The following is a 57,241-nucleotide window of genomic DNA, read 5'->3' as shown; positions in this document are numbered from 1 at the left end:
AACCCGTCTTTCCGGATCGGATAGCGGGCACCATCGAGGGCTTGAAGCTGGTAATGGCTGATGGAACCACCCTTGAGCTTTGCCCCCTAGAAGCCAGTGCCACACTGCCGTCTAACGACAGCGAAGACTCACCAGCCCCAGCGCACTCCATGCCAATGAGCCCGACGCCGATCAAAGGCCCATTGCGCGGAAAGGTCGTGGTCATCACCGGCGCCTCCAGCGGCATAGGCCGGGCGGCTGCGCATGCGTTTGCCTGCAAAGGTGCCCGACTGGTGCTCGCGGCACGCGATGAGGAAGCGTTGTTCGACGTGCTGGATGAATGCACCGACTGCGGCACGGACGCTGTCGCCATCACCACCGACGTCACCCACAGCGATCAAGTGGCAGCCCTGGCCACCCAAGCTGCCGAGTTTGGCCATGGACGTATCGATATCTGGATCAACAACGCCAGGGTTGGCGCGTTGGGCAGCTTCGACGAAACACCGCTAGAGGCACATGAGCAGGTGATTCAAACCGACCTGGTCGGTTATCTGCGCGGCGCTTACGTGGTGCTTCCCTACTTCAAAGCACAGCGCAGCGGCATACTGATCAACACCTTGTCGCTTGGCAGCTGGATCGCCCAACCCTATGCGGCAGCCTACTCGGCGAGCAAGTTCGGCCTGCGTGGCCTGACCGAAGCGCTGCGCGGTGAGCTGACGGAGTTCCCCGGCATTCATGTGTGTGATCTTTATCCGGCCGTCATGGACACGCCAGGCTTGCGGGACGCAGGCAACTACACCGGCCACGCGCTGACACCCCCAGGGCCGATCTACGACCCGGAACGGGTGGCAAACGCCATGGTAGCCTGCGCCATTTCCCCGAGCGCGCGCACCACTGTCGGCGCTGCCGCTCGCCTCGCCCATCTGGCCAGCTACCTGGTACCGGGGCTGCCTCAGTTGTCAGGCTGGCTCACGCGCTGGGGCTTGAACCGCAGCCCTAGCGCGGCGATATCTTCCGGGAATCTGTTCGAGCCACCCGATGACCGGCGAAGTGTGGACGGTGGCTGGAGAACTCAGAAAGATAAAACGTCGTTATGGGTGGGTGCGGCGCTGCTGGGTGTCATTGCCGGGTTTGTCTTCACCCGTTCGCAACGCAGGCGCCGCTAGGGTTTGCTGGCAGTCATTTGCGCACAGCAGCGCGCCCGTCACGCGAGCTGGATATACACCGAGTAGCTGCCCAGCAAAACCCAGAACCCGAGAAAAATCCAAGGCGTGCGAAGGGAGAACAGCAAGGATTTCCGGTGCCCGGCCCGGGACGTCTCAGCCTCGCAGAACAAGGGCGATTCATCATAGGCCAGGCCCATCATCGGCTCACTGCGCAGCAAGTGGCTCTGCTTCAACTGCCAGTGCTCGATGATCCGGAACGCCGCGCGGATGCCTGGCCAGGCATTCAACGAGCTCAACACGCCGAGCAGGGCGAGAAACGCCGGCACGATCAACGTGAACATTTCCCCCCAGCTCTGGTTAAGGTTGCTCATCGAAGACACGAAGGCGATGACCAGGAACGACTGAGCGGCCAGATACGCATCGGTGCGGTTGGCCAGGATAGTGGTCTCGTACTGGATTTCGCGTCGATAGAAATCCAGGCGTTCCTTGGGCGTGCCGAACATCCGCGCATTCTGCTGATCGATCTCATGCTCAGAGGTGGTGGGCGTAATAATTCGAGGCACTCGGGCGCTCCTGAAAGGGGTGAGAGCAGCGCACTGCTGATCAGCGATAGAGCGATCCCTTCAACGAAAATTCATTGCAAGTGGGTGGCAGGCCGTCCGTCGTTCAAAACCAGCATCCACTTCAACACTGGCTTCCCGCACCGTTCGAACGGTAATGAGCGTTCTCAACTGCAGGAGCTTCGACCATGAGCGACTACCCTACTCCGCCATTCCCCTCGCAACCGCAAAGCGTCCCCGGTTCGCAGCGCAAGATGGAGCCGTACCCGGACTGCGGTGAGCAGACCTATACAGGCCACAACCGGCTCGAAGGCAAAATCGCCTTGATCACCGGCGCCGACAGCGGCATCGGTCGGGCCGTTGCGATTGCCTACGCGCGTGAAGGTGCGGACGTTGCCATCGCCTACCTGGATGAGCACGAAGATGCGCAAGAAACGGCGCGCTGGGTCGAAGCCGCGGGCCGCCAGTGCCTCCTGCTGCCCGGTGACCTGGCGCACAAACAGCACTGTTACACCATCGTCGACAAGACCGTGGAACAGTTCGGTCGCATCGACATCCTGGTCAACAACGCCGCATTCCAGATGGCCCATGAAAGCCTGGATGACATTGACGATGAGGAGTGGGTGAAGACGTTCGACACCAACATCACCGCCATCTTCCGCATCTGCCAACGGGCATTGCCGTCAATGCCGAAGGGCGGATCGATCATCAATACCAGCTCGGTCAATTCCGATGACCCGTCACCCAGCCTGTTGGCCTACGCCGCCACCAAAGGCGCCATTGCCAACTTCACTGCAGGCCTCGCCCAGTTGCTGGCGAAGCAAGGCATCCGGGTCAACAGCGTGGCGCCAGGCCCGATCTGGACGCCGTTGATCCCCGCCACCATGCCGGATGAGGCCGTCAGAAACTTTGGCTCGGGCTACCCTATGGGGCGGCCAGGGCAACCGGTCGAGGTGGCGCCGATCTACGTTTTGCTGGGCTCTGATGAAGCCAGTTATATCTCGGGTTCACGCTACGGCGTCACGGGCGGCAAACCGATCCTCTGACGACCATGACAAGGCTTGCTGTCGCAGGCCTCGACGCTTCATCTGCGCGCTGCGAGCCATGCGGTAAAGACTTGAACCATTCGCACGCCCATCACGTCCACCGCAACAGAACCGATGAGTTTGTACCCAGCAATCCGTGTTTCTCCTACCGCCATGAGGTGCCTGCATGAACGCTATCGACCTGTTGATTCAAGACCATAAATTGGTGAAGAAGCTGCTGGCTGAATTGTCTTCAACCACCGAGCGAGCCGTGAAAAAGCGCGCCGAACTGCTGCACCGGATCGAGCAGGAGCTGCAAGTCCACACTGCTCTGGAGGAGGACATCCTCTACCCGGCCATCAAGAAAGCCGGCGGCAAGGAAGAAGCGAAGATGTATTACGAAGCCAAGGAAGAACACCGTACCGTGGATTCGCTGGTGCTTCCTGATCTGCTTCATACCGAAACCGGCACCCTCGAATTTGCCGGGCGGGTGAAGGTGATGAAAGAGCTGCTTGAACATCACATCGAAGAAGAGGAAGGCGAACTGTTCCCCACTGCGAAAAAGCTGCTGGGCAAAGATCAGCTGGAAGAGATGGGCGTTGCCATGGAGGCGCACAGAAAAATGCTCAAGGGCGAACGACGGGCTGCATGAACCCAATGCGCCACAGCAAAAAAAGAAATTAAAGAAGGCCAATTTATTACCTTAAGGAATAAAAATAGCACCGAACGATATTGGTATATACCAGATGTCTACCCGTTAAATCTGCTCCCTGAGCCCTGAGGGCACCAAGGAGCACGAAAGGATGAACGCTGTACGGGTAATGCTGGAGTATTTCCACCCTTGGCCAAATTCGGCAGGGTTCTACGTCGCAAGGGAGCGCGGGTGGTATCAGGACGCCGGCTTGTCGGTGCAACTGGTAGTGCCCGACCCCTTCCATGGCGACACGTTGGAGCACCTGCTCAAAGGCGATGCGGATGTCGGCGTATTTCCCAGCAATCGCTTGCTGGTCAGGCGCAGCCTCGGCCAGCCGCTGCTGGGTGTCGCGGCCATCAACCATCGGGGCCTTGAATCGATCCAGACCCTCACCGACTTCGGCATTCGCCGCCCCAGGGACCTCGCAGGCAAACGCCTGGCGCTCAACCCCACGCCCCGTGGCCTGGCCATGGTGCGCCATCTGGTGGCCGCCGATGGCGGCGACCCGGATGCCGTGATCATCGTCGACAGCAAAGTGCGCGAACTGCGCCCGGAAGACCTGGCGGCAGGCATTGCCGACGCCAGTTTTGGCGGTTACTGGGCCTGGGAAGCCTTGATGGACAGCCCGGTTGCGGCCGAGCGACGTGTGGTCTGGCCAGTCGATGACATTGGCGCACCGCGTTATCACAGCTACCTGCTGGGCGGGCAGCAACGCTGGTTCGAGGACAACCCCGAGATCGCCCGCGCCTTTCTCGCCGCCACCGAGCGTGGCTTTCGCGCAGCGGCCGCTGACCCGCAAAGCGCGTTGGGCGCCTATGAGGCCGCCATCCCTTACTTTCCGAGGGCGCTGCTCAGCCAATCGCTACAGCACATCGCACCCACTTGGCTGCATGAGCAGCGCTGGGGCCAGCAACGCGAAGAATTGATCGCCCCCTACGCCCAGTGGCTGCACCACCACGGCGTACTGGCCGACGCCGACGCTTGGCGTGGTGCCACCAGTAACCGTTACCTGCCGGAGCCACAGGCATGAACGAGCCCTTGCGCATGGCCCATGGCATGGGCGTGCAGCCAGTAGAAGCCGACTGGCCCGCGCTGACTCAGGTGGATGTGGAAGCGGTACTGAGCCACTTCCCGCGGCTTGGCGCCGTGGGCCCGCTGCACTGGCACAGCCCCCGCCCCTTCTCGGCTGCCGCGCAGGTGCGCACGGAACAGGGCGAGTTGTTCGTCAAACGCCACCACCGCAGTGTCCGCCAGCCCGCCTGGCTGCTGGAGGAACACCGCTTCGTTCAGCACCTTGAACAGCGTGGCGCGCTCGTTGTCACCCCGTTACTCGACCGCAATGGCAACAGTGTGGTGGCCCTGGGTGAATGGACTTACGAGGTGCTGCCCTGCGCCCAGGGCCAGGACCTGTACCGTGACGCGCTGTCATGGACACCCTTTCTCAGCCTGCCGCACGCCCATGCAGCGGGCGTTGCCCTCGCTCGCCTGCACCTGGCCGCCGAAGGCTTCACTGCGGGCGCCCGACGCACGCCCGTATTGATTGCCAACCTGCGGTTCTTCAGCCACCACGCGCCGCTGTCGTCCATCGAAGCAGCCTTGACGCAGCAGCCCGCACTGGCCCACTACCTCGCAGACAAACACTGGCAGCAGGCCCTGAGCGAACTCTATCTGCCCCATCACTGCGCCCTGCTGCCCCTGCTGCAGCACCAGCCGGCGCTGTGGACCCACAACGACTGGCACGCCTCCAACCTGCTGTGGGACGAATCGGCAAACACCACGCAGGTGCTCAGCGTCCTTGATTTCGGCCTGAGTGACCGGACTTTCGCCGTGTTCGACCTGGCCACTGCGGTAGAACGCAATTGCATTCCCTGGCTTGAACTTGATGCAGGCGGGCGCGCCGCCGCCGACCTCGACGCCGTCGATGCACTGCTGGCCGGTTACCACAGCCAGCGGCCCCTGACACAGGCCGACCTGCTCACGCTCAAAGCGCTGCTGCCATTGGTCCATGTGGATTTCGCCCTCGCCGAAATCGACTACTTCCAGGGCATCGTCGGATCCCGGAGCAACGCCGACATCGCCTACCACAATTTCTTGATCGGCCATGGCCAATGGTTTGGCGACAGCGAAGGCACCCGCCTGCTCGATCATCTGCACCGCATCGCACGCGCGCGCTGACAGGAGCCCCTATGCCCGACATCCTCATTTCACCCAACGCCTTGCACCACGCCCTGCAACAGCCGGGCCTGGTGGTGCTCGACGCCAGTGTGGAACTGGCCGCCGCCCAGTTCGATGGCGACTACCGCGTCGCCAGTGGCCATGCGGCCTGGCTGGCCGCACACATCCCGACGGCGCGGCATGCCGACCTGACGCGCGAGCTGGCCGGCACCGCAGCGAGCTACAGCTTCGCCCTGCCCTCGCCAACGGAGGCAGCCGCGGCGCTGGCACGCCTGGGCATCGCCGAGGCACGGCACATCGTGGTCTACGACCGGCATGAGGGTTTTTGGGCCGCACGCCTGTGGTGGATGCTGCGTAGCCTGGGCGTGGCCGCGTCGGTGCTCGACGGCGGCCTGAAGGCCTGGCGCCAGGCCAACCTGCCCTTGGCCCGCGGTGAGCAAGCTCAGCCTGGTGTAGCGGGTTCGCCAGTGTCGCTCACCGTCCTTCCAGGGTACTGGGCAAACCGCGAAGACGTGCTGGCCGTACTCGATGGACAAGCGCCAGGCACGCTGGTGTGTGCGCTGTCCAAGGGGCTGTTCGAGGGCAGCGCGGTGACCCGCTATGCCCGACGCGGCCATATCCCCGGCAGCCTCAACCGACCGGCGCGGCAACTGTTCGACGCGCAGGGCCGCTACCTGGCGCCCGACGCATTGGCCCGCGCACTCGGCCCAGCATTGGTCGAAGGCACCCAGCCACTGGTCCTCTACTGTGGCGGCGGTATTTCCGCGGCCGCCACTGCCCTGGCCCTGACGCTCCTGGGGCGCCAGGGCGTTTCGATCTATGACGGCTCGCTGCAGGAATGGGCAGCTGACCCTGCATTACCAATGACCACCGGAGCAACGCCGGCCTGAAGTTACACCCCCTTCAAGCGCCCGCTCAACGATGCTGTCGCCGCTGCATAGGCGCGGCATCGCGAGCACAGGTTTACCCGATTTTCGGTGCCACACCGCTGGTCACCCAGGAGTTCGTTCATGGCTTCATCCTTGTCTTTTCATCACCGCCACGGCCTCGCGCTGGGGCTGCTGAGCCTGTCATTGAACCCGGCCCTGGCCTGGGCAGACAGCACCCTGCTGGAGGCCATCACCGTGACGGGCGCACAGACCAACAGCTACCAAGCCTCCTCAGCCTCGGTGGGGGGGCTGGGCGAGGCGCCACTGCTCGATACGCCGGCCTCGGTTGCGGTGTTCACCGAGCAACTGCTCAAGGACCGCCAGGCCAGGCTGCTCAGCGACGTGCTCAGCAACGACGCCTCGACCGGCGAAAGCTATGCGCCGATCGGTTACTACGAAAACTTCGTGGTTCGCGGGTTTTCCCTCAGCGCCGCCAACAGCTACAAGATCAACGGCAGCACCATCACCGGCGAGCAGAACGTCGCGCTGGAAAACAAACAGCAGGTCGAGCTGCTCAAAGGCCTTTCCGGGTTGCAACGTGGCGTTTCCGAGCCGGGCGGGCTGGTCAACTACGTCACCAAGCGCCCGCAGAACGTACGTTCAGTCACCGTCGCAAGCAACGAATCAGGCGAGCGCTATGTGGCCACCGACCTTGGCGGCTGGCTGGACAGCGAGCAGCGCCTGGGCGTGCGCGCCAACTTCGCCCACGAAGACATACGCTCCTACGTGGACAACTCGGACGGCAAACGCGATTTCGCCTCCCTGGCCGTGGACTGGAACCTCAGCGATGCCGCCCTGCTGCAGCTGGATGCCGAGTACCAGACCCGCGAACAGCGCTCGGTGCCGGGCTATCAGCTACTCGGCGGTAGCGTGGTGCCCAGCGGCATCGACCCCAAGGACCGCCTGGCCGACCAGCGCTGGTCGAAACCGGTGGGTATCGATTCGCTCAACCTTGGCAGCCGCTTCGAGTACCGCTTCGACGACAACTGGAGCGCCAACTTGAGCGCTTCGCGCAGCCGGGTGGTGATCGACGACTACAGCGCCTTCGCCTGGGGCTGCTATGGCGCTCCGAGCTGCGCCAGCTCCGCCGTGCCCAACTACTTCAGCCCCGAGGGCGACTACGATGTCTACGACTTCCGCAACCCCGACGATACCCGCCGCAACGACGAGCTTCAGGCGGCACTGAGCGGGCGCTTCGACAGCGGCCCTTGGCAGCATGAGCTGACCGTCGGCAGCAGCGCCCTGCGCCGTATCGTCGACCGCCGCGACTCGGTCAACGAATGGGTGGGCACCGCCAACATCTACCAGCCGGTACCCGACTTTGCGCCGACCAGCGAACCGCTGGGCCACACCTATCGGCGCCTGGACAGCCGCCAGTACGGGCTGTTCTTCAGCGACCGGCTGAGCTACGGCGAACACTGGCAGGCCATTCTGGGTGGCCGCCAGGTGCGCCTGGACGAAAAAACCTTCGATATCGACGGCAACACCACGCGCCATACCCAACGTTCGGAGTTCCTGCCCAACGTGGCACTGATCTACAAACCACGCCCGGACATCTCGCTGTACACCAGCTACAGCAAAGGCCTGTCACTGGGCGGCGAAGCGGCGTGGTTCACCACCAATGCCGACGAGATCCTGCCGCCCACGGTTTCACGGCAACTGGAGGTAGGTGCCAAGCGTGACTGGCAGGGCTTGAGCCTCGGCGCCGCGCTGTTTCGCATCAGCAAGGCCTACCAGTATTCACGCCCCAATGGCGACGGCAGCTTCACCTACGTGCAGCAAGGCGAGCAGGAAAACATCGGCCTCGAACTGTCCGCCAGCGGGCACCTGACCGAACAGTTGCAGGTGTCGGCCAGTGCCGCGGCCATCCGCGCCCGGGTCGAGGACAGCGGCACTGACAGCTACGAAGGGCACCAGGCGATCAACGTGCCGAACGTGCGCGCCAGCCTGCACGCCGACTACAGTGTCGCCAGCATCAAGGGCCTGGCCCTGCTCGGCGGCCTGCGCTACAGCGCCAGCAAGTATGCAAGCCAGGCCGGCAATGTGAAGGTCGACGGGTACACGGTGTTCGATGCCGGGGCGCGCTACACCCTGGACCTGGAGGGCTACGAAACCGTAGTGCGCCTGACCGTGGACAACCTCTTCGACAAACGCTACTGGCGTGATGTGGGCGAATACATGGGGGATGGCTACCTGTTCCAGGGTGCGCCGCGCACCGCTCGCCTGTCCGCCACCGTGAATTTCTGAGGAATCGCCATGACCCGGTCCGTCTCGCTGATCGCCACCCTGCTGGCAACGCTGCTCACCGGTTGCCAGCAGCACCCGCCCGCTAACGACCAGCTCGATGCAGTGCTCTGGACCCAGACGTCGGTGGAACACGACCTGCTGTTCCGCCAGGTGTATGCCAGTGCCACCCAGCACCTCGATAGGGCCTTGGCCGACCCCGCCTGGGATGCGCTGGCACACGCACCGCGCGCGCTACACGGTTTGCCACCGGCGCTGATCATCGACATCGACGAAACCCTGCTGGATAACGTCCCGCTCAACGCCCGTTCGATCATCAATGACCGCCCCTATGACTACGACGCCTGGTACCAGTGGGTCGATCGCGCCAAGGCCCCTGCCCTGCCCGGCGCGGTGGACTTTCTGCAGGCCGCCGCGCGCCGTGGTATCACGCCGTACTACCTGACCAACCGAGCGCCAGGCCAGGAGCAGGCAACCCTGGAAAACCTGCGCCGCGCCGGCTTCCCCATCGACAGCAGCGCCCAGATTCTCACCGCCGGCACCGCCATTGGCGGTTGCCAGGCCAGCGGTTCGGACAAGACCTGCCGCCGTCATTGGGTGGGGACCCAGGCGCGGGTGCTGATGCAACTGGGCGACAGTTTCGGTGATTTCATGGCCACCCGCGGCAGCCAGCAGGCCCAGCTCGACGCGGCCCGCCCCTACTTCGCCTGGCTGGGTGAACGCTGGTTCCTGCTGCCCAACCCCACCTATGGCGGCTGGTACAGCGCGCCGTACCAGGGGCGCGAAGGGTTGTCGGAACAACAGAAGCGCGCCTTCAAGCACAAGGTCTTGAAGCCCCAGTACTGACGCTGCCGAGGAGGCGCCCATGTCAACGTTAGAAATCATCGCCGTGCTGTTGAATATCCTCGGCGTGTGGCTGACCACCCAACGTATTCGCTGGTGCTGGCCGGTAAGCGTGGTCGCCGTGCTGCTCTACGCCTGGATATTCTTCGACGTGAAGCTGTATTGCGACATGCTGCTGCAACTGGTCTTCGCCGTGCTGCAAGGTTACGGCTGGTGGCGCTGGAGCCAGGGTTACAGCGTCGCCGGCAAGGTCGGCGTGCAACGCCTGCCGCGCCGCGAGGCCATCGTCAGCCTGGCGGCGGGGCTTGCTGGCGCAGTACTGCTTGGCACCGTCATGCAGCGCTACACCGATGCCTCCGCGCCGTGGATCGACGCGCTGCTGAGTTCGCTCAGCCTGGTGGCCAGCTTCTGGGCGGCACGCAAATACGTCGCCAGCTGGGGGCTGTGGATCGTGCTCGACAGCGCCTACGTCGGGCTGTTCCTGTTCAAGGACCTGCAACTCACGGCGGCCCTGTACGCCGGCTTCGTGGTACTGGCCGCCTACGGCCTGCTGGCCTGGCGCAACGAACTGCTGGCCCAGCAACAGCCCCTGCCTGCGGGCGCCGAGGTATTGCCATGAACCCGTTTCGCACCTCGTTCGTCAGCGAGTCGCAGCCACAGGCCACGTGGCGCGCCAGCCAGCCCCATTACCTGCGTATCCGCGATCAACTGGCCAGTGACCTGGCTAAAGGCTGCCTGCCCGCCGACAGCAAGCTGCCCGCAGAGCGCGACTTGGCCGAGCGTTTCGGCTGCACACGGGTGACCCTGCGCCAGGCACTGCAATTGCTGGAAACCGACGGCGTCATCTACCGCCAGGACCGCCGCGGCTGGTACGTCAGCCCCCCACGCATCCGCTACGACCCAACCGGCATCACAGGCTTCATGGAGTACGTCACCACCCAGGGCCGCACGCCACGCACCGAGTGCCTGCACGCCGAGCGCCGCCCAGCCGGGGCCTGGCTGGCCAAGCGCATGGGCCTGGAGCATGCGGAGGAGCCGGTGTTCTACCTGCAGCGCCGTCGCTACGTGGACCAACGCCCGGTGCTGCTCGAGTGCAATGTGCTGGTCGCCGACTGGTGCCCCGCGTTGCTCGACGCCGACCTTAACACCTCGCTGACCGCCCTGCTGCGCGAACGTTTCGGCCGCGTGCAGTCGCGCAGCGAGTTGTGCATGCACCCTGAGACGATGAACGACTTTCAGGCCGATCTGCTGCAAGTCTCCCCAGGCTCGAGCAGTTTCTACCTGGAACGCCTGAGCTTCGGCGAGCGCGGCCAGCCCGTGGAGTTCGACCAGGAATTCTGGCGCCCGGACGCCCTCGCCGTAGTGCTGCAAACCCGCTACCCCGGCCAGGTCGAAGCGCTATGAAACACCCACTCGACACCCCACTGGAAACACGCTTGCTGGCCGCCGAAGGCCTGATTTTCGACTGCGACGGCACCCTGATCGACAGCCTGCCCGCCTACGCCAGCGCCTGGCGCGCGGGCTTCGCTGCGTCTGGCAAGGGCATGGACAGCGCATGGCACGCCGCCCGCTGCGGGCTCTGCGAGACGCAATTGATGACGCATTTCGAACAGAGCCACCAGGTCACGCTGGATCGCCCCAGGGTGGTGGCGACGATGCGCCAGCACTACCTGGCCAACCTTTCCCGGCATGTGCGTGAGATCACCCAGGTAACTGCCATCGCCAGGCGGTTTGCCGGGGTGAAGCCCATGGCGGTGGCGTCCAGTGGATCGCGCGAGATTGTCTTGAACTCACTGGCCGCACTGGGTTTGGTCGCGCTGTTCGACGCCATTGTGACCATCGACGATGTCGGCAAGGCCAAGCCTGATCCTGCTATCCCTCTAGAGGCCGCCCGGCGACTGGGGCTGCCGCCTGCTCGCTGCCTGGTGTTCGAGGACAGCGAGCAAGGCCTGGAGGCAGCGCGGCGCGGTGGGCTGCCGGTGGTGGACATAAGGCGGCTGAGCGCGCCTTAGATGCGCCTGTCAACGCCACTCGCTGTAAGGCTCCAGCGGCGTCACCGGCAGCGCCAGATTGCCCCGCCACGGTTCGAACAGGTAGCGCAGGTAAAGCATGCCATGGCTCGGTGCATAGTCATCGCTGTGCTGCCAGTCGAACCCGCCGCCCATCACCCAGTGATCGCTCAGCCGGCGTTCGAACAGACCGCGCAGGCGGTAACCCAGTCCGCTGCTGTTACTGGCGTCGCTCATGGCGTCGAGGTTGGAGTCGACGCCATACTGCGCCAGCACCTTGTGATTGACATGTGCATCCGGGTACAGACGGCTGCTGCCGCTGTGGGCCTGGGACCAACCGACGGAGCCCTCCAGCAGCAACGACCAGTCGTAGTTGCGCCAGGCATAACTGATCGGCACGCCGACCGACGTGTAGCGCTGCGGGCTGTAATAGCCGCCCTGCCCCAGGCTGTAGCCGCCCAGGTCCTTGTCGTGGCGCCAGTGCATCAGCGTCACGCCAACGCGCACACGCTCGTCAGCTTTTTCCACCAGGCGGTGGTAGTAGCCGGCCATGGCACGGGTACGCTGGTTGTCGGCCACGTTTTCGCCATACAGCCAATGGTGCCCCAGGCTGGCCCAAACCCCGTCATCGCCGCCTTGGTCCCAGCTCAGGCCAAGCGTGGCCCCGTTGGCCGTGACCCCACCCCAGCGCACACCCGTCGCCGGGTCACGCGCGCCCGCGAACGACAGCAGCGAGTTGCTCATCGGCCGCCGCGACGCAGTCAGCGACCAGCCGACCTGGCCGACATCGCCGTTGACCGTGGCGCCACCCAGCCAGTTGTTGACCTCGTAGCCTTGGGTGGTACCCAGGTCGAAGGCCCAGCGGCTGCCCTGCCAGCCCAGCGCCAGCACGCTACCGTCTGCGGTTTGCGAGCCACCGCTGCACCCTGGGAAGGACACCCCGTCAGCGTTGCGGCCAACAAACTGGCAGGTGCCGAAATCCGTGGTATTGCGCTCCTGATCATTGAGTTCGAATGACCCCGCATCCATGCCGATGCGCTCCACGCGCGCAAAGGCGGTGCCGTCCTGCAACGGGGTATCGACATGCAACAAGGTGGACTGAGTGCTCAGTTCGGATGTGCCCGGCGTACCGTCGTCCTGGCGCCAACCGTAGTCATGCATAAGGGTCACGTGGGTATTGCGCTGTCGATACAGCGCATCGACATCGCTGCGCAGGCTGCGCGCCAACCAGTCATCGCCGTCCTGCTCTCGGCTGGCGAGCGTCATTGCGCGGTCGTCCCGTGGCGACACCGCCGCCGGGTCAAGCAACTGCGCATCGGCCATCGCTGCAGCGTAAAGGCTCAGCGCCCGCTGCGAGTCGGGCTGCGCCACCAGGCGGGCGGCGTCGCGACGCAGCAACGGATCGGGCTGCGGCTGCTGAGCAGCCATCCGCTCAAGTAGCCTGGCTGCCTGGTCGCGCTCACCCAAAGCGACCCATACCGCCGCCATGCGCTGCTGGGCGTTACTGTCATCGGCAGCCAACTGTGGCGGCTGAGCGGCCAGCAACTGCCGAGCGTGCGCGAGGTTACCTTCAGCGACCCAGCTTTCGATCACGCCCAAGCGCGCTGCGGGCTGCCCGGGCTGTAGGGCCAGCACACGCTGGTAATAGCCGCGCGCCTTGCCCGGCTCACCGCGTGCCGCTGCCCAGTCGGCCAACAGCATCAGGTCGTCCGCGCCGCCCTCGCCACGCGCCAGGTTGGCCTCAAGCAGCGCGGACGCCTGCGCGCTATGGCCTTGTGCCTGCAACTGCTGCGCCGAGGCCAGGGTCATGCGGCGCCGAATGCGCTGCTCCAGCCCCTGCATGTCAGCGTTCCAGGTGCTCTGCGGCACCGCCGCGAGGCTGTCCAAGGCCAAGGCATCTCGGTCGCTGGACTCCAGGAACAGGCCATGGGCATAGCGGGTCGCCGGGTCATTGGGCTGGCGCTGCACCAGCTTGGCGAATGCCGCGTCGGCCTCGCCGGTGCGCCCCAGGTGGCGCAGGCTGTTCGCCAGTTGATAGACCAGCCAGGGCTCATCCGGGGCCAACGCATAGGCCTGGCCCAGCGCCTGGCTGGCCGCCGACCAGTCCTCGCGCTGCAGGGCTTCATCGCCTTGCTGACGCAGACGCGCCAGTTGCAGGCTGCGGCGCAGGCTGGCGAACTGCGCTTGTTGCCGGGGTGGCAGGCTGTCGAGGTACGCCTGCGCCTTGTCGGGGGATTGCGCCTGGTACACCCGCATCAGGCCACGCACGGCACTTTCGTTATCTGGCGCCCTACGCCGCACCTGCAGGAATTGGCGCTCGGCAGCGGCTGCATCACCCTCTGCCAGGAAGACGTCCGCCAGGCCCAGCAGAGCGTATTCATCCTGCGGGCGCTGCTGACGTGCCCGCAGGTAAATGGCACGCGCACCTCGCACATCGTGTGCCTGCAAAGCCCGCTCACCTTTGTTGAGCAACGCCCAGTACTGGCTGGACGACTCCAGGTCCTTCCACTGGCTGATCCAGTAGGTGTCCTGCTCCTTGGCACTCGCGGCCCGAAACGCCGCATTGGCGTCTTCATAGCGTCCCTGACGCATCAGGGCATAGCCCAACGCACCGTGCAGGCCGGCATCGTCCGGGTACTGCCGCAGCGCCCGACGCAACTGGGCTTCGGCCTCGGCGTTACGGCCCTTGTCGAGCAACGCCTTGCCCCGTTGGCCGGCCTGCCAGGACGGGTCGGCAAGCAGTTTGCGTTGCTGTTGCAGGTTCTCACTGGCCTGGGCCAACAACGGCGAGGCCGGGTAGCGCTGCAGAAAAGCTTGCCACGCCGCCGCACTGGCGGCGCTCACCGCCTGCCCAGACAGGTAGTCGAACTCGCGCTGGGCAGCGGCATCGCGTGCGCCAGGGTCGCGCGCCAGCTGGTCGAGCAGTGCCAGCGCTTCGCGGTCGCGGTTTTCAGCGAACAGCCAACCGGCCAGGGTCTGGCGCAGTCCCGCACTGCCTGGGTACTGCTGGTCCAACTGCTGCAACTGGCGGATCGCCGCAGAACGTTGGCCTGGCAGGTTGCCGCGCACGCGCCAGTAGTCCAGTGCCAGTTCAAGGCTGGGTGGCTCACCCGCAAACAAGTGCTCATACGCCGCCAGCGCTTCTTCATTGCGCCCGGTAACGGCCAGCAGCCGCGCCTGCTGCAGGCGCCGCGCGGCCTCTGGCTGCTGCAGTTCGAGCAAGCGCAAGGCCTGGCGTGCCTGCGGGCTGTCGGGCGCCAAGGCACTGATCCGTGCCTGCAACTGCTCGGCCTCGGTGATGTTCTTGTCGCGCAACGCCAGGCTCAAGGCTGCCAGCAGCACCTGCGGGTTACGCGGTTCCAGCAATTGCAGGCGGCCCAGCGCATCGCGCACCAAGTCGTCACGGTGCAGCGCCTCGCCCCGGCGCACCTGGTCCAGCAGCCATTGGCGTTGTTCAGTTGCATCCTTGGGTTGCGCAGCGGCCTGGCACGCCACTGCCGCCAGCATCAACACACCCATCATTCGCTGCATGGCGCGCTCCAGGCTGGCAACAGGCGACCGTGCGGGTCAAAACGGTAACGGGATTCATCCCAGCCCTGGCCAAACAGCGCCAGCACCTGGCTGTAATAGGCGTTGGCTTCGACCGGCTGCTCGCGCAGACGCTGACGCTGGGCAGCCAGGCCAGCAGCGTGTTCAGGTAACGCTGCCAGCAAGGGCAACAACGCCGCAGAGAACCCCGTCGGGCCATGGCCACTGGTGCTGCCGCTGTGTGCCTCCACGCGCTCTGGCGGCAGGCCTTGGCGTGTGGTCACGGTCGCCATTGGGGCATAGTGGGCAACAAGTTCGCTACGTTGGGGCGCATCCTTGGCCAACATACCGACCCACAGGTACACCCGAATCGCGTCGTAGTCACCGGCACTGCCATGTTGCGGGTCTGCAGCCAGTTCTCCGGCCGGTGTCCACAGCAGCCAGTCCGGGGCAAACCCCTTGGGCGAGGACGCCAGCCACAAACGTCGTGTGTTGGCTGCCAGCTCACCCCACAGGGGGTCCACCAGGCTGAAGCGCTCTAACAATTGCAGCGGCAGGTAGCTGGGGTTCAAGCGAGTACCGCGGGCATCCTCGAAGCCGTAGTCACCCGGCAGCAGCATTACGCCCAGGCCCGGCAGCTTGCGCACGGTCTGGGCAGCGATGCGCCATAGCACGCGCTGGCCCAGTTGCGTGTACGCGGGCTCGTCCCACAGCCGCCCGGCCTCCAGCAGGCTGTAGGCGATCCACAGGTCGGCGTCGCTGGCGTTGTTGGCGTCCAGCACCTGCCACTGGCTCTGGCCATCACGGCCCCACAGCCAGGCTGGCAGGTGCCGGGCCAGGTCGCCCTCAGCCAGGTTATTGTGGGTCCAGCGCAGCACCTGTGCGAAGGCTGGCCGGTCATTGCCCACCAGGGCGAAGAACAGTGCATAGCTCTGCCCTTCCGAGGTGGTGATCAGGCGCTCGTCGCTCGGGTCGATGACCCGGCCATCCACGCTCACCCGCTCAGCCTTGAAGCGGTCCCAGGCTGGCCACGGGCAAGCCGGCGCGGCACTCACGAAAACGGGCACGCCCAAGGCGAACAGCCCTACCAGCCACTGACGCATCATCACCCCGCCTCACCCAGTCGACGCCGGCCAGCCCAGCGCAATGCCCGCCACAGCAAGAAGGCGAACAGCACCACGCAAACGGCCGCGATCGCCGCCAACAACACCGGGTGCTCGGACAAGTGGAACCACAGCAGCAGCCACCACGGCAACGCGCCAACAAAATAATGCTCGCCAACGAACTGGCTGGTCACACCGCTGCTGCGCACCAATGTGACCGAGCCCGCCACGGCATCGAGCTTGCCCACATCGCCGAGCACCTCGCGCAGCAACCCGTAGTCGCTGTCGCTGTTGGCCAACAGAGCTACGACGCTGCGCTGCTCATGAAACGGCGATTTCAGCCCGGTAATGGCCGCGATCGGCGCCTGCGCGCTGACCGCCACGCGGCTGCTCGCTGCCACCGGCGTGGTATCGAAACGTTGGCTGCCTGGCAGCCCCGCGCTACGGCCTTGCAGTAACCAGTCACGCTGGGCGCTGAGCAGCAGGCCTAGGTTGGGCGCATCGCTCAATGCTTCGGGCAGGCTGCCGATCAGCAGCAGGTCGGCATCTGCCGCTGCTGCCTGCTTCCAGTCGTCGACCAGGCGCAGGCCAAGCGCTGGGTAACCGATCTGCCCGGCCAGCCCTCCCACACTGTCGAGCAAGGTGCCAACCTGCATCGCCGACGGGGTTGCCGGCATGATGACCAAGGTCTCGGAAAGGTCCGCCATGCGGCTGAACGGGAAGCCACTGCGGGCGAATGCGCGCAGGTCAGGCATGGCGATGTAATGGTGGTAGCCCGACAGGTCGATGGTCGAGTTTTCGTCGATCGCCGCCCGCACATCCACCGGCAGCGAGGTTTGGCAGTGATCGCGCTGGGCACTGCCCAGGGTGCTGGCAAAGCTGAAATCGAAGCGCAGCCGGTTGCGGTCGCCGATCTTCAACGCCGGCACCAGCGATTTCTCGGTCAAGGCAGTGCTGTCACCCGACAACACCGCCAGGCGCATCTGCTCAAGCTTGCCAGCACGCCGGTCGTTGCCCACCAGCGGCATACTGGTGATGTACTGGTCATTGACGCTGATACTCAGGCGCGATTCGTCGGTGACTGCCGGTGCCGTGTAGCGGTACAGCGTTCGTAGCGGAATGCCTTGGTTGCGCCAGACAAACAGGTCTGGCGGCAGGTTCAGTTCCAACGTCACCGGCCGCGGCTGCAGGCCGCTGACTTGCAACTGCTCAGGGTAATCGAGCAGTTCGGCGAAACGCACCGGCCGATCAGTGCGCGTCCAGTTCGGCGCATCGTAGGGCAGGCGCGGTTGCAGCGCGGTCATCTGCTCGACCTTGACCCTCGCACCACGGAACAGGTTGTTGCCAACTGCCAGGGCCGAGGCTGCCTTGACCAGGTCTTCATCGTTGCGCCCCAGTACCAGCAGCATTTTGCTCCAACGGTCGCCGGGGTGATCGATCATCTGCAACACCGGGCCGTCCACCAGCGGAAACCTCTGCAGGTCACCCAGGAATGCAGGACGTCGCTCATTGCTGGCAAACACGATGCTCGGCCTGGGTTTGTCGGCAATGGCCGGCAGGCTGTTGTACAGCACCGGGAAGGACGCCTTGCGCCAGCCGGCCTGGCTGCCGAAGTAAGACGCCAGGATAGCCGCCGCGCGCTGCTCACCCAGGCTCGGCACACCACTGAACACCACCGGCAGCTCGACCTTGCCGGTGTCGCGGGCGTCGAAGAACGGCAGCGGGAAATACGCCAGGTCGTTGTCCAGCGCCAGTGCCTGCTCGTGCAACTGCACCTGGCTCTTGCGGTTCAGGTTCAGCCATAGGCCGCTGTGCGCCGGGTCTTCGCAGATGTCGGTGTAATGCCCGACGAATTCCAGGCGTACCCGGTTGAAGTCGCTGAGCAGCTTTGGGTCCAGGGGCAGTTGTCGGCGTACGCGCTGGCCCAACTGCTGCTTCTCGACCGGCACTACCCCCATCAGCTCGTCATTGAGGTACACGCGCAGGTGCGACAAGTTCGGCAACAGCGCGGGCGAAGGCGTGTAGTCCAGCTGCAAGGTGGCATCGGTAGCAAGGCGGTCGCGACGCAGGCCGAACTCGATGTGTTCGCTGTTGCGCACCCCTAACAGCAGGCTGTCGGATGCATGCCCGAGCTGCTCGAAGGTTTTCGTAACCGGCCAGTTCGGCACCGTGGGTACGGCTGGCTCGGCAAGCGGGGTTACAGCGTCGGCTGCGGCGCTCTGCGACAAGGCGGCAAACAGCGCCATCGCCAAGCCCCAGGTACGCGCGGGATAACCAGTCATCATGCGTCTCGATCAACAAGGTTCAGGGAAGGGAAAGGCCGCGGTGTGCGGGGCCTGTAGCTGGCCAGCCAGCGCGCCAGCGTACGCAGTGGGCGCAACCACGCACGCAGCCACGGCGGCAGGTGCTCGACCAGGCGCAGGTAACCAACGCCACCCAGCTTCAGCACATCGACCAGGCTGCGCAGCGGGCGATCGGCTTCATGCTGCTCGTGCCAGCCAAGCCAGGCATCGGCGCGGGCGAAGGTGCAGTGAACCAGGTCGATACGCTGTTGCTGGCTCAAGTCATGGAACACCAGGCCCACGTGGTACCCGACAGTACGGGTGACACAGGCCTGGAAGGCGAATTCGCGCTGGCCACGGTTGAGCAGCAGGCGTACCCGAGCCCCCGGCTGCAGCTCAAGGCCCGGGGGCAACTGCAAGCCAACACCGCCATCGGAGTAATCCACCAGGGTGCAGGGGTAGGCGTGGCCGCTGGCAAGCACCAGCCCCGCTGGCAAGCGCATTTGTACCCGGTGGGCGCGGCGCACCTGCCGCACTTCGGCGGCCACGGCAACGGCGGCGCCGATGATCAGCAGGTTGTAGACAACCCACAGCGAGCTGACGATCACCGTGCCAATTTCTGCTGTGGGGCCTGTAAACAGACGCCACACGGCAAAGCCCAGGCCGGCCACGTTAAAAGCCGCGAGCCACAGGTAAGGCTGGGCGATACGCCAGTCGAACTGCTCCTGCTCCATCAGGCCGCCCTTGGCGGTGACGTTGAACGTGCCCTTCTTCGGCGCAAACAGGGCGACCGTGGTGGGGCGGGCGATGTACCAGGCCAGCACGGTCTCGTAGACCTCGCCCCAGAACGTTTGCCGGTACTTGCCCTGCATGCGCGAGTTGGTCAGGCTGGCGTGGATCATGTGCGGCAGTACGTAGAGCAGGATCATCAAGGCCGGCGCATAGATGATGTAGGCATGCAGCAACAGGAACGCCAGCGGCGCGGTCAGGAATACGAGCCGCGGCAAGCCGGCCAGAAAGTGCAGCATGGCGTTGGCATAACACACCCGCTGGAACAGGCTCAGCCCGCGGCCGAACAGGGGGTTGTCAGTGCGGAAGATCTGCACCATGCCGCGCGCCCAACGAATACGCTGGCCGATGTGCGCCGACAGGCTCTCGGTAGCCAGGCCCGCTGCCTGCGGGATGCTCAGGTAGGCCGAAGACCAGCCCTGGCGGTGCATGCGCAAAGCGGTATGGGCATCCTCGGTGACGGTTTCTACGGCAAAGCCACCGATGCTTTCCAGCGCCGTACGCCGCAGCACAGCACACGAGCCGCAGAAGAATGCCGCATTCCACATATCGTTACCGTCCTGGATCAGGCCGTAGAACAGCTCCCCTTCATTGGGGCGACGACGGAACGAACCCAGGTTGCGCTCGAACGGATCAGGCGAGAAGAAATGGTGCGGCGTCTGCACCAGCGCAAGCGTTGAGTCTTTGAGGAACCAGCCCACTGTCAATTGCAGGAAAGAGCGCACCGGTACGTGATCGCAGTCGAAAATGGCGATCAGCTCGCTGTCTGTCACGCTCAACGCATGGTTGAGGTTACCGGCCTTGGCGTGCTTGTTGTCCGCGCGCACGATGTAGCCCACCCCGACTTCGTCAGCAAATGCCCGAAACGCTTCGCGCCGGCCATCATCGAGGAGGTAGATGCGCAACTTCTCTCTGGGCCAGTCCAGGCCCAGGGCTGCCAGTACCGTAGTACGTACCACTGCCAAGTCTTCGTTGTAGGTCGGGATCATCAGGTCGACCGTCGGCCAGTGCCCCGGGTTTGCCGGCAGGCTCGCCGGTTTGCGCTGCAACGGCCAGCTGGTCTGGATGTAGCCCAGGATCAGCACGAACCACGAGTAAGTCTCGGCCGCCAGCAGGATCACGCCACACACCAGGTCGGTCGTGTCGTTCCAGTTCAGGGTCGAGGTGTAGCGCCACCACAGGTAACGGCAGGAGATGATGGTCGACAGCACGATCAGCATCAGTGTCGGGAAGCGGCCCGGCATGTGCCGCACCAGCATGGCGATGCCCAAAAGCAGGCAGATGAACACCAACTGCGCCAGGTAGCCGAACGGCTCGGTCACGCACAGCAAGGCCAGGCCAATGGCGCAGAGTGTCAGCACGCTATAGAACGCCCACCGGGCGAAGTCGCTCAAACCGCGCAGGCGTGCCGAGGCTTCTCGCTTGAAGGCACTGGCCCGATAGCGCCCGGGCAATTGTTGCAACCTGTCGATCAGCAGGCCACGGCACTGGCGCACATGCTGCCCCGCGATGCGCCACTGCGCTTGTACTGTGCGCCAAGCTTGGCTGGCCAGCCCAGGTTCGCGTGGCACCGGTGGGCGTCGCAGTAACAGCCACAGGCTCTGGATCAACACACGCAAGGGGTCGCCCAGGGTCGGGCGCTTGCCCGCCAGTTGCGGATACAGGCGCTGACGCTCGGCCAGCAAGGCCTGCCAAGCGGGCGACTCCAGACGCAAGAACAGGAAGGCCAGCCAAACACCCAGGGTAAACAGCCAGGCGACTGGCCGCTGTGCGCCGCGGGCAGTGAACCAGGTGTAGGCAGACAGTGGCGTAAAGCTCACGACGGGCGTCTCGTCAGGCAACGTACCGCCAAGCTCTGCACATCCCGGCAGGCCAAGCTCTGCGGCGCGTAATGGCCAAGCGGAGCTTTGCACGCCAAGGCTTCGAGAAAGGCCTCGTCGCGGTGCACCACCTGGATGGGCAACTGTTCACGGTACAGATCCCGCCACACCATCAGAAGGTCGCTCTGCAAGCGACTTGCCGGGTCGTAGCGATTGACCAGCAGCAAATCGTAATGCTCGACCTGCCGCCGCCCCAGCAACAGATGGCTGGCCATCTCGGCCTCGGCCACCAGTACGCGCACATCGGTCTCGACACGGGCAGCGACATCAGCCGGCAACTGCGGCACGTCGAACAGCAGCCAGTCAAAGTGTTTGGCCAATTCGACCTGGCGAGCGTCCCACGCGGCAGCATCGGCCGCCCGCTGCGGCGCGTCGGCAGGTAGCGCGCCGAAAGGCATCAGCCACAGCCCATCGAGCACCTCGTATACAGCATCGGTGCACGGCCGCCCTTCCCGCTCGGCAAGCGCCCATCCCTCGCGCGTGTCGAGGGGCAGGTTGAAATGCAACCCCAGCAGGTTGTCTGGGCACAGGTCGATCAGCAGCACCCGCTCACCCACCTCCTGCAACGCATAGCCCAGCGCGGCCAGCAAGGCACTGCGCCCCAAGCCACCGCGCACCCCGTGCAACGCCAAGCTGGTCATGGTGTCACCCTCTCACGCCGCGGTGCCGTCAGGGTCAGCTCGCCCTGGGCACTGGAGCGGCAGCTTTCACCCAGCAACGGCCAGCGCTGCAAGGCCTGCTGAACACCTACCAGCATGGAGATGTCCTGGTAGTGCAGGCCCGGCATATCCAGGTGCTGGCGCAGTTGGGCAATGTCGTCGCTACGGTCAGCGGGGTCAGCGTTGCCAGGTTTCATCGGCGCTCCTCGGGAATGGGCTGCCAGTCCGGCTGGCCTTGCAGGCGCATGTAGGCGCGCCCTTGGTAGTTCAAGACCTGCGCACCGGAGGTTTCCGCGACCTGCTCGGTGGTCGGCAAGTCGGTCAGCAGGCTGGGCACATCCAGCGCCTGCTGCTGGCCCAGGCCGGCGTACACGCGCGAGATCAGCTCGGACAGCGCCAGGTAGCTGGTGGGGGCCGAGACCCGCAGCGGCTCGCTGCGTGCAGGCTGCCCCATGCCGATGAACTTGAGGCCAACCGGCACATGGGTAATCGACGGCGTGGGGATTTCGCGCATGCCCGACAATTGCATGCGGTCGCCATGCAGCGCGGCGCCATGTTCCGGGACGATAGCCACGACCACCCGGCGGCCGCTGCGCTCCAGCTCATCGAGGAAGGTGCCCAGCTCGCCGAACAGGCGGTTGGCGCGGGTGGCGTAATCGGCCACGCGGGTCCCCCCATCGGCGGTAACGATGCGGTTGCCGTCGTGCAGGCTGATGCTGTTGTAGAACAACGAAACATGATCATCCGCTGTGTCTTTGCGCTGCCCCCACCAACGCCGCAGCACCTCCAGGTCACTGGCAATCGGCGAGCCGTCGAAGCCGACCAATGCCCGCGGGAAATCGGTGTTGCGCATACCAGGTTGCGGCATGTGCTGCTGGGTGATGTCGCCGATGAAGTTGTCGAACCGCCCGCTGTGGTTGAGCAAGGTATTGCTCTGGAAGCCAAGCCTGGCCAGGTTCTGGAACAACAGGCACTGCGCCGGGGCTGGCTGGTACAGGCCCGCGTGGGACGACTGCCCACAGCTGGCACGCAACACTCGGATAGCAGCTGGCCCGCTGTAGGAGGTGGCCGAGTTGAACTGATCGAAGACCACGTCCAAGCGCGAGAACAAGGGGTTGTCACGCAGCCCCACCGCCGACAGGTCGTCCCAGGCCAGCGAACAGATGTTGATCACCAGCAGGTCGAACGGCTGCTCATCGGCGTTCATGGCAGGGAATGCCGTCACCCGTTCACGCTCATGGGTGAAAAAGCGCTCAAGCCAGCTGTCGAGTGTGGCATTGTCGGCTATCGCAGTAGCCTGCACCGGCTCAGCGGGGTGGGTAGTGGCAGTGCTGGGCACCTGGCCCGCGCTGAACCCCAGCGACGGCAGGCCACCGACTGCCAGCCACGCCAGCCCCAACAGGCTCAGGGTGCTCAGGCGCAGCCAATGGCGCAGGTACAGATAGCCCACCAGCAACAGCACCAACGCGCCCAGCAGGTTCCAGTTGATAAAGCGGCCCAGCAGTTCAAGCAGGTAATCCCACGAGAAATCGAGCACCCCTGGCTGCGCCAGCAGGCGGCTGAACGGCGGCAACCAGGTGTCCTGGTAGAACAGCGCGATGCCAATCGGCAGCGCCACCAACTGGCGCGCAACGCGCAGCCACTTACCCGGCAGCGGGATCAGCAGAAACACAGCGAACAGCAGGTTTGGCAGGGCCTGGAAATCGAGCATACCCAGGGCGACCAGCAGGAACTTGGCCAAAAAATAAAGGTTCCACCCTCCCAGTCCAGGCCATTGAGCCGGTACCGGGAGAGTGGTGCTTGCATTAGTCATTACGGGTTTCCTGGCGTACAGCGCGGCGGCGTACGCCCAGCGGTTTCAAGTAACGGGGGGAAAGGCGGCGGCGCAACCAGCCGCGCAACGCGGCGCGCAGGCGCACCACCAGCAAGGCCAGCCCTACAGTGACCAGCGCAGTGATGCCAACCACTTGCAGCAGTTGCACGAAGTTCATACAGCGCCCCACTTGGCCAGTGCGACCCGGCGCGGCGCCAGGGCCGGCCGCTCGCGTGCGGGCAGCTGCACCGCCGCGTCAATCCGTGGCGGCTGTGGCACGTTGTCATCGAGGAAGGCAGGGGCGGCCAGGCTGTCGACGCCGGCAAGCACTTCCTGGCTGATGAACAGCTCTTTCCACGACAGCTGGAAGATGTGATCAAGCGCCTGTTCGACGCCTTCGGACCGGCAGGCGAACAGAAACAGGAACAGCACATCACCTACGACACAGGCGATGTCACCGTCGCGGCGGAACACGGTGCGCGAGCATGCCTGCAGCGGGGTCAGGCCAGGGGCCGGGCGCAGCACCAGCAACTGGTGGACAATTTCGCCGTTACGCACACCGTGCCACATTGTCTGCACCGCTTCAGCAAACGCGCCAGGCGCCACCAGCCCGCAGATCGCCAGCGGCCGCAAGCGCGCAAGCAAAGCATCGAAGTCGGTTGGCAGGTGCCGGCGCCAGACGTAACCCTGGATGCTCTCCACCATGGTCAGGAAGCGCGACAGGCTCGCGCCAAAGGGCACGATCTGGGTGGCCCCGCAGGCCAGCAGCAGTTGTTCATCCTGATAGCGCAGGGTGGGCGCCATCTCGCGCACTACCAGCTTCAGGGCATTGCCGCGCAACTGGCGCAGGTGGTGCAGCTGACGCGCCAGGGTATCCAGGCGCTGCCCACCCTCCATGGCAAAAATGACCGTGGCGGATACCGCACGGCCAGCTTTGTCAGTCAGTTCGTCGAGGCTTTCGCAGACCTGCCAGTGCTCGGAGAAAGCTGGAGCGCCCTCCAGTACCGGCCGCTGGGCCAGGCACAACAGCTCATCGCCACCTGTGTCGGTTGGCGGCTGCGGCGTCGCGGCAACGGCAAAAACTGCATCAAGGCGCACCAGCTCGATGTCCCGGGTGCCAACCTTGCCCAGCGCGTTACTCCAGAAGTGCTGCAGGTAACGTACCCCGCCTTTGCCGCGATACACCTGGGCCAACCCGTCGACGCCCTGGTTGAAGGCGCGCAAGCGCTCGACCAGGCCGGCGCACTGCCCGCCGCTGATGACCAGCATCAGCGCAGCCTCCGCCATCAATACCGTGCGCAGGGCATTGCACCATCCCTCGACCTTGCCGCCATCCCACACGTCGGCAGGCGCCAGCACGATCAGCACACGCCCAGGCACATCGATACGGGGCAGGTCATCGACCAGCCGCAGCATCGCTTGCGGGTTGGCTTCATACAACGCCAACGCGTCCGGCCCCTGCACCGCATCGAGTGCGCCTAGCACGTCACCCATGGCTTGCGCATCGGCGATCAGCGCTGCCCGCGTGCGCCCGGGCAAACCCTCCACCACCTGGCGGCACAGCACGGTGGCGTCTTCTGCGGTGTCACAGGCCAACCAGTACAGTCCTTGTACATGAAGCTGGCTGCTTTCGGCCCCTAGGCCGGAAATAGCCAACAACGGCATTGCATTCGTCAAAACACTGGCTCTTCGTCAAAAATAAAATGGCTTACAGCATGAAATTTCGCACGTGCGCCGCTGACGCCTTTTGACTTACGTCAAAAAAGCGATAATTCGGCATGCGAATTCGGAGGAACGTCAACTTTACAGCACTGAGACAGGGTAGAGGCCGTTTGAAATGTAATAAATTGCAAAGGCACGCTCAGTGACGTCGCCCAAAGCGTTGACTTTGACGAAGGTATCGAGGGTGAGGTTGCGTTCTGATCGCCGCTGAAAACAGCTGGCACGCACCTTGAACAGAAAACTGTCACATTGATGTCAATGAGCCTTTTCACGTGTTGGCTGATGAAAATTGCATCCGAAAAGCCAACCGAGCAGGCTCAGTTGCATGGCCACCACCGGATCGCCATCGAGGCGCGGCAAGCGATCGGTCTTGCACAGCCCGACCACCAGCTGCAGTTCGCTCTCGCTCAGCACGCCCTTGAGCCTGGCCCAGAGGCATCAAGCAGCAGGCTGTAGCGATGCGAACCGGCCAGCAACTCGGCGACGCGATCGGTGCTGCCACTCCCGGCTTGCGGCTGTAGGACACAGTCCAAATGGCGTTGATACTGTCCGCCCACGTCGGTGTCATGGCACAGCCTGGCAAACTCAATGGCACAGGGTGGTTTGATGTTGCCTGCCCGAGCGTTGCTCAAGCGATTGCCCTTCGGCTGTCCGCCCGCCACGCTCTAATCGGCGGTGAAGCAGCTCAACACCATGCGCAGGGAAATGCGCGAAGTTGAGCTGTTCGTTTGAAGTTTCCCTAGACAGGTTTCATTGCCATGGCGCCTGTGACATTCGTATTATAAGAATTCGCAAAGTGAATTGTCTTTGTTGCCACGTGATAGAAAGGCCCGGAGCCTGGACCATCGTTGTAGCCTTCACGGCAAAGCCTATGGCCTGTCCAGGTATGACGATTTAATGGCAACTGTGCCCCGTATAATACACGCAGATCCGGGATCAAATCGTCATTCACAGGCAGGGCCGACTCCGCACTGACAAATCTCTCGGCACTGACCAAATTGTAGCTGCCTGGGCCGATCAGCACCCTGAAGCAATAACTCACCTGCACCGGATAGCTGATGGTTTTTTTCGCCACATCGGTGATCGTGATGGTTACGTCGCCATTGCGTAATGGCCAGACACGACCGTCGGCATCTACCCGAGCAATGGCTGGGGCACTTGAAGCATAGGTATACGGAGGGGTGCCGCCGGTGGGCAATCGCTGTTGGGACCTTGCGATATTGCCATTGACTTTGGGCGGGATAACGGCCCAGGCATTGGCCACCATTTGACACATCTCGATGGCCCCTCCGCGCAGCACCATCGGGGCTTGGCTGACATCCAACGGGGCAACCAGCATCGCAGGCGTTGCGATTGTAAATTCCAGGTCCGCAGACGCACGACCCGGTGTATTGGCCTGGAACACAATGTAGTAAACAACGACATCAATCGGGTTTCCACTGAGCTTCAGTTCAGCGGCAGGCACCTGGAACGAGGTCGGTGTATCGTCTGCGTCAATGTCTTGCGATTGCTCGTGGCGCCCCCCTTCCGAGGTTTTCCAGATCATTTGAAGCGTATAATCCCCCTTCACCGCGCTTAGATCCGGCAGCGCAATATAAACACCGTGTGTAAACTCCCGCCGGCCGGGGTCCAACACATTATTGGAACCGGAAAGATCGGTTTCAGTGGTGGGCGCCGGCAGCGTCTCGGCAAGATAACCGACGTAGAATCGCTGGTATAACGACTTGACCTTGTTCTTGCCCCGCTTCACGGTGTAGTAGATATCCACATAGCCCCCCTCCAAGGGCAGCAGGAACTTAGGCCCATCCAAGCGTAACCGCAATTCACTGCCGACCTGGACTTTGGTGACACGATGCTTTCTGGGTTTGAATGCCAGGCTACGACCGTCGGCAGCAACCCCGCGCATCACGACGTCAACAACATCATCCTTCACCAGATTGGCCAGTTGAGGAATGACCAGGTCTGCTACCGCCAGATCAGAGTCGGTCCACCAGCCATTATCCACACTTTCGGCGCCGTCTATCGACACTGCGGGCAATGCGTTGGATGCACGCGTGCCGATGAAATCAAGGGTGGCTGACTGTGACAACGTGACCGTATTATTGCGTTTTACTTCGTAATAAGCGCTGCCCGAACCATTGGCGAGGCCCCACAACTCCGTGTGGGACAGTGTAAAGTTAAGCACTTCGCCAGCAGCTGTTATATCCACAGTACCCAGATCGGATGCTTGAGCAAGGCCTGCTTCGGTAGTGGCTTTCCATTTGACGGTTACAGTATCGCCTGGCTGGAAATTGCCGGGGTCAGCTTTAATTTCCAGCCCCCTGCTGCCATAGATGTCCAAATCGAAAGGTTGGACAATAGTGCGTTTCAGGTCTTCCAAATCGCTGAGGGTGGGTGCAGCAAACTTAAGCTTCGATACGGCGACCTGTACACGGGTGGTTACCGACCATTCGGACTCGTTGCCAACCTCATCAACGACGTAGTAATCCACTTCAAGGTCTTTGCTGTCTCCCGCTGCCAGTACTGTAGCCTCCGGCACGGTGATGACAATCGGCTTGCCCACGTGTGCCGCTTGCACGCTATGCTCAACGGTTTCATGGCCCCAATACAGTACGAGCGTATCGAAGGCCGCCATGCCCGTGTAAGCCGCAATCGTCACTTGCACGCCGCTCTTGGCGTCGCTTTCGCCTACCGGCCCCATGGCCGGCGTTGTCAGGGTGGGCGCATTCAACGGCACAGGCGCTGCGTTACCCACATGCCCCGGTTGGCCGAATCGCACCTTTACAATCAACACCTGTGAAGTGCCCACAGTGCCATAGAGGCCAGCGCTGTCTTTGCGTGTAACGTAATACTTTACTTGCGCGTCATCTTTTTCCTTGATGAAGGCACTGGGCACGATCACTGTCAGATACTGGTTGCTCACGTCCCCCGCTACGACCTTCGCGGGTACTCTCTTGCCGCTCCAGTCTGCGATGATCCAATCATCCACGGCCATGCCCTTGAAGGCAGGGATGACGACCACCACGCCGTCGTCAGGGTCCCAGACTTCCTCGTGGTTGATACCCACATCCGCGATTGAGACAGGCCACGTGGCACCAATGACCATAGGCCTTGGATAATCTGAGATCGCCTCTTTCGGATAGCGGCTCTTCAGGTGAAGATCAAACTCGATGCGCAGATCGTCAATGCCAGCAGGACTGCCTGGCACAATGCTATTCTGATTAACGGGGGGGGCTATCATTGTTGAGCTCATTTTTTCAATCCTTCAATGCAGTTGGAGCTGCAATAAAACAAGCAACATTAGTTATGGGCGCCCCACCCAGCCCTCTTCCAGCGTAAGGGAAACAGGCGCGCAGGTGCGTTCAGCAACGTTACACACACGGGAACACTTCAACACCTGGTAAAAGTGATAGTTTTGATAGTGCCGGACACTGCATGACCACTACAGTACCAACCCCCGAGATGCATCAGGCGAAGAAAGGTAACCCATACTTCTTCGGCATGAAGGTGCATATTGGCGCCAAGGTCGAGGGCGTTCAGCTTCTCTCGTTCAAATGCCTGACCACCTGGTCTGCTACCTGCGCCAGGCAGCCTTTGAAGAAGTGATTGGCCGCGCTATAGACCACGACCGGGCGGTGCTCTGGCCGTGCCCAGTCAAGCAGGTTGGCCAGCGGCGCCATCTCGTCGTGCTCGCCATGCAGCAACAGGCAGCGGGATGGTAACGGCAGCGCTGGGTAGAACCGCCCGCCAGGCACCTCTCCCACCGGCAGCCCCAACAACGCGACAGCATGCAGCGAGCTTTCCAGCGTGATCGCGACCCGGGCAAACACGTGCGCACCAAACGAGAAGCCGACGAGTGCGATGGGCAGCTCGGGGTAACGTTCCTGCAGGTGCCTGACGACGACAATGCTGTCTTCGGCCTCACCTACTCCCTCGGCATGTGCGCCAGCGGTTTGCCCCACTCCGCGAAAGCTCGGGCGCACCACGCGCCAGCCTGCAGCGCACAGCTTGCGGGCCAAGGTCAGCGGTACCACGTGGTGCGGGCTGCCGCCCAGCAAGGGTTGCGGATGGCTGACCACCGCCACGCCCCTGACGGGCAACACCGGTTCATCGACAATCAATTCGATCAGCCCGGCCGGGCCCGTGATCAGCTGTTCGCTTCGTGCATCATCGTGCATCGCTATCTCCATCGACCGCTATCGTTTCGTCCGTTTCATTCGGTGCCGACTTGGCTGCTGGCAACGCGCGCAACACCATCACTACCAGCCCGACATTGATTGCCGCCAACCAACCCAACGCCATGAGCACCCCCATGGCACCGAAGTGCTGCAGCAGGTAGCCGCCAACTAACGGTGTCAGTGCCTGGCCGATCAGTGAAGGCCGCGACATCTTGCCCATCAGCACCACGTACTGCGACGGTGGCATCAACGCCAGCGGTAGCAGGCCGCGAACGATCGCTCGCAGTCCGTTGCCCAGGCCGTAGAGTAACAAGCCCACCGCTGTCGCGCCTGGCGCAAACGCGACTAACAATACGCCTAGCGCAACCAGCACGACTGACACCAGTGCAGTCCAAATGGGGTGGCGCTTGCCCGCTAGCATCTGCAACACCCGCGAGGCGACCTGGCTCGGCCCCAACAACGCCGAAAGCGCGATGGCAGCAGCCAGCGAATAGCCCAGCCCTTGCAGAACGGCGACCAGTTGCACCGAAATGGCGGTCATGATGACCGCACCCAGCGCGAAGATCCACGTCAGTTGCCGGTACACACGTCGGTTCACGCCCGCACTGCTCTGCTCGATGAGGCGCTTGCGCGGCGCTGACCGGACGGCGCTCGGCAGTACCTTGAGGTAAAACGGCGTTGTCACCAGAAGCACTGCGGCATAGCCGACACACGCGTAGCGCCAGCCCACATGCTCGATGGCAAATGCCACCAGCGGCCAGCACAGGGTTGTGGCAAACCCTGTAATCAGGGTGATGCCGGTAATGGCTTTACCCGCACGCTCGGCATACAGCGCACCCAATGTCGCGAACAGCGCTTCGTAGAGCCCGGCGGCCATGCCAACACCGATGATCACCCACGCGAGCAAAAACGTCGGCAACGTCTGGCTAGCCGCGATCATCAACAACCCGAGAGCAACGATCACGCCACTGCTGGCCAGTTGTGTCCGGCCACCGTAAAGGGCAACCAGGCGGCTCGACAGCGGTGCAAGCAGGGCCGAGACCATCAGGCTCAGCGACAACGCGCCGTACACCCACTGGCTGCCCCAACCGGTCTCGCGCGTTATCGGCTCGCCCATGACCGCCAGCAAAAAGAACGAGCCGCCCCAGACCAGAACCTGCAGCATGCCCAGGCAAAAAATGCCAAGGGCCCCGGGTAGACGAGCTTCGGCGTGCACGGTAAACCTTCAACAAGACGAACGAATCAGTGCGCGGGAGGCACGCGCCTAGTTTAAGGCGATGCTGCGAGCGGTGCTAAACCCTCTGGGCATAACAGCTATTGACCCCTGCACCTGCAGGGGTCAGCACAATGCCACTTAGGACTTGCGTTGCAAGGTGTGGTAATTCAGCGCTTCGCGCGCTTGCTTGAGGGTGCGCCCTTCGCTGATCAACGCACGGATATCCGCTTCGACTGCTTCGATCTGACGGGCAACCTGGGCAACTTCTTGCGCCCGCGCACGCGGCACTACAACAACGCCGTTGGCATCGGCAACGATGATGTCACGGGAGCAGACACGCGCCTGGCCGATGGAAACCGGCTGGTTGACCGATTCGACCTGGACACGGTCTTTGCCTGTGCGCATGAAGCGCCCCTGGGTAAACAGCGGATAGCCATCGCCCAAGGCCTTGTTCACATCGCGGCAGACACCGTCGATCACCGTGCCAGCAATCTTCCGGGCCCCGGCATACTGGGTCATGATATCGCCCCACACGGTGCAGTCGGTGCGGCCATCATTGTCGATCACCACGATGTCGCCCTCAGCGACCTCTTCGATGAAATCACCAACGGTGCCCGGAGGCACGCTCGCCGACACGTACTTCACCGTGAACGCCGGCCCCACGACCACCTGCTTGTAGTTGTCGAGCGGCATCACACCAAAGCAATGGCCAGGCAGGCCGAGCTTGTCCAAGGCATCCGAGACGCCGGGCGTGTCCAGCCCTTCGAACAGTGCGACCAGCGCTTTATCTTCTGCGTGCATCATTAACTCCTTTCAAACAGACGGATTGATCACAACGGGTGACACCACAGGCCGTGAGGTCACGCCTTTTGGGTCTTCGGCACCGGCTCCAGAATCGTCAGCAACAGCACAAAGCTGGCGAACGAACCAATCGCAAGGTAAGAGAACACGTAGTTCCAGCCATAACTGTCAAGCAACAAGCCGGTCAAAAACGGCGTCGCCGCAGCCCCTAGCTGCCCGACCATGTTGACGATGGCGTTGGCGACGGGGAACGTCTGCTTGGTCGCCAGTGCCATTGGGTAAACCATGTACGAAGAGAACCCGAAGCTCAGCACGATGCCGGTCGCCATCAGCAACAGGCCATACGAGAACGGGTCGGCAGGCGAATGAATCAACAGGTACATCATCACCGAGGTACCCAGCGCTGATAGCAGCATCCCAGGCTTGCGCCGCCCGCCCAACCAACGGTCCGAGCAATAGCCGCCCAACAGGTTGCCCAGCACTGCCCCTACCCAAGGCGCAGCCGAGACCAGCCCCATATTCATCAACGAGAAGCCTTTGACGGTGATCAGGTAGGTGGGGATCCAGGACAACAATACGCTGGAAACACCCAGCTGGAAGCAGTACGCCAGCGCACTCCCCCAGATCAACCACGAACCGAAGACCTGGCGCTTGGTCTCCAGCGCCGCTACCTCGCGCCGCCGAATGAAGAAGTCCAGGCGCTCGAAGCCTCGCCCTGAGGTCGTCTGCACGGTGGGTTCAGTGCTGGCGACGTTGTCGCGCGGCGTTTCGTCAGTGATGTAATCAAGCTCCGCCTGATTGACGAAGCGGCTTTTCGAAGGGTGGTCGGCAATCAGAAAGTACCAGGCGATCGACAGCAAAATGCCCGGCACGGCGAAGAAAAAGAACACCTCGCGCCAGCCCCACACCGCGATGATCACGGCACACAGCGGCGGTACGATGACCGGGCCGAACTTGACCGCAGACAGAAAAATGCCTGAAGCAATGCCCTTTTCTCTCGGCGGAAACCAGTTGTTGATGGTGGTGGTCATGCTGATCGGCAGCGGCCCTTCGGCAAGGCCCAGGCCGAACCGATAGATTTTCAACGCCAGCAGTGAGCCTGCGGTACCCACCAACCCGGTCAGCACCGACGTCATGACCATGGCGGTCGGCAAGATCCGGCTCACGCCCAGGCGGCTGAAGGCCAAGCCTGCCGGGATTTGCGCCAAGGCATAAGCCAGCAGGAACAGGCTCATCAGCCCACCCGCTTCGGCGTTGCTCATCTCGAACTCTTTGCGAATAAAAGGCAACGCCACGCCGAGATTGGCGCGGTCGGCGGCAGCGATGGTGTAGATCGAGAAGATCATGCCAGCCACGATCCACCGGTAACTGCTGCGCCCTTTGGCATAGGCAACTTCAGCGATCGACATAGGTACATACCTTTGTTTTTGTAATTCGGCGGTAATCTAGGCGCCGCAAAGGTAGAAAAAAAGCGACAAATACTCACCACTTATCATCACTTTTAGTGGACAATCGCTTTCACTCACCTGCCTTGAAATCTCTTCGGGGCCGCTCTGAAACGGGCTTTTCACACCTGGAGCACGCGATGATCACGCTGAAGCAAATCGAGGCCATCTACTGGATTGTCGAGCTGGGCAGCTTTGAAGCGGCTGCCGCCAAACTCAACATGTCTCAATCGGCGATCTCCAAACGCGTGCAAGAACTCGAGGATGCCTTTGGCGTAGCCATCTTCGACCGCTCGAAACGCAGCGCCCGGCTGACCCAAAAAGGCCTGGAGCTGCATGGCTGCGCCGTTGAAATGTTGCGCCAGCGGGATAACCTGCTGGAGCGCATCAGCTCGAAAGAAACGCTGGTCCGACGCTTCAGGCTCGGCGTAACGGAACTCACGGCGCTCACGTGGTTGCCGAACCTGGTCGATCAGATTCACCAGACCTACCCCAAGGTCGATCTGGAACCCTCGATCGAGTTGAGCACCGACCTGTTGCGCCGGCTCGAGGCTGACGAGCTTGACCTGATCATCGTGCCTGACATCTTCCGCGATGCCCGCTTCATCAGTACCCCGCTCGCCTCTGTCGAAAACGCGTGGATGTGCTCACCCTCGCTGTACCCGAGTGACGCCCCCATGGACTTGCAATCGCTGTCGTCGTTTACGGTACTCACCCAGGGAGGCAGCTCAGGCACCGGAAAAACCTACGAACGCTGGCTGGCGGAACATGACGTGCGGCTGACCAAGACGCTCACCAGCAACTACCTGGTGGCACAAGTCGGGTTGGCGATTTCGGGTGTCGGGCTCAGCTACCTGCCCAGGCAATGCATGAGCTCGATGATCGAGCAGGGCCGTTTGAAGGTCGTACAAACCGACTTGCCACTGCCGCCGATCAGCTATGTCTGCGTGCACCGGGCTGACCGCTACCAAGGGCTCAGCAATGAAGTGGCGCGGTTGGCGCAACAGGCCTGCGACTTCACCCGGCTTATCATCGCCTGAGGCGATGTTTTTTAATCAATAAATATCGCTAAAAGTAACGGCAGTTCTCTCCTACCATCGACCCATACCCCACTGGGTCAAGCCATTCAGGAGATTGTCATGCTGTTACCCGGGTCTCGTATCCTGCCGTCGCCAACACTCGCCCCTGCGCATGTGATCGAATCGTTCCGATCGGTTGTCACGCCGCACATCAGCGACAACCTGGGTCGACACATTGGCGCGCGAGGGCTTACCCGCTACAACACCTCGGGCAAGCTGGTCGGCACTGCGCTGACCGTCAAAACGCGCCCCGGCGACAACCTGTTCATCTACAAGGCACTGACGCTGCTCGAACCCGGTCACGTACTGGTCATCGATGCCCAGGGTGACACCAACAATGCGGTCATCGGCGAGTTGATCAAGCTCTACGCAGAGCAGCGTGGCTGCGTCGGTTTCATCGTCGACGGGGCGATTCGCGACGTTGAAAGCTTCAAGGCCAGCCCTTGCTATGCACGGGCTGTCGTGCACTGCGGCCCTTACAAGAGCGGGCCGGGCGAAATCAACGTGCCGGTTTCGATTGGTGGCATGCTCGTCTCACCCGGTGACATCATCGTTGCTGACGAAGACGGCATCGTCGCCTTCCCCCAGAACGTGGCTGAACTCGTGCTAGGCAAAGCGCGCGAACACGAAGCTCACGAAGAGGCCGTCAAGGCAGAGATTGCCACGGGTGCACTGGACCAGTCGTGGCTCGATAAGGTGCTGGATAAAGCAGGCTTGTCGAACTGAGGTGAACTGATCGCCAGGGGCTGCTGCGCAGCCCTTCGCAGGCAAGCCAGCTCCTACAGGGGGAGCGCATTCCTTGAAATTAGCATAATCCTGTAGGAGCTGGCTTGCCTGCGAAGGGCCGCTGCGCGGCCCCTTTGGCCCTAACAGTCCTACCCCAACAACTGGCTCAACACCGCCCGCAACTTCCCCGGTTTGACGGGTTTGTTCAGCAGCGGCGCGCCAAGCTTCTGCAAGGCGCGCCGGCACTGATCGCTGCGGTCTGCGGTAATGATCACCGCTGGAATGGCGACGGCAAAATGCTCGCGCAAGTGCCTGACCACCTCGCAACCCACAACGCCGTGGTCCAGGTGATAATCCGCCAGGATCAGCTCCGGCGCCTGCCCCCGCAAGGCCAACAGGGCACCGGCCTGGTCGGTCGCAGTCACCACCTCACAGCCCCACTGCCCAAGCAGCGCGCCCATGCTTTCGAGGATGCTCACTTCGTTGTCCAACACCAGCAGCCGGCGGCCGGGTAACGGGTTTCCGGCGCTGGCTTGCGGCATCGCCGGGTGAGCAGGCAGCGGCACTTCTGTGCCGATCGGTACCTCGATGCTGAACATCGAGCCACGCCCCGGCCACGACCGTACCTGGACGCGGTAACCGAGAATCTTGGCGATCCGCTCGACGATAGCCAACCCCAGGCCCACGCCTTTGCGATCGGCAGCACGGCCGACGTCCAGTTGGTTGAACTCAAGGAAAACAGCCTCCAACCGATCTTCGGCAATGCCCCGCCCGGTGTCCCAGACCTCCAGGCGCAAGTGGCTGCCGCGACGCCTGGCCCCGAGCAAAATCTTGCCTTCGTCGGTGTAGCGGCAGGCGTTGCTGAGAAAATTGCGCAAAATCCGTGTCATCAGCCGCAGGTCGGTGTTGATGGCATAGTCGCCAATGTGCGCCCGCAGCTTCAGCCCTTCAGCGTCCACCACCGAACTGAACTCCGAGACCAGCGGGCCAAACAGTTCGTCGAGGCGGTACAAGGCCACGTCGGGCTTGACCGCCGCCTGATCGAGCCGGGAGATGTCCAACAGGTCGGTCAGCAGGTCTTCGGCGCCTTCCAGTGCCTGGTGGGTGCGCTCCACCAGCACCTGCTCCGCCTCCGGCAACTGCCGTTCGCGCAGGGTCGAGATCAGCAGGCGGGCGGCATTGAGCGGTTGCAGCAGGTCATGGCTGGCGGCAGCCAGGTATTTGTCCTTGCTGCGGTTGGCGGTTTCGGCGGCGTCGCGGGCATCGCGCAGGGCGCGGGCAATCGCTTTACGCTCGGTGATCTGCTGCTGCAGGTTGCGGTTGGCCTCGAGCAGTTCATCGGTCCGCGCGGCCACCCGTTGTTCGAGTTCGTCGTTGAGTTGCTGCAGGTGCTGCTGGGCCTGCTTACGTTCAGTGATGTCGGCGACAAAGCCTTCGACCAGCCCTTCGTGGCCAGGCTTTAGCAGCAGGTTCATCAGCACATCGAGGTGGCTGCCGTCGCGGCGCCGCAAGCGGGTTTCGTAGCCGTGCAGGCTGTGTTCGCGGGCGAGCGTTGCAGTGATCGCATGCAGCTCTTCGGCGCCGCCAACAAACAGGTTGGCGGCCAGGTCCGTCAGGGAAAACAGCACCGCCTGCGGGCTGTCGTAGCCAAGCATGCGCGCCAGCGCGGGGTTGGCGGCACGCATGCCTTCTTGCAGGCTGGCCTGGAAAATGCCGTGGACGGCATTTTCGAACAGCCATTTATAGCGGTTGCGTTCGGCCTCCAGCTCGTCCAGGCGGGCTGCCAGCTCGGGGTAATGGCTCTTGCGTGCCGAGTGGTCGCCCAGCCCCAGCAGCCCGGCGAGCGCCCGCTGCTGCTCGTCAGAGGGCCTCGCCATAAACGACCTCGACATCACGCTGGCTCGACTCGCGGGGGTTGGTGAGGATGCACGGGTCACCCATCGCATGTTGCGACAGGAACGGGATGTCGGACGTACGCACCCCATGCAGGCCCAGGGTTTCGTGGAAGCCGATCGCGTGCTTCAGGGCAATCAGGTGCTCCACCAGGCGCCCGCAGATCTGCCGGTGGTTAAGGCCGCGGCAGTCGATGCCGAACACCTCGGCAATCACCTTGAAACGCTCGGGTGCCGAGCTGTAGTTGAACGCCACCACGTGCTCCACCAACACTGCGTTGCACAAGCCATGGGGCAAGTCGAGGAAACCGCCCAGGCTGTGGGACATGGCGTGGACCGCACCCAGAATCGCATTGGAAAACGCCAGCCCGGCCTGCATGCTGCCCAGCATGATCTTCTCGCGCAGGGCGATATCGGTCGGGTTGGCGATCATCTGCACCAAATTGCCATTGATCAAGCGCATGGCTTCCAGCGCATGCGGGTCGGTCAACGGCCCGTGGCCGGTGGACACAAACGCCTCGATGGCATGCACCAGCGCATCGATGCCGGTGCAGGCAGACAGGAACGGGTCCATGCTCAGGGTGGTTTGCGGGTCGATCAGCGAGACGTCGGGCACCACCGCCTTGCTGACGATGGAGAACTTCATGCGCTCCTGCTGGTTGGAAATGATCACGAACTGCGACACGTCGGCCGAGGTGCCGGCCGTGGTGGGGATGAGGATCAGCGGCGGGCTGGGCACGCGGATCATGTCCACCCCTTCGAACTCGAGAATACTGCGCCCGTGGGCGACCACGATGCCGATCGCCTTGCCGCAATCCATCGGGCTGCCGCCGCCGACGGCGACGATCACGTCACAGTGGTTTTCCCGGTAGATCTCAGCGCCGAGCATGACCTCTTCGACCCGCGGGTTGGGCGAAACGGCCGTGTACAGGCAGTAGTCGATGCCTTGGGCCTGCAGGCTGGCCTCGACATCCGCCACCCAACCCGCAGCAATTACGCCGGGGTCGCTGACCACCAACACCTTGCGCGCACCGAAGGTTTTGGCGTAATTGGCGACGTTGTGCCGGCAGCCGGCACCAAAGATGATTTCAGGCGAAACGAACTTGCGAAGCGGGCTGAAACTCTGGCTCATTGGAAAGCCTGTTCTTATTGTTCTGGAAGGTAATCGCCAGCGTAAAGCATCCCGCAGCGAAAGCAACCAGACCAAAGCGGGGGCCCGGCTTAGCCACGAAAAATCAGCCGCGACGCTTGCTCGTTGCGCAGGGTCAGCTGCGCCATGCCCTGCCCTGCGGTCTGCGCTTGCTCCCGGGCCTTGAGGATCACCCCATGGTGCGGCGACTTGCTGCACACCGGGTCGGCGTTGGCGGCATCGCCGGTGAGCATGTACGCCTGGCAGCGGCAGCCGCCCAAGTCCTGGTGTTTTTCATCGCACGAGCGACAGGGCTCTTTCATCCAGTCATTGCCACGGTAGCGGTTGAAGCCAAAAGAATCGTTCCAGATGTGCTCGATGCTGTGCTCGCGCACGTTGGGGAAGGCCACCGGCAACTGGCGGGCGCTGTGGCACGGCAGCGCAGTGCCGTCTGGGGTGATATCGAGAAACAGGTTGGCCCAGCCGTTCATGCAGGACTTGGGGCGTTCTTCGTAGTAGTCCGGCGTGACGAAAATCAGCTTGCACGGATGCCCCTGGGCCTCCAGCCGCTGGCGATACGCTTGGGTAATGGCTTCGGCCCGCTGCAATTGCTCGCGGGTCGGCAGCAGGCCGGCACGGTTGAGTTCGGCCCAACCGTAGAACTGGCAGGTCGCCAGTTCCACGAAGTCCGCCTGCAACGCCAGGCACAGCTCGATGATGTCGGCAATCTGGTCGATATTGTGCCGATGGGTCACGAAGTTCAGCACCATCGGGTAACCCTGGGCCTTGACTGCCTTGGCCATCGCCAGCTTCTGGGCGAACGCCTTGCGCGAGCCGGCCAGCATGTTGTTGACCGCCTCATCTGCGGCCTGGAAGCTGATCTGGATGTGGTCGAGCCCGGCGACCTTGAAGTCGCGGACTTTCTGTTCGGTCAGGCCAATACCCGAGGTAATCAGGTTGGTGTAGTAGCCCATGTCCCGCGCGGCCTTGATCAGCTGCGCGAGGTCCTGACGCACCAGCGGTTCGCCGCCGGAAAAGCCCAGCTGCGCGGCGCCCATCGCCCGCGCTTCGCGGAACACGCGGATCCACTCGTCAGTGCTCAGCTCCTGGCCATGTTGGGCAAAGTCCAACGGGTTGGAACAATACGGGCACTGCAACGGGCAGCGGTACGTCAGCTCCGCCAGCAGCCACAGCGGCGGCCCCGGGCGCATGTCATTCGATCCAGTGCTTGCCACGGGCCACCTCCAGAAACGCCAGCACATCCTCATCCAGCCCCTGTGCATCGGGGAAGCGCTGCGCCAAGCCGTCAATGATCGCCGCCACGCACCGTTGGCCGTCCAACAGCTCCAGCACCCAACCGGCGCTGGCATTGAGCTTGATCATGCCCTCGGGGTACAGCAGCACATGGCAATCCTGGCGCGGCTCCCATTGCAGGCGGTAGCCGCGGCGCAACCCCAGCACCTGTTCGCCATCGATCAGTTTCACAGGGCGATCCCCCGATGCCAGACGTTTTCCTGGGTCACGCTGTGATAAGGCGGCCGCTCCAGCTCATACGCCATGCTCATGGCATCGAGCATGCTCCAGAGCACGTCGAGCTTGAATTGCAAAATCTCCAGCATCCGCTGCTGGCCGGCACGCGTGACGTAATACGCCAAGGTGATGCGCAGGCCATGTTCGACGTCGCGCCGCGCCTGGCCCAGGCGCGTGCGGAAGTAGTCGTAGCCGGCGGCATCGATCCACGGGTAGTGCTGGGGCCAGCTGTCCAGGCGCGACTGGTGGATCTGCGGCGCGAACAGTTCGGTCAGCGAACTGCTGGCTGCCTCCTGCCAGCCTGCGCGGCGGGCGAAATTGACGTAGGCGTCCACGGCAAATCGCACCCCAGGCAGGACCATCTCCTGGGAGAGGATGCGCTCACGCGTCAGCCCGACCGCCTCCCCCAGGCGCAACCAGGCTTCGATGCCGCCTTCGCTGCCCGGCGCGCCATCGTGGTCGAGCACCCGTTGCAACCATTGCCGGCGCACTTCGCGGTCCGGGCAGTTGGCGAGGATTGCCGCGTCCTTGAGCGGGATGTTGACCTGGTAGTAGAAGCGGTTGGCAACCCAGCCCTGAATCTGCTCACGGGTCGCACGCCCGGCATACATCGCCTGATGAAAGGGGTGGTGGATATGGTAATAGGCGCCCTTGGCACGCAAGGCCGCTTCGAATTCAGGGGGTGTCATGGGGGTGTCGGTCATTGCGGTTCTCCAGGGCGCGCGGTGCCAGCCCTTACAGCGTGATAGACAAGCCGTCGTACGCCACTTCAATCCCCCGCCGATCCAGCAAGGCCCGTTCGGCCGAGTCTTCATCGAGGATCGGGTTGGTGTTGTTGATGTGGATGAGGATCTTGCGCTGGCGGCTGAAGCCCTCCAGCACGTCGAGCATGCCACCCGGGCCACTCTGCGCCAGGTGGCCCATTTCGCTGCCCAGGCTTTGGCCGACTTCGCACACCCGCATCTCGTCGTCGCGCCACAGCGTGCCGTCCAGCAGCAGGCAGTCGGCATGGCGCATCCAGCTCGCCACTTCGGCATCGACCTGCCCCAGGCCCGGCGCATAGAACACCGAGGCACCACTGCGCCGGTCCTCGATGAGCAGGCCAATGGTGTCGCCCGATTGCGGGTTGCCGCGGTTGGGCGAATACGGCGGCGCGTTGCTCAGCAACGGGACCGCGCGAAATTGCAGGTTTGGGCAGGCAGCGATGCGAAACGGTTCGCGGTCCAGGCCGATGCATTGCCACTGCAAGCCACCGTTCCAGTGCTTGAGCAGGGTAAACAGCGGGAAACCGCTACTCAGGTCTTCATGCACCCGCTCGGTGCACCACACCGTGTGCGGGCAGCCTTCGCGCAGGCTGAGCAGGCCCGTGCAATGGTCAATCTGGCTGTCCAGCAGCACCACCGCGCCAATTGCCGTGTCGCGCAGGCGGCGCGCCGGTTGCAAAGCGGGGAAGCTTTCGAGCTGGGCGCGGATGTCGGGTGAAGCGTTGCACAGGATCCACTGCTCGCCATCGTCGCTCACCGCGATCGAAGACTGCGTGCGCCGCTGCGCCCTCAGGCTGCCATTACGCACACCGGCGCATTGGCGACAGTTGCAGTTCCACTGCGGAAAACCTCCGCCAGCGGCGGAGCCGAGAACACGAATGTGCATGGACAACGATCCCCAAAGAAGGAACGGCCATCGCTACGATGGCCGCAGAGCCATCAACGATTGGCGAAATACATCGTCACTTCGAAGCCAATGCGCAGGTCGGTAAAGGCGGGTTTAGTCCACATGGGGCGGTCCTCTTCTTGTGCCGGGCAATTCCGGTAGAGGCATTAATGCACGGGGGGCGGCGGGGCCGAATGCTACTTTGGAACGAGCTTGCGGGGTGCGTTGGTAGGGGGGTGTCTAGTTCTGTACCGGCCTACTCACGGGCAAACTGCTCCCGCCTGGATCAGTGTGGATCTTGTAGGAGCTGGCTTGCCTGCGAAGGGCTGCAAAGCAGCCCCCGAGGCCATCCAAGGCTTAGAAAAAGCCCAGCGGATTGATGTCATAGCTCACCAGCAGGTTCTTGGTCTGCTGGTAGTGGTCGAGCATCATCTTGTGGGTCTCGCGGCCCACGCCGGATTTCTTGTAACCGCCAAACGCCGCATGCGCCGGGTACAGGTGGTAGCAGTTGGTCCACACGCGGCCAGCCTTGATCGCCCGACCCATGCGGTAGGCGCAGTTGATGTCACGGGTCCACAGGCCTGCGCCCAGGCCGAACTCGCTGTCGTTGGCGATGGCCAGCGCTTCGGCTTCGTCCTTGAAGGTGGTCACGCCCACCACCGGGCCGAAGATCTCTTCCTGGAACACGCGCATCTTGTTGTGGCCCTTGAGCAGGGTCGGCTGAATGTAGTACCCGGTCGACAGGTCACCGTCGAGCCGCTCGGCAGCGCCGCCGGTGAGCAACTGCGCGCCCTCCTCCTTGGCAATCTCCAGGTAGGAGAGGATTTTGTCGTATTGCTGCTCGGAGGCCTGGGCACCCACCATGGTGTCGGTGTCCAGCGGGTTGCCACGGGTGATCTTGGCGATCTTCTTCATCACCTCGGCCATGAACGGCTCGTAGATCGATTCCTGGATCAACGCCCGCGACGGGCAGGTGCACACCTCGCCCTGGTTGAAGAACGCCAGCACCAGGCCTTCGGCGGCCTTTTCGATGAACGCAGGCTCGGCCTGCATGATGTCTTCGAAGAAGATGTTCGGCGATTTGCCGCCCAGCTCGACGGTAGACGGGATGATGTTCTCGGCCGCGCATTTCATGATGTGCGAGCCCACCGGGGTGGAGCCAGTAAAGGCGATCTTGGCGATGCGCTTGCTGGTGGCCAGGGCCTCACCGGCTTCACGGCCAAAGCCCTGGACAATGTTCAACACACCTGCTGGCAGCAGGTCGGCGATCAGCTCGGCGAAAATCGTGATCGACAACGGGGTCTGTTCAGCGGGTTTGAGCACCACGCAGTTACCGGCGGCCAGGGCCGGGGCGAGCTTCCAGGCGGCCATCAGCAGCGGGAAGTTCCACGGGATGATCTGCCCGACCACACCCAGGGGTTCGTGGAAATGGTAGGCCGTGGTCAGCGCGTTGATCTCTGCCGCCCCACCTTCCTGGGCACGGATGCAGCCGGCAAAGTAACGGAAGTGGTCCGCCGCCAGCGGCACGTCGGCATTGAGGGTTTCGCGCACGGCCTTGCCGTTGTCCCAGCTTTCGCTGACGGCCAGCACTTCCAGGTTTTGCTCGATGCGGTCGGCGATCTTCAGCAGCACCAGGGCGCGGTCTTGCACCGAGGTTTTGCCCCAGGCGTCGGCAGCGGCATGCGCGGCGTCCAGGGCGTGGTCGATGTCCGCAGCGGTGGAGCGCGGGAATTCGGCAATCGGCTGGCCATTGACCGGCGAGCTGTTGGTGAAGTACTGGCCACCGGACGGCGGCACGAACTCGCCGCCGATGAAATTGCCGTAGCGGGGTTTGAACGACACGATGGCGCCTGGGGTTCCGGGTTGTGCGTAGATCATGCTGAGCCTCTGCGGGTCGATGCCTGTCCAACGACAGGCGATGGACCGATGGTAAAAAGCCCCGCGTGCCAGACGTATGCATCGTTGGCAGCGGAGCTCTCGTCATTTGGTAGTAGGGCCGCAAGCGGCCCGGTGTCAGCTTTGCGGCTTGGCGCTGGGTGTTGGCGCCTCGGCACTGGCCGCTTGCTGCAGCTGTTTAGGCAACTTGAAGGTCCAGAGCATGCCGCCCTGGTTGAAGTCCTTCACCCGCTTGGCCACTTCGCCGCCCCACAGCGGCACGGCGCCGCCCCAGCCGGACAGCACCGAGACGTACTGCTCGCCGTCCATTTCCCAGGTCACCGGCGAGCCCAGTACGCCGGAGCCCGTCTGGAACTCCCAGACTTTCTCGCCGGTCTTGGCGTTGAACGCCTGCAGGAAACCTTCCGGCGTGCCGGTGAACACCAGGTTGCCTTTGGTGGTCAGCACCCCGCCCCACAATGGCGCGAAGTTCTTGTGGCGCCACACTTCCTTGCCGCTGACGGGGTCGATGGCGCGCAGCACGCCGATGTAGTCTTCGTTGAGCGGTTTGATGGTGAAACCGGCCCCGAGGAACGCCGCGCCCTTCTTGTAGGCGATCCCTTCGTTCCAGATGTCCATGCCCCATTCGTTGGACGGCACGTAGAACAGCCCGGTGTCCCTGTTGTAGGCCATGGGCATCCAGTTCTTGGCGCCGAGGAAAGCCGGTGCGACAAACACGGAACTGCCCTTGGCCTCAGTGCCCGGTGCCCCTGGCCGGCTGGCCTCGTTGTAGATCGGGCGGCCATTCTTGTCCAGGCCGGTTGCCCAGGTGATCTTGTCGACGAAGGGGAAGCCGCGGATGAATTTGCCGTTGGTGCGGTCCAGCACGTAGAAGAAGCCGTTGCGGTCAGCGGTTGCGGCAGCCTTGACCTCCTTGCCGCCGTCCTTGTAGTTGAACGAGATCAGCTCGTTGACGCCGTCGAAATCCCAGCCGTCATGGGGCGTGCTCTGGAAGTGCCATTTGATGGTGCCGTCGTCCGGGTTCAAGGCCAGGCGCGAAGAGGAATACAGGTTGTCGCCTGGGCGCAGGTGGGAGTTCCACGGCGCCGGGTTGCCGGTGCCGAACAGCAACAGGTTGGTTTCAGGGTCGTAGTAACCGCCCAGCCACGGCGCTGCACCACCGGTCTTCCACAGGTCGCCGGGCCAGGTCTTGCCCGCCTCGCCGCCCGAGATACCGTTCTCGATGGCCTTGCCGTCTTTGTAGACGTAGCCCATGTGCCCTTCCACGGTCGGGCGCATCCACAGCAGCTCGCCGTTTTCCGGGTTGTACGCCTGGATCTTGCCCACCACGCCGAACTCGCCCCCGGCCACACCGGTGATCAGCTTGCCGTTGACGATCATCGGCGCGGCGCTGATGGAATAGCCTTCCTTGTGGTCGGCGACCTTCTTGCTCCAGACCACCTTACCGGTGTCTTTGTTCAGGGCCACCAGCTTGGCATCCAGGGTGCCGAAGAACACCAGGTCGCCGTACAGCGCCACGCCGCGGTTGATCACGTCACAGCAAGGGCGAATGTCATCTGGCAGGCGTGCATCGTATTGCCAGAGCTTTTTGCCGGTACGGGCGTCGACGGCGAACACCCGCGAGTAGGAGCCGGTCATGTACATCACGCCGTCCTTGATCAGCGGCTGGGCCTGCTGGCCGCGCTGCTTTTCACCGCCGAACGAAAAGGCCCAGACTGGCCGCAGTTCCTTGACGTTGCCGACATTGAGCAGGTCCAGCGGGCTGTAGCGCTGGCCCTGGACCCCCAGGCCATTGGTCACGATCTGCTGCGGGTTTTTCGGGTCCTGGAGGATTTCTTCATCGCTGACAGCGGCCTGTGCCGCGCCGGACAGCAGCATGGCGCTGAGCACCAGGCTCACGGCGAACAAGGGACGACGTGGGGATCGGGTCATGACGGCTACCTTTGGTTTTTTTGTTGTGCCCGGGAAATTTTCCCGGTGTGCCGAGAATTCTTGTGCCCGACCTGCTTGCCAACAATTGCCCGCAATGTGGAGTTTTCTAGTTCCTTGGTACAGGGCTTTCATAGAACAGCGCATAGCTTGTTGAGGTAGCAGGGACTCTGTGGGAGCGGGCTTGCCCCGCGAACACCGGCAAAGCCGGTGCCAAGCACCGCGTAGCCCCATTCGCGGGACAAGCCCGCTCCCACAGCCTGTAGGCTGCTTCTTCGGGTCAGAGAGGCGGCTTGCCGTCGATACGCTGCAACCGCAAACGCTCATACCGCGGGTACAGGTGACTGACGCTGCGAATCAACTCATAACGGGTCAGGCTGATACCGGCAAACCGCTCAGGGATCGGGCTGCGGATCATCTCGACCATGTCATCCCCACGCGCTGCCCCCTCGCGCATCAAGCCATCCAGCCAGCCCAGGTAATCACGCATCTGCGCAAAAGGCTTAGCATCGCTGGCCACCGGCCCATGCCCCGGCACGAGCTGCTTCCAGGGCAAGGCCTGCAAGGTGTCCAGGTCCTTGAGCCAAACGTCCAGCCCTGGGCTGTTGGGGGTGGTCAGGGCGCGTTCGTAAAACACCAAATCGCCGGCAAACAGCACGCCAGTCTTCTCATCGAGAATCGCCAGGTCCGCACCGGTATGCCCGCCCAGCGCCAACAGCCGCAACCGGTGCCCCCCCACCTCATGCACACCCGGTTCCAGCACCCGGGTCGGCAGCACCACCTCGGTGCCGCGCATCCAGTCACCGACCAGGCGGTACATGTTCTCGGCCATCGCCTCGCCCTGCTGGCGCAACAGGTCGCCTGTGCCAGCCAGGGCACCGATGGGCACGTCGGTAAAGGCCTGGTTGCCCAGCACATGGTCGGGGTGATGGTGGGTCAGCAGCACTTCGACCACCGGCTTGTCGGTGGTCGCGGCAATAGCCTGGCGCAGGGCCTCGCCGTAACGCTTGGACGGCCCGCTGTCGATCACCACCACGCCGCTGTCGGTGACGATGAACGCGGTATTGACGATATTGCCGCCATTGGCCTTGGCGAAATTGTCGGTGCTGCCCTCCAGCAGCCAAGTGCCTTCCGCGATTTGCCGGGGCGTGAGTCGATAGTCCAGGTCCGCCCAGGCCGGTAGGCCCAGGCACAGCAACAACAGCAGCATCCAACGCATGACAGGCGCCTCTGATCAGGGGGTGAAGGCAAGCAACGCGCTCACGGCACCGCCGCTTCGAACTGGTTACCGCTGTTGTCCCGCAACAGCAGCCGGGTAAGCCCGGGGCCCTGGATATCGAACCCCAGGTTGGGGTTCTCGCTGACTGCCGGATACAGCGCGAGGCTGGCCAGGCGCTGGCCATCCGCGCCTTGCAATTCGGCATGTTCGAGGAAGAACTCAGGGATGCCGCTGACCAGGCCGTTGTCCATCGGGTGGGACACCTGCAGGCGCAAGCGGCTGCCATCACCGCGCGGGTAGCGCCCGCCCAGCACCTCACCGACATGCTCCTCCCAGCCAGGCTGGGTGCGCACCACGCTGGGCGCGGTACAACCACCGCCAGCTGCATCGATCAGGGTCGAACCGACATGCCACACGCCGTCACGCGTCAGCACCGCAGCGCGCAGCGGCGTGGCTTGTTCGATGCGGATGCGGATCGACAGCCACGGCAGCACACGTTCGCCAGGCTCGAAGTCGACAATACGCGGCAGGGGGTTGAGTTCGGCCCAGGCGAGAATCCGTACCACGTCACCCGCGAATGCGCGGGCGTCGATCTCCAGCGGCACTTGCCGGGCGTCCTCGGCAAAGGGCGGCGCCAGCAGCTTGACCCGCTCATCGAAAACGAACGGCGCTTGCCCCAGCAGTTGCTTGTGGTAGAAATCCCACATCACCGAGGGCACCGGGTCGGTCTTGCTGCTCGGTTCACCGGCCTGGGCTGCCCAAGGCATCCAGCAGGCCAGCAGTAATGTCGCCCGCCAGTTCATTGGTACATCTCCGGGACCTCGTAGCGCAGGCCGTAGGTGGCGTACAGCGCCTTCAGCCGGCCATCGCGGATCATCGCCTCGAGGGCTTCCTCCACCGCATAGGCCAACTGCCGGTTGCTTTCATGCACTGCCATGCCGATGTCCCATGCCTGCTTGCCCAGGTTCGGGTAGGCGTTTTCCGCCAGGGCCAGTTGCGGGTCGGCGGCCTGATGCAACTGCCAGTCAACCTCGCCGCGCATCGCCATCACCGCGTCCACGTGGCCGGCCTGTAGCGCGCCGAACGCCTGTTGCACGCTGGGGTAATGGTGGGTGTTGGCGCTGAGCATGCCGTTGAACACCGAGGTCAGGTAGAACGACGGCACACTGTCCACCTCGACCCCGATGGGGTGCTGCTGGAACACCGCGACACTGGCCACCGAGGGCAGGCGGCGGCGGTCATAGGCCACCTGCCAGCGCTCCTCCTGATAGGGCCCGAACATCACCACCTGGGCGTTTTCCAGCTCGCCCAGCTCGTTGCGCTTCTGCGCGTAGGCGTGGTCGTAGGGCACCCGCATCATCAGGTCGGCCAACTGCTGGTGGCGCAGCGGGCTGCCGCGCCAGATGTAGTCGCGCAGGTCGTCGTCGAGCTTTTCCCCTGGCGGCGCCCAGATCAATTGCAGGTGCACCCCCAAGGCCGTGGCCAGCGCTTGCGCCAGCTCCACATCGACGCCACGCGGCTGGCCGTGGTCCTCGAAGCTGTAGGGCGCGAAATCCTTGTACACCGCCACCTTCAATTCACCGGCAGCGATGATCGCGTCGTAGTTGCGCACCTGAGCCTGCACTGCCGCACAGCACAGCAGCAGGCCACTCAACAGCACGGCCGACAGACGCATGGCGATCACTCCTCGACGTGCACGCTGTCCAGGTAGGTGCGTACCGCCCACAGGGCTTCCTGGCTCAGGTAATCGGCCATCTTCGGCATGTACACCCGCCCGTCACGCACCGCGCCGTGGCGCACCCGCTCGACGAACCACTCATCCCCGGCCTCGCCCACATCGAGCAGGCGCAAATCCGGGGCGATACCGCCAGACTTGGCTTCCAGGCCATGGCAAGCGGCGCAGTTCTGGTTGTAGGCCGAGGCGCCGATTTCCACGGCTTTGTCGTGCTCTGGGGAGGTGCGGTAAGGGTTGACCGCGGCCCAGCCGTCGCCGTCCAGGCTTACCCCAGCGTCTTTGATCGGGGTCAGGCCCTGGGTTTCCACCGCCTGGGGCACCACATTGCCATGAGCCCACACCGTGCCCGTCAGCAAAGCACCGGCCAGCAGGCCTGTAGCGAGCAAGACGTTGCGTTTTTTTGTCATTGTTATGCCCTCAAGATTGCACGCAAGGCCTCAACCACAGAGGCCGTGCCGCCATCTTAGAAACAGCCCGCGCGTGGCCGTATGCTGCTTTGGTGGCCGGGCCTTACTCCCTTGGTAGTAGGGCTTGTGGCGAAGGGCCAAATGAGGTGCCGCCCGGGAACTATTCCCGGCAAGGGCGGGACTTTTTCCGTATCCCCAGCCGCCGTCCCGCCGCCACCCTGTGCAGGCCAAAACCTCCACAGGGAACTGCAACCATGACAATAAGATCGCTACCCGCCCTTTCCCCTCTGGCCCTCAGCGTGCGGGCCCTGCTGCTGGCCGGTAGCCTTGCCCTCTGCACGGCGGCCACCGCAGCCACCGCCCCCGCGGCACCTGCCAGCAAGAACGTGACCTGGGAAGACATCGCCAACGACCACCTGACTACCCAGGACGTGCTGCAATACGGCATGGGCACCAATGCCCAGCGCTGGAGCCCACTGGCCCAGGTCAACGACCAGAACGTGTTCAAGCTGACCCCGGCCTGGTCCTATTCTTTCGGCGACGAAAAACAGCGCGGCCAGGAATCCCAGGCCATCGTCAGCGATGGCGTGGTCTACGTCACCGGCTCCTACTCGCGGGTATTTGCCCTCGATGCCAAGACCGGCAAACGCCTGTGGACCTACAACCACCGCCTGCCAGACAACATTCGCCCGTGCTGCGACGTGGTCAACCGCGGGGCGGCCATCTTCGGCGACAAGATCTACTTCGGCACCCTCGACGCCCGCCTCATCGCCCTCGACAAGCGCACCGGCAAGGTGGTGTGGAACAAGAAGTTCGGCGACCACAGCGCCGGCTACACCATGACCGGCGCCCCAGTGCTGATCAAAGACAAGACCAGCGGCAAGGTGTTGCTGATCCACGGCAGCTCCGGCGATGAGTTCGGTGTGGTCGGCCAGTTGTTCGCCCGCGACCCGGACACCGGTGAAGAAGTGTGGATGCGGCCCTTCGTCGAAGGCCACATGGGCCGCCTGAACGGCAAGGACAGCACCCCGACCGGCGATGTCAAGGCGCCGTCCTGGCCAGACGACCCGACCACCGAGACCGGCAAGGTCGAGGCCTGGAGCCACGGCGGGGGCGCACCCTGGCAGAGCGCCAGCTTCGACCCCGAGAGCAACACCATCATCGTCGGTGCTGGCAACCCTGGCCCTTGGAACACCTGGGCGCGCACGTCCAAGGACGGCAACCCCCACGACTACGACAGCCTCTACACCTCGGGCCAGGTCGGCGTCGACCCCAGCACCGGCGAGGTGAAGTGGTTCTACCAGCACACGCCGAACGATGCCTGGGACTTCTCCGGCAACAACGAGCTGGTGCTGTTCGATTACAAAGACAAGGACGGCAAGGTGGTCAAGGCCACCGGCCACGCCGACCGCAACGGCTTCTTCTACGTGGTGGACCGCAACAACGGCAAATTGCAGAACGCCTTCCCCTTCGTCGACAACATCACCTGGGCCAGCCATATCGACCTCAAGACCGGGCGCCCGGTGGAAAACCCCGGCCAGCGGCCAGCCAAGCCGCTGCCGGGTGAAACCAAGGGCAAGCCGGTGGAAGTTTCGCCGCCGTTCCTGGGTGGCAAGAACTGGAACCCCATGGCCTACAGCCAGGACACCGGCCTGTTCTACATCCCCGGCAACCAGTGGAAGGAGGAGTACTGGACCGAAGAAGTGAACTACAAGAAGGGCTCGGCCTACCTGGGCATGGGCTTTCGCATCAAGCGTATGTATGACGACCACGTCGGCACCTTGCGCGCCATGGACCCGGCCACCGGCAAGCTGGTCTGGGAGCACAAAGAGCACCTGCCACTGTGGGCCGGCGTACTGGCGACCAAGGGCAACCTGGTGTTCACCGGCACTGGCGACGGCTTCTTCAAGGCCTTCGACGCCAAGACGGGCAAGGAGCTGTGGAAGTTCCAGACCGGCAGCGGCATCGTCTCGCCACCCATCACCTGGGAACAGGACGGCGAGCAGTACATCGGCGTGACCGTGGGCTATGGCGGCGCGGTGCCGCTGTGGGGCGGCGACATGGCCGAACTGACCAAGCCGGTGGCCCAGGGCGGCTCGTTCTGGGTGTTCAAGATCCCAAGCTGGGACAACAAGACCGCGCAGCGGTGATCGCCTGCGGGGAGCGCCCAGCGCCCTCCCCGCACCTGCCCTCCTTTCACCGAGAGTCTTCGCTCATGAATTACCTGCCCTTTGCCCTGCTGTTGCTCCTTGCCCCTGCCCTGGCCGTGAATGCCGACGACGACAACGATGCCCCCTTGACCGTCAACGGCTGCGTAATTGCCGAAGGCAGCCAGTGCCCGGGCGCCAATTTGCGTGGCGCCAACCTGACCAACCAGGACCTGCGCAAGATGAACCTGGCCGGCGCTGACCTGCGCGATGCCGACCTGCGCCATGCCCGCCTGGACCTGGCCAACCTGGAAAAGGCCCGCTTGCAGGGCGCCAACCTGACCCGCGCCAGCCTGCAGCAAAGCAACCTGCGGTTGGCAGACCTGAGCCATAGCACGCTGATTGCCATCCAAGGCTGGGGGCTGTTTGCCCAGGGGGCGCAGTTCGAGAAGGCCGACCTCAGTGCGGCGTACCTGCAGTTCGCCAGGCTTTCCGGGGCGAACATGCACCAGGCCAACCTGCGGGCGGCGGACCTGGAGATGGCCTGGCTGAGCAAGACAGACCTGCAAGGGGCCAACCTCGGCGATGCCAACCTTCAGGAAGCCAAGTTTGGCCAGAGCAACTTGGCGCAAGCCGACCTGCGCGGTGCGCGGCAGCATTATGGGAATTTTCAGGAGGCCAACATGGAAGGGTGCAAGGGATGCCCTGAAACCTGGGACAAGTGAGCGCAGCCCGTCTGCAGCGACTCGGTCACCTGTGGGAGCGGGCTTGCCCGCGAAGAAGGCGACTCGGTGCCTGGCACCGGCTTCGCCGGTGTTCGCGGGCAAGCCCGCTCCCACAGGGGCCCTGCTAAATCCATGAGTCATGTGTTTGTCCGAGGCCCGGACAACCACCACAAAACCTCACCCCGCCACCCGCACCACCCCCAGATCAATCCCCAGATGCACCAGCTCAGCATGGGAACTCACCTGCAACTTGCTCTTGAGCAAGGTCAGGTGATTGGAAACGGTCTTGGCACTGATGCACAGCTGTTCGGCAATCACCCGCACCGGGGTGCCCTTGGCCAGCATCACGAAAATCTCCAACTCGCGCTGGGTCATGCGCTGCAAGCGCGGGTCGCTGGCGTTCTGTTGCGGTGTGCAGGCCAGCTGTGTGGCTAAAGGCTGCTCGATATAGGCATGCCCGGCCAACACCCGGTGCACCGCCTCGATCAACACCTGGGGCGCCGAATTCTTGGTCAGGTAGCCCGAAGCCCCCGCCTCCAGGGCCTGGCGCACCAGGGGCAGCTCATCATGCATGCTGAAAAACAGCACCCGCAGTTGCGGCAGGCGCTGACGCAGCCGGCGGGTGGTCTCCAGGCCGCTGATGCCGGGCAGGCCGAAGTCCATGATCACCAGGTTCGGTACTTGCTCCTGAACCCGCACCAGCGCCTCTTCGCCGCTGGCGGCCTCGCGCACTTCCATCGCCGGCAGCACCGCCCGCAACAGGCTGGCATAACCCTGGCGCACCACGGCGTGGTCATCCACCAATACGATATTCATCAGGCCTCCATGGGAATGTTCAGGGCCAACGCCCAGCCGGCACCCGGGCGACTCAGGATGCGTAATTCGCCGCCCAGGCTGCGCGCGCGCTCGGCCATCGAATGCAGGCCTACGCCGGGACGCTGGGGCTGGCTCGCGCCGCAGCCGTTGTCACGCACCAACAGGCGCAAGCCCTTGGCGCTGCGTTGCAGGCGCACCCGCACCTGGCTGGCGCCGGCATGCCGGGCAACGTTGGTCAACGCCTCCTGCAGCAGGCGATACAAATGCGTTCGGCTGGGCCCAGGCAGCACCGGCAGGCGCTCACCGACCCGCAAACGGCAATCGATGCCCTGGCTGGCCTGCCATTGGCTCACCAGCACACCAAAGGCTTCGGCCAATGGCACGTGTTGCAACGCCACCGGATACAAGTCGTGTACCAAGGCACGAAAGCCCTGCTGCAGGCGTTCGCAATTAAGCTCCAGGGCTTGCGCGGTCTGCTCCACCACCGTCGGCTCGCCTGCCACCAGGCGCAGCAGGCAGACCTGGGCGCGGATACCCGCCAGGTACTGCCCGAGGTCATCGTGCAGGGCCTGCGCCAGGTGAGTGCGTTCCTGTTCCTGTACTGCCAACAGGGTTTGGGTGAGCTGGGCATTGTCAGCCCGGGTCTGCTCCAGGGTCGCGGTCATGCGGTTGAAGTGCGCCGCCAACTGGCGTGCCTCTGGCAGGCCGGATTCGCGCAGGCGAGTGGTCAACTGCCCACCCGAGACCTGGCGCAACGCACGCAGCAGTTCATCCAGCAGGCCCATGCCGCGCCGCACCGCCCAGCGGATGGTCAACAGGCTCACGAGCAAGGCCAGGCCACACAAGCCCAGCAACTGCTGCAGGGAATCCCGGACTTCGTCGATTTCATCCCGCGCATCCACGGCGATGAGTACCCGGCGCCCCTCGCTCAAGTCCAGCAAGCGGGTGCTGTGGCGGCGATCACCGAACAGCTGGCGCCCCAGCCAGGCATCCAGGCCGGCCTCCCGCGGCATCTGCGCGGTTTCGCCCGCCGCCAGCCAGTGCACCCGCACGTGGCGCAGGCTCTGAGTCAGCCGCGGTTGCAGGCTCGCCGGGTCGCGTTCGGCCGTGTCGGCGAGGTACGCCACCACAGCTTCGGCAGACTGCAATTCGCGCTCGACATCGGCCACCGCCTGGTGCAGCAGCAACCCGCCACAGGCCAAGGTGACCAAGGCGAAAAAGAACGTGACCCACAGGTTGATCCGCCACGGGGCCGACAGGTTGATGAGGCGCATTGGGCAGTTTTCCTCCGGGTGAACGCGGCCAGGGCTGCGACCCATCGTAAAACCGAGGCCTTAGCGGTGATTTACTACCTTGGTACTGGCCGAGCGCTACTTTCTGCATATTTCCCCCTCCCGGCCGGCTTCCTATGCTGGCGCCATCTGCCGTGGAGTGCGTTTATGCGCCAGCCTGCCCCTCTTGCCCTGACCTGCCTGCTGGCCCTGGCCACGGCGCTGTGTTCGGCCTTCGCATCGGCCGCCCCGCCAGAGCAGCAATTGCAGGTGCGCATCGGCTACCTGGGCTATCGCCCCGACCCCGGCCCGCTGCTGTCCAACATCATCCCCGAGCCCGCCGACGCGGGGCTGCAGGGCGCCGAGCTGGCGATTGTCGACAGCAACAGCACGGGGCGTTTTCTCAAGCAGGCGTTCACCCTTGCCAGCACCCAACTAGACAGCCCCGAGGCCCTGTTGCAAGCCGCCAAGGCCCAGCATGACCAAGGCCTGCGGCTGTTCGTGGTGAACGCGCCGGCCGCCAGCCTGCGCGCACTGTCTGCCGCCCTGCCCGACAGCCTGCTGTTCAACGCCGGCAGCCCCGACGACAGCCTGCGCAGCAGCCAGTGCCTGGGCAATGTGCTGCATAGCCTGCCCAGCCGCGCCATGCTGGCCGATGCCCTGGCGCAGTTTCTGGTACTGCGCAAATGGCAGCGGGCGTTGCTTGTCGTCGGCCAGACCGAAGATGACCAGGCCTACGCCGCAGCCCTGCGCCGGGCGGTGAAGCGCTTCGGCGTGCAGCTGGTGGCGGAAAAAACCTGGCGCTTCGACAACGACCAGCGCCGCAGCGCCCAAGCCGACATGCCACTGTTCACCCAAACCGCCGAGTACGACGTGGTGCTGGTGGCCGACGAACGCGGCGACTTCGGCGAATACCTGCCCTACCAGACCTGGTACCCCCGCCCCGTGGCCGGCACCCAGGGCCTGACCCCCACCGGCTGGCACAAGACCGTGGAAACCTTTGGCGCGGCGCAGTTGCAAAAACGCTTCGAAGCCCAGGCCGGACGCTGGATGAACGACCGCGACTTCGCCGCCTGGATGGCCGTGCGCAGCATCGCCAGCGCCGTCAGCAAACTGCGCCAGGCCGAGCCACGCGCCCTGCAGCAACTGCTGCTCAGCGACCAGCTGCCGCTGGATGGCTTCAAGGGCCGCAAGCTCAGCTACCGCCCATGGAACGGCGAACTGCGCCAACCCATCCCGCTGGTTCAGCCCCGCGCGCTGGTCAGCACTTCGCCCCAGGAGGGCTTCCTGCACCCCTTCAACGAAATGGACAGCTTGGGCTTCGACAAGCCCGAAGTGACCTGCGGCTACCCCTGAAACCGATAATCACAAAAAAAGGATTCCGCCATGCGTCGCCCCCTTTGCTACCGGCCTGTGCTTTTCCCCACCCTGCTGGCCGGCGCGCTGGCGCTTGCCACCGGGCACGCCAGCGCCGCCACCGCCTGGGTCTCGAACGAGAAGGACAACAGCCTTAGCCTGATCGACCTGCAAAGCCTGGAAGTTACCGAGACCCTGCCCGTGGGCCAGCGCCCACGTGGCCTGCTGCTGTCCCACGACAACAAGCGGCTGTACATCTGCGCCAGCGATTCGGACCGGGTGCAGGTGATGGACGTTGCCACCCGCAAGATCATCAAGGAACTGCCCTCCGGCAAGGACCCCGAGCAGTTCGCCCTGCACCCCAATGACCGCTGGCTGTATGTGTCAAACGAAGACGACGCACTGGTAACGGTGATCGACACCGAAACCGACAAAGTGCTCGGGCAGATCAACGTCGGCATCGAGCCCGAGGGCATGGCGGTAAGCCCCGATGGCAAGTGGGCGGTCAATACCAGCGAAACCACCAACATGCTGCACTGGATCGACACCAGCACCCAGACCCTGGCCGACAGCACCCTGGTGGATCAACGGCCGCGCTTCGTCGAGTTCAACCAGGATGGCTCGCGGCTCTGGGCCTCGGCGGAAATCGGCGGCACGGTGACCATTCTCGACGTGGCCACGCGCCAGGTGCTGAAAACCCTGAACTTCCAGATCAAGGGCGTGCACCCGGACAAAGTCCAGCCGGTGGGCATCAAGCTCAGCGCCGATGGCCAGTACGCGTTCGTCGCCCTGGGCCCGGCCAACCATGTGGCGGTGATCGATGCCAAGACTTACGAGGTGCTGGACTACCTGCTGGTTGGGCGGCGGGTCTGGCAGCTGGCGTTCACCCCAGACCAAAGCCAATTGCTGGCCACCAACGGGGTCAGCGGCGACGTCTCGGTGATCGATACCAAAACCCTCAAGGTGCTCAAGTCGGTAAAGGTCGGGCGCTACCCCTGGGGCGTGGTGGTCACGCCATGAATACCCTCGACGTCAGTGACGTGAGTTTCGCCTACGGCCAGCGCGAGGCGCTCAAGCACGTGGGGTTCAGTGTGGCGCCTGGGGGTTTTGCTGCGTTGCTGGGCCCCAATGGCGCCGGCAAGTCGACCTTGATCGCACTGCTCACCCGGCTTTACGACGTGCAACAGGGCGACATCCGCGTCTGCGGCTGCTCGTTGCGCAACGCGGCGCGCCCGGCGTTGCGACAACTGGGCGTGGTGTTTCAGCAAAGCACCCTGGACCTGGACCTGAGCGTCGAACAGAACCTGCGCTACCACGCCTCGTTGCATGGCCTGTCGCGGCGCCAGGGCAACCTGCGGGTCGAGGCCGAACTGGCCCGCCAGGGCCTCGACGAGCGCCGGCGCGAGCCCGTTCGTGCGCTGAATATCGGGCACCGGCGCCGGGTGGAAATTGCCCGCGCCCTGCTCCACGAACCGCGCTTGCTGTTGCTCGACGAAGCCAGCGTCGGCCTCGACCCGGCCAGCCGCCTGGCGCTCAACCAGCACCTTCGGCACCTGTGCCGCGAGCAGGGGCTGAGTGTGCTCTGGACCACCCACCTGCTGGATGAGGTGCAGCCCAGTGATGACCTGCTGATCCTGCACCAGGGGCGCCTGGTGGCCAGTGGCACCGCTGATGCCCTGAGCCAAGCGCACGGCGGCGACCTCGACAACGCCTTCGCGCGCCTGACCCGCGCGCCCGGCCCCACCCCAGGAGTGAAGGCCTGATGAACGCCTACTGGCAATGTTTCAACGGCATCCTGCTGCGCGAATGCCTGCGGTTCGTGTTGCAGCGCACGCGGTTTCTCAGCGCCCTGGTACGCCCTCTGCTGTGGTTGCTGGTGTTTGCCGCCGGGTTTCGTGCGGCCCTGGGCATAGCAATCATCGAGCCCTACGACACCTACATCCCCTACGAGGTGTACATCATCCCCGGCCTTGCCTGCATGATTCTGCTGTTCAACGGCATGCAGGGCTCGCTGTCGATGGTCTATGACCGCGAGATGGGCAGTATGCGCGTGCTGCTGACCAGCCCCTTGCCGCGCGCGTTTCTGCTCGGCAGCAAGCTGCTGGCGACCTCGTTGATTTCCCTGCTACAGGTTTATGCGTTTCTCGCCATCGCCTGGCTGTATGGCGTGCAGCCCCCAGCTGCGGGGTTGTTGCTGGCGCTGCCGGCCTTGTTGCTGGTGGCCCTGATGCTCAGCGCCCTGGGGCTGTTGCTGTCGAATGCGATTCGCCAGTTGGAAAACTTTGCCGGGGTGATGAATTTCGTGATCTTCCCGTTGTTTTTCCTGTCCTCGGCGCTGTACCCGCTGTGGAAGATGCGCGAGGCCAGCCAGTGGCTGTATTGGCTGTGCGCCCTGAACCCCTTCACTCACGCCGTGGAACTGGTGCGCTTTGCCCTGTACGAACGCTTCAATCCGCTGGCGCTGACGGTCTGCCTGGGCCTGACCGTGCTGTTCACCCTGCTCGCGATACTGACCTTCAACCCCCAGCACGCAGCGCTGCGCAAGCCGCGCTGACCCCTCATGCCTTGCGAAAATCCCTGTAGGAGCAGCCTTGTGCTGCGAAGAGGCCAGTGACAACACAGAGAATCTTCGCTGCTGTTGCCGGCCTCTTCGCAGCACAAGGCTGCTCCTACCGGTCCGTGCTGAGTGAAGGA

The 57,241-nt window shown here is 63.6% G+C and carries 51 protein-coding genes (1 of these 51 cut by a window edge); 19 read left to right on the top strand and 32 right to left on the bottom strand.

Annotated features, from left to right (window positions below; all coding sequences use genetic code 11):
- A protein-coding gene (locus OO306_RS06250; protein WP_265968084.1) for an SDR family oxidoreductase crosses the window boundary here: on the top strand, positions 1-1,145 show its 3' portion. It extends 184 nt beyond the left edge of the window; 1,145 of the gene's 1,329 nt are visible here — the last part of the coding sequence; its start codon lies beyond the left edge, outside the window; the stop codon is at positions 1,143-1,145.
- A gap of 38 nt (positions 1,146-1,183) precedes the next feature.
- On the opposite strand, the gene OO306_RS06245 is transcribed toward OO306_RS06250, so the two are convergent.
- Positions 1,184-1,708, bottom strand: coding sequence for a hypothetical protein (locus OO306_RS06245; RefSeq protein ID WP_027596487.1), 525 nt, complete (start codon positions 1,706-1,708; stop codon positions 1,184-1,186).
- Between the two features lie 185 nt (positions 1,709-1,893).
- On the opposite strand from OO306_RS06245, the gene OO306_RS06240 reads away from it, so the two are divergent.
- The 10 genes from OO306_RS06240 to OO306_RS06195 all read left to right on the top strand — a co-directional run bounded on the left by OO306_RS06240 (position 1,894) and on the right by OO306_RS06195 (position 11,627).
- Entirely contained in the window at positions 1,894-2,751 is an 858-nt protein-coding gene (locus OO306_RS06240) for an SDR family oxidoreductase (RefSeq protein ID WP_265968083.1), read from the top strand.
- Between the two features lie 166 nt (positions 2,752-2,917).
- Positions 2,918-3,382, top strand: a complete 465-nt coding sequence (locus OO306_RS06235; protein WP_099429577.1) for a hemerythrin domain-containing protein — start codon at positions 2,918-2,920, stop codon at positions 3,380-3,382.
- Positions 3,383-3,533: 151 nt separating this feature from the next.
- A complete protein-coding gene (locus OO306_RS06230; protein ID WP_265968082.1) occupies positions 3,534-4,454 on the top strand; it encodes an ABC transporter substrate-binding protein in 921 nt (306 codons plus the stop codon).
- Positions 4,451-5,599 carry a phosphotransferase enzyme family protein gene (locus OO306_RS06225; protein WP_265968081.1) on the top strand — a complete coding sequence of 383 codons (1,149 nt, stop codon included), beginning with the start codon at positions 4,451-4,453 and terminating at the stop codon, positions 5,597-5,599. Before OO306_RS06230 ends, OO306_RS06225 begins: the two co-directional genes overlap by 4 nt.
- An 11-nt stretch (positions 5,600-5,610) precedes the next feature.
- On the top strand, positions 5,611-6,489 hold the full coding sequence (locus OO306_RS06220; RefSeq protein ID WP_265968079.1) for a sulfurtransferase: 879 nt from the start codon (positions 5,611-5,613) through the stop codon (positions 6,487-6,489).
- Positions 6,490-6,609: 120 nt separating this feature from the next.
- Positions 6,610-8,775 carry a TonB-dependent siderophore receptor gene (locus tag OO306_RS06215; protein ID WP_265968078.1) on the top strand — a complete coding sequence of 722 codons (2,166 nt, stop codon included), beginning with the start codon at positions 6,610-6,612 and terminating at the stop codon, positions 8,773-8,775.
- Positions 8,776-8,784: 9 nt separating this feature from the next.
- Positions 8,785-9,618 (top strand): 5'-nucleotidase, lipoprotein e(P4) family, encoded by an 834-nt coding sequence (locus OO306_RS06210; protein WP_265968077.1) that lies wholly within the window; start codon positions 8,785-8,787, stop codon positions 9,616-9,618.
- 19 nt (positions 9,619-9,637) lie between these two features.
- Positions 9,638-10,234 (top strand): nicotinamide riboside transporter PnuC, encoded by a 597-nt coding sequence (pnuC, locus tag OO306_RS06205; RefSeq protein WP_265968076.1) that lies wholly within the window; start codon positions 9,638-9,640, stop codon positions 10,232-10,234.
- Positions 10,231-11,019 carry a GntR family transcriptional regulator gene (locus OO306_RS06200; protein WP_265968075.1) on the top strand — a complete coding sequence of 263 codons (789 nt, stop codon included), beginning with the start codon at positions 10,231-10,233 and terminating at the stop codon, positions 11,017-11,019. Before pnuC ends, OO306_RS06200 begins: the two co-directional genes overlap by 4 nt.
- Positions 11,016-11,627, top strand: coding sequence for an HAD family phosphatase (locus tag OO306_RS06195; protein ID WP_265968074.1), 612 nt, complete (start codon positions 11,016-11,018; stop codon positions 11,625-11,627). The genes OO306_RS06200 and OO306_RS06195 overlap by 4 nt, the downstream gene beginning before the upstream one ends.
- A 9-nt stretch (positions 11,628-11,636) precedes the next feature.
- Here OO306_RS06195 and bcsC read toward each other — a convergent pair whose 3' ends face one another.
- From bcsC to OO306_RS06120, 16 genes are all read right to left on the bottom strand, one after another.
- Positions 11,637-15,155, bottom strand: coding sequence for a cellulose synthase complex outer membrane protein BcsC (gene bcsC, locus OO306_RS06190; RefSeq protein WP_265968073.1), 3,519 nt, complete (start codon positions 15,153-15,155; stop codon positions 11,637-11,639).
- Complete coding sequence (gene bcsZ, locus OO306_RS06185; RefSeq protein WP_265968072.1) at positions 15,143-16,258, bottom strand: cellulose synthase complex periplasmic endoglucanase BcsZ; 1,116 nt, start codon at positions 16,256-16,258, stop codon at positions 15,143-15,145. The genes bcsC and bcsZ overlap by 13 nt, the downstream gene beginning before the upstream one ends.
- Positions 16,258-18,540 carry a cellulose biosynthesis cyclic di-GMP-binding regulatory protein BcsB gene (gene bcsB, locus OO306_RS06180; protein WP_265968071.1) on the bottom strand — a complete coding sequence of 761 codons (2,283 nt, stop codon included), beginning with the start codon at positions 18,538-18,540 and terminating at the stop codon, positions 16,258-16,260. Before bcsB ends, bcsZ begins: the two co-directional genes overlap by 1 nt.
- Positions 18,537-21,146 (bottom strand): UDP-forming cellulose synthase catalytic subunit, encoded by a 2,610-nt coding sequence (bcsA, locus tag OO306_RS06175; RefSeq protein WP_265968070.1) that lies wholly within the window; start codon positions 21,144-21,146, stop codon positions 18,537-18,539. Before bcsA ends, bcsB begins: the two co-directional genes overlap by 4 nt.
- Positions 21,143-21,847, bottom strand: a complete 705-nt coding sequence (gene bcsQ, locus OO306_RS06170; RefSeq protein ID WP_265968068.1) for a cellulose biosynthesis protein BcsQ — start codon at positions 21,845-21,847, stop codon at positions 21,143-21,145. The genes bcsA and bcsQ overlap by 4 nt, the downstream gene beginning before the upstream one ends.
- The gene (gene bcsR, locus OO306_RS06165) at positions 21,844-22,062 is read right to left on the bottom strand and encodes a cellulose biosynthesis protein BcsR (RefSeq protein WP_265968066.1); all 219 of its coding nucleotides are present in this window, start codon (positions 22,060-22,062) and stop codon (positions 21,844-21,846) included. The genes bcsQ and bcsR overlap by 4 nt, the downstream gene beginning before the upstream one ends.
- Positions 22,059-23,678, bottom strand: coding sequence for a cellulose biosynthesis protein BcsG (bcsG, locus tag OO306_RS06160; protein ID WP_265968064.1), 1,620 nt, complete (start codon positions 23,676-23,678; stop codon positions 22,059-22,061). The genes bcsR and bcsG overlap by 4 nt, the downstream gene beginning before the upstream one ends.
- Positions 23,671-23,856 carry a cellulose biosynthesis protein BcsF gene (gene bcsF, locus OO306_RS06155; protein ID WP_265968063.1) on the bottom strand — a complete coding sequence of 62 codons (186 nt, stop codon included), beginning with the start codon at positions 23,854-23,856 and terminating at the stop codon, positions 23,671-23,673. The genes bcsG and bcsF overlap by 8 nt, the downstream gene beginning before the upstream one ends.
- Entirely contained in the window at positions 23,853-25,343 is a 1,491-nt protein-coding gene (gene bcsE, locus OO306_RS06150) for a cellulose biosynthesis protein BcsE (RefSeq protein WP_265968062.1), read from the bottom strand. Before bcsE ends, bcsF begins: the two co-directional genes overlap by 4 nt.
- 312 nt (positions 25,344-25,655) lie before the next feature.
- Entirely contained in the window at positions 25,656-25,814 is a 159-nt protein-coding gene (locus tag OO306_RS06145) for a hypothetical protein (RefSeq protein ID WP_265968060.1), read from the bottom strand.
- Positions 25,808-26,062, bottom strand: a complete 255-nt coding sequence (locus OO306_RS28395) for a DUF6543 domain-containing protein (RefSeq protein ID WP_369124823.1) — start codon at positions 26,060-26,062, stop codon at positions 25,808-25,810. The genes OO306_RS06145 and OO306_RS28395 overlap by 7 nt, the downstream gene beginning before the upstream one ends.
- A 77-nt stretch (positions 26,063-26,139) precedes the next feature.
- A complete protein-coding gene (locus OO306_RS06140) occupies positions 26,140-28,653 on the bottom strand; it encodes a hypothetical protein (protein WP_265968059.1) in 2,514 nt (837 codons plus the stop codon).
- Positions 28,654-28,936: 283 nt separating this feature from the next.
- A complete protein-coding gene (locus tag OO306_RS06135; protein ID WP_265968058.1) occupies positions 28,937-29,578 on the bottom strand; it encodes an alpha/beta hydrolase in 642 nt (213 codons plus the stop codon).
- Entirely contained in the window at positions 29,568-30,743 is a 1,176-nt protein-coding gene (locus OO306_RS06130; RefSeq protein WP_265968153.1) for an MFS transporter, read from the bottom strand. Before OO306_RS06130 ends, OO306_RS06135 begins: the two co-directional genes overlap by 11 nt.
- A 189-nt stretch (positions 30,744-30,932) precedes the next feature.
- Positions 30,933-31,595 (bottom strand): RraA family protein, encoded by a 663-nt coding sequence (locus OO306_RS06125; protein WP_265968057.1) that lies wholly within the window; start codon positions 31,593-31,595, stop codon positions 30,933-30,935.
- Between the two features lie 59 nt (positions 31,596-31,654).
- Positions 31,655-33,004 (bottom strand): MFS transporter, encoded by a 1,350-nt coding sequence (locus OO306_RS06120; protein ID WP_238214785.1) that lies wholly within the window; start codon positions 33,002-33,004, stop codon positions 31,655-31,657.
- A gap of 176 nt (positions 33,005-33,180) precedes the next feature.
- Here OO306_RS06120 and OO306_RS06115 point away from each other — a divergent pair, with 176 nt between their 5' ends.
- Entirely contained in the window at positions 33,181-34,080 is a 900-nt protein-coding gene (locus OO306_RS06115; protein WP_265968056.1) for a LysR family transcriptional regulator, read from the top strand.
- 99 nt (positions 34,081-34,179) lie between these two features.
- Positions 34,180-34,845 (top strand): RraA family protein, encoded by a 666-nt coding sequence (locus tag OO306_RS06110; protein WP_265968055.1) that lies wholly within the window; start codon positions 34,180-34,182, stop codon positions 34,843-34,845.
- 149 nt (positions 34,846-34,994) lie between these two features.
- Here OO306_RS06110 and OO306_RS06105 read toward each other — a convergent pair whose 3' ends face one another.
- The 13 genes from OO306_RS06105 to pedF all read right to left on the bottom strand — a co-directional run bounded on the left by OO306_RS06105 (position 34,995) and on the right by pedF (position 48,232).
- Positions 34,995-36,722, bottom strand: a complete 1,728-nt coding sequence (locus OO306_RS06105) for a NahK/ErcS family hybrid sensor histidine kinase/response regulator (RefSeq protein WP_265968054.1) — start codon at positions 36,720-36,722, stop codon at positions 34,995-34,997.
- Positions 36,706-37,869 carry an alcohol dehydrogenase-like regulatory protein ErcA gene (ercA, locus tag OO306_RS06100; protein WP_238214776.1) on the bottom strand — a complete coding sequence of 388 codons (1,164 nt, stop codon included), beginning with the start codon at positions 37,867-37,869 and terminating at the stop codon, positions 36,706-36,708. Before ercA ends, OO306_RS06105 begins: the two co-directional genes overlap by 17 nt.
- A gap of 89 nt (positions 37,870-37,958) precedes the next feature.
- Positions 37,959-39,101 carry a pyrroloquinoline quinone biosynthesis protein PqqE gene (gene pqqE / locus OO306_RS06095; protein ID WP_265968052.1) on the bottom strand — a complete coding sequence of 381 codons (1,143 nt, stop codon included), beginning with the start codon at positions 39,099-39,101 and terminating at the stop codon, positions 37,959-37,961.
- Positions 39,079-39,351 (bottom strand): pyrroloquinoline quinone biosynthesis peptide chaperone PqqD, encoded by a 273-nt coding sequence (gene pqqD, locus OO306_RS06090; protein WP_099429600.1) that lies wholly within the window; start codon positions 39,349-39,351, stop codon positions 39,079-39,081. The genes pqqE and pqqD overlap by 23 nt, the downstream gene beginning before the upstream one ends.
- Positions 39,348-40,100, bottom strand: coding sequence for a pyrroloquinoline-quinone synthase PqqC (gene pqqC, locus OO306_RS06085; protein ID WP_027596451.1), 753 nt, complete (start codon positions 40,098-40,100; stop codon positions 39,348-39,350). Before pqqC ends, pqqD begins: the two co-directional genes overlap by 4 nt.
- Positions 40,101-40,131: 31 nt before the next feature.
- Entirely contained in the window at positions 40,132-41,046 is a 915-nt protein-coding gene (gene pqqB, locus OO306_RS06080; RefSeq protein ID WP_265968049.1) for a pyrroloquinoline quinone biosynthesis protein PqqB, read from the bottom strand.
- Positions 41,047-41,099: 53 nt separating this feature from the next.
- Positions 41,100-41,171: a pyrroloquinoline quinone precursor peptide PqqA gene (pqqA, locus tag OO306_RS06075; RefSeq protein ID WP_003253598.1), complete on the bottom strand. Its 72-nt coding sequence runs from the start codon at positions 41,169-41,171 to the stop codon at positions 41,100-41,102.
- A 232-nt stretch (positions 41,172-41,403) separates the two neighbouring features.
- On the bottom strand, positions 41,404-42,924 hold the full coding sequence (locus OO306_RS06070) for an aldehyde dehydrogenase family protein (protein ID WP_265968048.1): 1,521 nt from the start codon (positions 42,922-42,924) through the stop codon (positions 41,404-41,406).
- 135 nt (positions 42,925-43,059) lie between these two features.
- Entirely contained in the window at positions 43,060-44,874 is a 1,815-nt protein-coding gene (gene pedH, locus OO306_RS06065) for a PQQ-dependent alcohol dehydrogenase PedH (protein ID WP_265968047.1), read from the bottom strand.
- A 277-nt stretch (positions 44,875-45,151) separates the two neighbouring features.
- The gene (locus tag OO306_RS06060; protein ID WP_099429604.1) at positions 45,152-46,090 is read right to left on the bottom strand and encodes a quinoprotein relay system zinc metallohydrolase 1; all 939 of its coding nucleotides are present in this window, start codon (positions 46,088-46,090) and stop codon (positions 45,152-45,154) included.
- Between the two features lie 41 nt (positions 46,091-46,131).
- A complete protein-coding gene (locus OO306_RS06055; RefSeq protein ID WP_027596446.1) occupies positions 46,132-46,893 on the bottom strand; it encodes a quinoprotein dehydrogenase-associated SoxYZ-like carrier in 762 nt (253 codons plus the stop codon).
- Positions 46,890-47,765 (bottom strand): ABC transporter substrate-binding protein, encoded by an 876-nt coding sequence (locus tag OO306_RS06050; RefSeq protein WP_265968046.1) that lies wholly within the window; start codon positions 47,763-47,765, stop codon positions 46,890-46,892. Before OO306_RS06050 ends, OO306_RS06055 begins: the two co-directional genes overlap by 4 nt.
- 5 nt (positions 47,766-47,770) lie before the next feature.
- Positions 47,771-48,232 (bottom strand): cytochrome c-550 PedF, encoded by a 462-nt coding sequence (gene pedF / locus OO306_RS06045; RefSeq protein ID WP_027596444.1) that lies wholly within the window; start codon positions 48,230-48,232, stop codon positions 47,771-47,773.
- Positions 48,233-48,486: 254 nt separating this feature from the next.
- Between pedF and exaA the strand changes: the two genes are divergently transcribed.
- Positions 48,487-50,382, top strand: coding sequence for a quinoprotein ethanol dehydrogenase (gene exaA / locus OO306_RS06040; RefSeq protein WP_033694345.1), 1,896 nt, complete (start codon positions 48,487-48,489; stop codon positions 50,380-50,382).
- A gap of 65 nt (positions 50,383-50,447) precedes the next feature.
- Positions 50,448-51,104, top strand: coding sequence for a pentapeptide repeat-containing protein (locus tag OO306_RS06035; protein ID WP_265968045.1), 657 nt, complete (start codon positions 50,448-50,450; stop codon positions 51,102-51,104).
- A 177-nt stretch (positions 51,105-51,281) separates the two neighbouring features.
- Here the strand turns inward: OO306_RS06035 and OO306_RS06030 are convergent, their stop codons facing one another.
- Together OO306_RS06030 and OO306_RS06025 are read right to left on the bottom strand one after the other, a co-directional pair.
- Positions 51,282-51,920 (bottom strand): response regulator transcription factor, encoded by a 639-nt coding sequence (locus OO306_RS06030; RefSeq protein ID WP_027596441.1) that lies wholly within the window; start codon positions 51,918-51,920, stop codon positions 51,282-51,284.
- Positions 51,920-53,194, bottom strand: coding sequence for a HAMP domain-containing sensor histidine kinase (locus OO306_RS06025; RefSeq protein WP_265968044.1), 1,275 nt, complete (start codon positions 53,192-53,194; stop codon positions 51,920-51,922). Before OO306_RS06025 ends, OO306_RS06030 begins: the two co-directional genes overlap by 1 nt.
- Before the next feature lie 165 nt (positions 53,195-53,359).
- Here OO306_RS06025 and OO306_RS06020 point away from each other — a divergent pair, with 165 nt between their 5' ends.
- The 4 genes from OO306_RS06020 to OO306_RS06005 are packed head-to-tail and all read left to right on the top strand — an operon-like array spanning position 53,360 to position 57,101.
- Positions 53,360-54,547, top strand: a complete 1,188-nt coding sequence (locus OO306_RS06020) for an ABC transporter substrate-binding protein (RefSeq protein WP_099429609.1) — start codon at positions 53,360-53,362, stop codon at positions 54,545-54,547.
- A 30-nt stretch (positions 54,548-54,577) separates the two neighbouring features.
- A complete protein-coding gene (locus OO306_RS06015; protein ID WP_099453848.1) occupies positions 54,578-55,567 on the top strand; it encodes a YVTN family beta-propeller repeat protein in 990 nt (329 codons plus the stop codon).
- Entirely contained in the window at positions 55,564-56,310 is a 747-nt protein-coding gene (locus OO306_RS06010; RefSeq protein WP_265968043.1) for an ABC transporter ATP-binding protein, read from the top strand. Before OO306_RS06015 ends, OO306_RS06010 begins: the two co-directional genes overlap by 4 nt.
- A complete protein-coding gene (locus OO306_RS06005) occupies positions 56,310-57,101 on the top strand; it encodes an ABC transporter permease (protein WP_265968042.1) in 792 nt (263 codons plus the stop codon). The genes OO306_RS06010 and OO306_RS06005 overlap by 1 nt, the downstream gene beginning before the upstream one ends.
- The last annotated feature ends 140 nt before the right edge of the window (positions 57,102-57,241 follow it).

Origin of the sequence: Pseudomonas sp. DCB_AW (genome assembly GCF_026240895.1) — a bacterium.
In the GTDB taxonomy this organism is placed as follows: Bacteria; Pseudomonadota; Gammaproteobacteria; order Pseudomonadales; family Pseudomonadaceae; genus Aquipseudomonas; species Aquipseudomonas kermanshahensis.
Note: the sequence above shows the minus strand (reverse complement) of the source record. Positions and strands in the feature narration are given on the sequence as shown.

What these genes read in the sequence shown, in the direction of transcription:
- OO306_RS06240 (WP_265968083.1), top strand. Translation starts at nt 1,894, where the DNA reads ATGAGCGACTACCCTACTCCGCCATTCCCCTCGCAACCGCAAAGCGTC.
- OO306_RS06235 (WP_099429577.1), top strand. Translation starts at nt 2,918, where the DNA reads ATGAACGCTATCGACCTGTTGATTCAAGACCATAAATTGGTGAAGAAG.
- OO306_RS06230 (WP_265968082.1), top strand. Translation starts at nt 3,534, where the DNA reads ATGAACGCTGTACGGGTAATGCTGGAGTATTTCCACCCTTGGCCAAAT.
- OO306_RS06225 (WP_265968081.1), top strand. Translation starts at nt 4,451, where the DNA reads ATGAACGAGCCCTTGCGCATGGCCCATGGCATGGGCGTGCAGCCAGTA.
- OO306_RS06220 (WP_265968079.1), top strand. Translation starts at nt 5,611, where the DNA reads ATGCCCGACATCCTCATTTCACCCAACGCCTTGCACCACGCCCTGCAA.
- OO306_RS06215 (WP_265968078.1), top strand. Translation starts at nt 6,610, where the DNA reads ATGGCTTCATCCTTGTCTTTTCATCACCGCCACGGCCTCGCGCTGGGG.
- OO306_RS06210 (WP_265968077.1), top strand. Translation starts at nt 8,785, where the DNA reads ATGACCCGGTCCGTCTCGCTGATCGCCACCCTGCTGGCAACGCTGCTC.
- pnuC (WP_265968076.1), top strand. Translation starts at nt 9,638, where the DNA reads ATGTCAACGTTAGAAATCATCGCCGTGCTGTTGAATATCCTCGGCGTG.
- OO306_RS06200 (WP_265968075.1), top strand. Translation starts at nt 10,231, where the DNA reads ATGAACCCGTTTCGCACCTCGTTCGTCAGCGAGTCGCAGCCACAGGCC.
- OO306_RS06195 (WP_265968074.1), top strand. Translation starts at nt 11,016, where the DNA reads ATGAAACACCCACTCGACACCCCACTGGAAACACGCTTGCTGGCCGCC.
- bcsC (WP_265968073.1), bottom strand. Translation starts at nt 15,155, where the DNA reads ATGCAGCGAATGATGGGTGTGTTGATGCTGGCGGCAGTGGCGTGCCAG.
- bcsZ (WP_265968072.1), bottom strand. Translation starts at nt 16,258, where the DNA reads ATGATGCGTCAGTGGCTGGTAGGGCTGTTCGCCTTGGGCGTGCCCGTT.
- bcsB (WP_265968071.1), bottom strand. Translation starts at nt 18,540, where the DNA reads ATGATGACTGGTTATCCCGCGCGTACCTGGGGCTTGGCGATGGCGCTG.
- bcsQ (WP_265968068.1), bottom strand. Translation starts at nt 21,847, where the DNA reads ATGACCAGCTTGGCGTTGCACGGGGTGCGCGGTGGCTTGGGGCGCAGT.
- bcsR (WP_265968066.1), bottom strand. Translation starts at nt 22,062, where the DNA reads ATGAAACCTGGCAACGCTGACCCCGCTGACCGTAGCGACGACATTGCC.
- bcsG (WP_265968064.1), bottom strand. Translation starts at nt 23,678, where the DNA reads ATGACTAATGCAAGCACCACTCTCCCGGTACCGGCTCAATGGCCTGGA.
- bcsF (WP_265968063.1), bottom strand. Translation starts at nt 23,856, where the DNA reads ATGAACTTCGTGCAACTGCTGCAAGTGGTTGGCATCACTGCGCTGGTC.
- bcsE (WP_265968062.1), bottom strand. Translation starts at nt 25,343, where the DNA reads ATGCCGTTGTTGGCTATTTCCGGCCTAGGGGCCGAAAGCAGCCAGCTT.
- OO306_RS06140 (WP_265968059.1), bottom strand. Translation starts at nt 28,653, where the DNA reads ATGAGCTCAACAATGATAGCCCCCCCCGTTAATCAGAATAGCATTGTG.
- OO306_RS06135 (WP_265968058.1), bottom strand. Translation starts at nt 29,578, where the DNA reads ATGCACGATGATGCACGAAGCGAACAGCTGATCACGGGCCCGGCCGGG.
- OO306_RS06130 (WP_265968153.1), bottom strand. Translation starts at nt 30,743, where the DNA reads ATGCTGCAGGTTCTGGTCTGGGGCGGCTCGTTCTTTTTGCTGGCGGTC.
- OO306_RS06125 (WP_265968057.1), bottom strand. Translation starts at nt 31,595, where the DNA reads ATGCACGCAGAAGATAAAGCGCTGGTCGCACTGTTCGAAGGGCTGGAC.
- OO306_RS06120 (WP_238214785.1), bottom strand. Translation starts at nt 33,004, where the DNA reads ATGTCGATCGCTGAAGTTGCCTATGCCAAAGGGCGCAGCAGTTACCGG.
- OO306_RS06115 (WP_265968056.1), top strand. Translation starts at nt 33,181, where the DNA reads ATGATCACGCTGAAGCAAATCGAGGCCATCTACTGGATTGTCGAGCTG.
- OO306_RS06110 (WP_265968055.1), top strand. Translation starts at nt 34,180, where the DNA reads ATGCTGTTACCCGGGTCTCGTATCCTGCCGTCGCCAACACTCGCCCCT.
- OO306_RS06105 (WP_265968054.1), bottom strand. Translation starts at nt 36,722, where the DNA reads ATGGCGAGGCCCTCTGACGAGCAGCAGCGGGCGCTCGCCGGGCTGCTG.
- ercA (WP_238214776.1), bottom strand. Translation starts at nt 37,869, where the DNA reads ATGAGCCAGAGTTTCAGCCCGCTTCGCAAGTTCGTTTCGCCTGAAATC.
- pqqC (WP_027596451.1), bottom strand. Translation starts at nt 40,100, where the DNA reads ATGACCGACACCCCCATGACACCCCCTGAATTCGAAGCGGCCTTGCGT.
- pqqB (WP_265968049.1), bottom strand. Translation starts at nt 41,046, where the DNA reads ATGCACATTCGTGTTCTCGGCTCCGCCGCTGGCGGAGGTTTTCCGCAG.
- OO306_RS06070 (WP_265968048.1), bottom strand. Translation starts at nt 42,924, where the DNA reads ATGATCTACGCACAACCCGGAACCCCAGGCGCCATCGTGTCGTTCAAA.
- pedH (WP_265968047.1), bottom strand. Translation starts at nt 44,874, where the DNA reads ATGACCCGATCCCCACGTCGTCCCTTGTTCGCCGTGAGCCTGGTGCTC.
- OO306_RS06060 (WP_099429604.1), bottom strand. Translation starts at nt 46,090, where the DNA reads ATGCGTTGGATGCTGCTGTTGTTGCTGTGCCTGGGCCTACCGGCCTGG.
- OO306_RS06055 (WP_027596446.1), bottom strand. Translation starts at nt 46,893, where the DNA reads ATGAACTGGCGGGCGACATTACTGCTGGCCTGCTGGATGCCTTGGGCA.
- OO306_RS06050 (WP_265968046.1), bottom strand. Translation starts at nt 47,765, where the DNA reads ATGCGTCTGTCGGCCGTGCTGTTGAGTGGCCTGCTGCTGTGCTGTGCG.
- pedF (WP_027596444.1), bottom strand. Translation starts at nt 48,232, where the DNA reads ATGACAAAAAAACGCAACGTCTTGCTCGCTACAGGCCTGCTGGCCGGT.
- exaA (WP_033694345.1), top strand. Translation starts at nt 48,487, where the DNA reads ATGACAATAAGATCGCTACCCGCCCTTTCCCCTCTGGCCCTCAGCGTG.
- OO306_RS06035 (WP_265968045.1), top strand. Translation starts at nt 50,448, where the DNA reads ATGAATTACCTGCCCTTTGCCCTGCTGTTGCTCCTTGCCCCTGCCCTG.
- OO306_RS06030 (WP_027596441.1), bottom strand. Translation starts at nt 51,920, where the DNA reads ATGAATATCGTATTGGTGGATGACCACGCCGTGGTGCGCCAGGGTTAT.
- OO306_RS06025 (WP_265968044.1), bottom strand. Translation starts at nt 53,194, where the DNA reads ATGCGCCTCATCAACCTGTCGGCCCCGTGGCGGATCAACCTGTGGGTC.
- OO306_RS06020 (WP_099429609.1), top strand. Translation starts at nt 53,360, where the DNA reads ATGCGCCAGCCTGCCCCTCTTGCCCTGACCTGCCTGCTGGCCCTGGCC.
- OO306_RS06015 (WP_099453848.1), top strand. Translation starts at nt 54,578, where the DNA reads ATGCGTCGCCCCCTTTGCTACCGGCCTGTGCTTTTCCCCACCCTGCTG.
- OO306_RS06010 (WP_265968043.1), top strand. Translation starts at nt 55,564, where the DNA reads ATGAATACCCTCGACGTCAGTGACGTGAGTTTCGCCTACGGCCAGCGC.
- OO306_RS06005 (WP_265968042.1), top strand. Translation starts at nt 56,310, where the DNA reads ATGAACGCCTACTGGCAATGTTTCAACGGCATCCTGCTGCGCGAATGC.